We start from the raw sequence: 42,057 nt of genomic DNA, 5'->3' as shown, positions 1-42,057 counted from the left end.
TCCCCGGAAAGCCGCGATGAACCATAAAAAAAGCACCTTTAGGTGCTTTTATGCTGTTGTGTGAATGTGATCACACCCCTTTAGGCGTTGCCTTTCACCTGCATGTTAAGTGTTTTCGCAAAATCCAACATGCGATCAAGTGGCAGCAAGGCACGCTCACGGAGCGACTCATCTACAAAAATTTCATGCTGCTCACTACCATCATTTAACAGCGCAGCTTCAATAGCCTTAAGACCATTCATCGCCATCCAAGGACAATGGGCGCAACTACGGCAGGTCGCACCATTTCCACCTGTAGGGGCCTCGATAAGCGTCTTATTAGGCGCCGCCTGCTGCATTTTGTAGAAGATCCCCTTATCTGTCGCCACGATAAAGGTGTCATTTTCTAGCGTCTGCGCAGCCTTAATCAACTGGCTGGTTGACCCAACGGCATCGGCCATCTCTACAACGCTGGCTGGCGACTCTGGGTGCACTAACACCGCTGCATCAGGATACTGCTCTTTGAGTTGTTTCAGTGCCTTGGCCTTAAACTCATCATGGACAATACATTCGCCCTGCCACATCAGCATCTCTGCACCTGTCTGCTTAGCGATATAGCTACCGAGATGACGATCCGGTCCCCAAATAATCTTTTTACCCTGACTATCAAGATGTTCAACAATCTCAAGCGCAATACTAGAGGTAACCACCCAGTCCGCGCGCGCCTTAACGGCAGCAGAGGTATTGGCATACACTACAACCGTATGATCCGGGTGAGCATCGCAGAAGGCGCTAAAGGTCTCGATAGGACACCCAACATCCAGAGAACAGGTCGCGTCCAAGGTAGGCATAAGCACTGTCTTTTCTGGGCTTAAGATCTTTGAGGTCTCGCCCATAAATTTAACACCCGCCACAATCAGTGTCTTAGCAGGATGGTCGCGTCCAAAACGGGCCATCTCCAGCGAGTCAGACACACAGCCGCCAGTCTCTTCAGCAAGAGCCTGGATCTCAGGGTCTGTGTAGTAATGCGCCACCAATACCGCCTCTTTCTCTTTCAATAGCTGCTTGATGCGCGCCTTATAGGCCTGCTTCTCACTATCGCTTAGGGGAATGGGCTTTGCTGGAAACGGGTATTGAATATTTTCGATGCTTGGTGCTACTTGACTCATGCTCAAACCAAAGAGTGGGACTAATTAGCGGCATTATACTTAATCTGGCGCGAAAGATTAACTCCAGATAAAAAAAAGAGCGCCATCGGCGCCCTTCTTAATGAGATTACGAAACAATTAGTGCATCGCCAGCAACATCTCTTGTGGAGACTCAAGGTATTGCTTCCACAGATTACAGAAGCGGGCAATGGTACCACCATCAATCACCCTGTGATCGCCAGACCAGCTGATCTGCATGATCTTACGCGCCTCAACCTCACCCTTGTCGTTAAAGCGTGGCAGAGTCTGCAGCTTACCCAGTGCGACAATGGCTACCTCAGGCTTGTTGATGATAGGTGTGGCCACTGTGCCGCCGAGCGCGCCAATGTTTGAGATAGAGATACTACCGCCTTTCAGATCCGCAGGGCTTACACGTCCGCTTCGGGCATCTTTAGTCAAACGAGTGATCTCGCTAGCCACCTCAAGGATAGACTTTTGCTGCACATCTTTAACGTTTGGCACTAAAAGACCCACTTTTGAATCTACCGCCATGCCGATATTGTGAGATGCGACGAAAGTCTGCTCGGTGCAATCTTGGTTCACTCGGCTATTAATACCAGGGAACTGGGTAAGCGCCAATGACATCGCCTTCATAAAGAAAGGCATCATGGTAAGCTTAAGATCGTCACTCGAGTAACGCGCCTTCATCGACTCTCGCAGCGCGACTAATTCAGTCAAATCCAACTCTTCACAGTAAGTAAAGTGCGGAATGGTAGACACAGATTCGGTCATCATCTTGGCCATCACCGCCTTCACGCCGCGGATAGGCTCAACGCGATCACCGGCTGAGGCCACTACAGGCGCAGCGCTTGGCTCGCTTTGTATCTGCTCTTTTGCGGCTTTTGCTTTAACCGCCTCACCGCTGCGGAAACGCTCTACATCTTCTTTGTAGACACGACCGTGCTTGCCAGTGCCTGGAACCTGGCTTAAGTCGATATCATAGCTACGGGCTAAACGACGTACCGCCGGGCTTGCCAGCGCCTTACCGTTTGCTGCCGGTGCATGCAGTTCAGATTCGGCCACCTCAGATTGCTCTGGAGCCTGCTCAGTCACTGGCGCAGCAACAGCGCCTTCTTCAGCATCAACTTCGATAGCAAACAGAGGGGTGTGCACCTGGGCAAGTTGTCCCTTACGGTAATGTAGTTTGACAACCTTACCGCTCTTAATTGCCGGGATCTGCACCAGGGCCTTGTCCGTCATTACATCGGCGATAGGCTGATCTTCGACCACCATGTCGCCCTCTTGAACTAGCCACTCGACCAGTTCACACTCAACAATCCCCTCGCCGATATCGGGCAGCAGGAACTCTTCTACACGCTTACCGGCAATGTTTTGCTGTGAATCAGATTGAACGACTTTTTCATCGACCGGTTCTGACGCTACGTCATCAGCGGCCTCTCCATCGATTTCAACCGAATACAGCGGCTCATGAACGATGGCGATATCACCTTTTTTATAGTGAAGTTTTTTGATGACACCAGCATGCACAGCTGGGATCTGAACTAAGGCCTTATCTGTCATCACATCGGCAATCGGCTGATCTTCAGTGACTGTGTCCCCTTCGGCCACTAACCACTCGACTAACTCACACTCAACCACGCCCTCACCGATATCGGGCAAAATAAAATCTTTAATCATGCCTGGGCTCCTAGTATTTCATCGATGCTTTGATCGCTTCAAAGGTCTTGAGCGCATCAGGCATATATTCTTTTTCATGGATCAGCGGATATGGCGTGTCTAAACCACACACACGACTAATGGGTGATTCAAGATAGAGGAAACACTCTTGCTGAATGGTAGCGGCGATCTCGCCCGCAAAGCCACCGGTCAATGGCGCCTCATGGTTGATCACCAAACGTCCAGTCTTTTTCACCGACTCGGCAACCGTATCGACATCCCATGGTGCAAGAGTACGCAGGTCAATCACCTCGCAAGAGATCCCTTTCTTAGCCGCCAACTTAGCCGCTTCTTCGACGATCTCCATCTGTGCGCCCCAGGCCAGTACGGTAATATCTGTACCTTCCTGAACCACTTCCGCCTTGCCTAACTCAATTTCATAGGCTTCATCTGGCACCTCGCCGACGCTGGCGCGGTAGAGACGCTTAGGTTCGAAGAAGACCACAGGGTTTTTATCGCGAATGGAAGCTAATAGCAGCCCTTTGGCTTGATACGCGTTGCGCGGCACAACCACCTTTAGACCCGGTGTCTGAGTAAAGTAGGCCTCTGGTGACTGCGAGTGGTAGTGACCACCGGCGATCCCGCCACCATATGGTGTACGGTATGTAATACCGCCCACATCGAACTCATTACCACTACGGTATCTGAACTTAGCCGACTCGTTCACTATCTGGTCGAACGCTGGGAAGATGTAATCGGCAAACTGGATCTCGGCAATCGCCGTCATACCATTTGATGCTAGACCATTGGCAAAACCGGCAATGCCCTGCTCGGTCAGCGGCGTGTTAAAGCAGCGATCACGACCAAACTTCTCTTGTAATCCTGAGGTGGCTCGAAAAACGCCACCAAAATGGCCCACGTCTTCACCAAAGATAACCGCCTTATCGTCAGTCTCCATCGCGATGGTCAAGGCATCGTTGATGGCTTGTAACATATTAATCTTGGCCACGATTTAATCTCTCCCTGCACTGCGTGGATAGGAATCAGGATATTTCTTGATGTGCTGCTTAAGCTCGCTCAGTTGCTGCTTCAGTCTCGGCGTAGGCTCATCCAACACATCTTCGATGATCTCCTCGATACGTGGCGCTGGTAATTTTTCGGCCACTTTCACCGCTGCTAATACCTCTTCACGGTATTTCTCGTACAGCGTCACATCATCGCTCTCGGCGAGCCAGCCTTTGTTGATCAACCACAACTTGAAACGCTTCACCGGATCGTGTTGCTGCCACTTAGCCTCTTCATCCTTTGAGCGATACCCAGATGGGTCGTCAGATGATGAGTGAGCGCCCAGACGATAGGTCATGGCTTCAATCAGCACTGGCTTGTTATTTTCCAGCGCATAGGCTCTTGCCTGCTGAGTCGCAGCCAATACGGCCAGCATATCGTTACCGTCCACGCGTATAGTATGCATGCCATAGCCCACACCGCGGCTAGCGATACCATTACCGGCAAACTGCTCGTTGGTAGGGGTCGAGATTGCATAGCCATTGTTACGGCAAAAGAAGATGGTGGGCGAGTTAAGCACGGCCGCCATGTTTAAACCGGCATGAAAATCGCCTTCCGAGGCTGCGCCTTCGCCAAAATAGCAGATGGCAACATTGCGCTTGCCCTGCATCTTGAGGCTATAACCCACACCCGTAGCTTGAGGGATCTGTGTGGCCAGCGGCGATGAGATAGTCTGGTAATTAAGCGCTTCACTACCATAGTGAATAGGCATTTGGCGCCCTTTACCCAGATCTTTCTCATTGCTGAACATCTGGTTCATAAACTGTTCGGTGGTAAAACCACGGTAGCGGATGGCCGCATGCTCACGATACTGAGCCAAGATCACATCGTCTTGCTCTAAGGCAGCGACACTGCCAACCACGGCGGCTTCTTCCCCGGTGCAGGTCATATAGAAGCTGATCCGTCCCTGACGTTGCGCGGCTAACATCCGCTCATCTAACACCCGTGTAAACACACAGGTATCATAAATTTTGGCAGCCAAAGCCTGATCGATCACGGGTAACACAGCATTTTCGAAGGTGGTACCATCGGCTTGGAGGATCTTCAAGATCGGGATCGATAATGAGTCCTTATCGAGAAAACTGACGCGATGGACAGTCTCTGTATTGCTCGTTGCGTTGCTCATACTATTCTCTTATCAGCTGAGTATTCTTGTTATCTGACTGTGAACACCCTAAGTTGTCCACTATTCTCTTTTATGACGCGGCCTTAAAGTTACGTTAACGTAAACTACCTAGCAAGTTAAAGCCTCCTTGTGCTGTCAACTAGCTAGCTTGCCTCATGTATCGCTAGCTTTACAAGCCGTACACTAAACCACGCGATAATCTTTTGCTGGCACTAAACACAGCACAGTACGCTGACCAACGGGTACATTGGCATTAGGGAAAACGATAGACTCGGCGTCTGCCTCGACCTTAATCTCAGTACCTCCCTCTTTTGCTAATATATAACCCTTTGGAAAAGCAGTAAAATTCTCTACGTCACCCGAAAAGGTAAAACTAAAATCATCAAAATGCTTGTTGATTGAACGATTCACCTGATACAGATTCACCTGGCTTTCATCAAACTCGCCAAGCTCTAACGCCTTGCCCGTCACCAGGCGAGTAAGCATCTCTTTCACCTCGATAAAGCGAGTCATATCGTTCTGACCAAATGGCATTACCTTGCCCAGCTCAATAGTAAAGGCGTGGGCCTGATAACCGTGGGCAGAAAAATAGCTAAAGGTGGTCGTCGGCTCATGATGAAACAACACAGTTTTAATGCCGCAGGCGGCCAGAAACATGATCTGTTCGCCGCTATAGGGCTTCCCGTGGGGATAAGGATAGATGGCAAACTTCTCATGCTTGGAAGCGCGAATCGCGGTATGCAGATCGTAGTGGTAACGACTGCCGCCCTCGGGACCGGCATTAAAGAAGCGGTCCACATACTGCTCTAGTTGTTTCGCGCGTTCACGCTCCTGATTGACTAGGCCTTCGCCTCTAGAATGTGCGCCACTAAACAGGCGGTTGAGATTCTCTTCAACAAAACGAGTGCCGTTTAGAATGGCTGGCGGATTACCGATCAAGAACAACACCCGGTGGCGGGTGATAAGTTTTTCAGACAGGAGCGCTGTGATCAGTTGATCACACAGCTCGATAGGTGCCGTTTCGTTGCCATGAACTGCTGATGAAAGCACGATACTCTTGGTCTCTGCATTAAGTTCAGTTAGCGGCTCAAACAGTATCACCCCTGTATCCCATACCGAGACTTGGGTGTGTTGCCCTAAGCAAAACTCAAAGGGGGCATTAAGGCCATGTGGGTTGTCTAGGGTCAGTTGCAAAAAGTCTTTCGACAACATCAGGGTGTCTTGCACAGAAAACTCCTTTATTGCATCGCCGTGCCAGGTCACTTAAGTGGCCAAGTTAGCGGGGCGACTCCTTGGATTTATTAGCATTATTATCAACTGGCAAGCATAGTATCACTTAAGGGCGCCATCGGCCACGCGCGCCAATGCCAGCAACAAGATTTTCCTGGTTGCATTCGTTAATCAGATAATACAGAATAAGGCCGTCTAGCCATCTAAACGTTTAAACGGATACGCGAGATGGACACAGGTTTAATCAATAAGAGGTCATACATGGCACTAGCAACATTTGGCGCAGGCTGTTTCTGGGGTGTTGAGTATTTTTTCAAGCAAATAGACGGTGTTATTTCCGCCACCTGTGGCTATATGGGTGGTAAGGACAGCGCCACAAGCTATAAAGAAGTCAAAACTGGCACCACTGGCCATGCCGAGGTGGTCCAGGTAGAGTTTGATGAGACTAAGGTGAGCTTTGATGATCTGCTCGCCGTCTTTTGGAGCAACCACAATCCTACCACTTTGAATATGCAGGGCGGTGATATTGGCAGCCAATACCGCAGCGCGATCTTCTTCCACAATAAGATTCAAAAGGAGCAGGCAGAGGCTTCTAAACTTGCTCTGGCTCGCAGTGGCAAGTGGGGATTAAGGCCAATCGTGACCGAGATAGTGCCCGTGCAAACTTTCCACAAGGCCGAAGAGTATCATCAGAACTATCTTGAAAAGAATGATCTACCTAGCTGTCACCTAACCTATTAAGCTAGCTAGCCGACCGTTCTCAGGAGTCAGCACACAAAAACTGAGCGTTTAACTGAGCGTTTAACTGAGCGTTTAATTTAGGCGCTCAGTTTTTTACTTTAAGCGTTTCGCCCTATGACCAGGGCCTTTACTAACGCATGCCTATTCAGTATCAAGCTGTAACACACCGTCCAATTGCTTGGATGAAAGCTTTAGACCGCTTATACCATTTAAACCACTTAGACCGCTTAGGGCATCCGCTAGCATTATTTTGAGTTGTGCCTCTTGGCCAGCAGCCTTAAATTCCGCTAATGACGCTTTACTATCAAATACGCAGATAACCTTTAAGCTCGATGGAAAACGGCCATAATCAACCTGATGGGTTAGCCACTGAAATCCAGCAAAGCACTCCTTAGCCTCGACACACATCTGCGTCAACTGCTCACGAAGTGCCTTATCCCGTTTCTTATCGGTTTTCGTCATGCTGATCCTCTTTATAACGACAAAAGCCAGTGAAACACTGGCTTTACCGGGGCTAAATTCAATACAGGTTATACTTTTTATACAGCCTAAGTTGATAGCAAGTGCTCTATCATCTGCTGCGCCTGTGCTAATACGCTTTCAAGATGATCGTCGCTAACAAAACTCTCACCATAAAGCTTAAACAGGGCTTCTGTCCCCGATGGCCGCGCGGCAAACCAGGCGTTAGCGGTCACAACTTTCAAGCCGCCAATGGCTGCGCCATTACCTGGTGCGTGAGTTAGCACCTGCAGGATCTCATCATTTGCTAAGATTTTGCTACCAAGATGCTCAGCCGTCACTCCTTCGGCGACCAACTGATTAAACTTGGCCTTGCGCTTTGGTTTAACGGGTGAATCGATACGTTTATAAAAGCTTTCGCCATGGCGTTCAACCATCTCAGCGTAGAGCTGCGCAGGTGTGTTACCAGTTACCGCCAGGATCTCCGCTGACAGCAATGCCAAGATAAAACCATCTTTATCGGTACACCAGCTGCCACCATCACGGCGTAAAAAAGCGGCGCCGGCGCTTTCTTCGCCGCCAAAGGCGAAACTGCCCTCGGCAAGACCGTCAACAAACCATTTAAAGCCCACAGGCACTTCACACAAACTGCGAGACTGCTCAATGCATACCTTATCTATCATGGCGCTGGAGACCAGTGTCTTACCTATCTTAAGGTCGGCCGACCATTGCGGGCGATGAGACAGTAGATATTCGATCGCCACCGCCAAATAGTGATTTGGGTTCATCAGCCCGCTACCCGGACAAACGATACCGTGTCTGTCGTAATCTGGGTCGTTACCGACGCAGATATCAAACTCATCCTGATGAGCTAGTAGCCCTGCCATCGCATAGGGTGATGAGCAATCCATGCGAATCTTGCCATCCTTATCCAGCGGCATAAATCCAAAGGTGGGATCGATACGATCATTGACTAAAGTAATATCCAGACCATACTGCTCTGCAATCTTGGCCCAGTAATGGATACCAGACCCGCCTAAGGGGTCGACCCCAATACGAATACCAGCATTTTTAATGGCCTGCATATCAATCACTTGCTCGAGATCCTTGACATAAGCAGCCATGAGATCCCGTGCTTCGATAAGGCTTGTGTTAATCGCAACCGAATAAGCCAGTCGCTTCACCCCTTCGAGCTGTTTTGCCAAATAGTCATTGGCACGCTGCTCAACCCAAGCGGTGATCTGACCTTCTGCCGGGCCACCGTGGGGCGGATTGTACTTGATCCCCCCATCCTGAGGTGGATTATGGGAAGGTGTGATAATCAGACCGTCGGTGAGCTCTGCCCCCTGTTCTCTGTTAGCCGCAATGATGGCATGCGACACTACAGGCGTTGGCGTATATTCATCATCTTTTGCGACAATCACCTGTACACCATTGGCCGTCAGCACCTCAAGTGCTGTGACATAAGCCGCTTGAGACAGCGCGTGGGTATCTATGCCCACTATCATAGGCCCGCAAATACCGGCATCGAGTCGATAGTCGACCACCGCCTGGACGATGGCCAAGATATGCTTTTCGTTGAAACTCTTATTAAAGGCACAACCTCTGTGACCCGAGGTGCCAAATGTGACCTTTTGTGTATCTTTGGTCACATCCGGTGAGAGCCGATAGTAGTGGCTCATCAGTTTAGGAATATTAACCAAGTCCCTTTGTTGTGCCGTCTTACCGGCTCGCTCATGTAGCGCCAAAATGTACTCCTAAGTATCGGATAGATTGAGCTTTAGTGTGTCACCTAAATATGACCAATAATGTTTTCAATCTGTTTTTCTTGCACCCCAAACTGTCCTAACACTTCGCTCAATATGGTGCGTTTCTTGGCGGTATTATTGTTGGTAGTCACCCAAAAGCCGCTGTTACCAATCTCTTTTGGATTTGCCGACTTACTGGCCTTAAGCAATGACTCTTTTGAGGTAGCAAAATAGAGACGATCGCGCCCCTGGATCTGCAGCACCTGGTCAAACTGATTAGGCGTCGCTTTATAGATAGCCTCTAAGGTAAACAGGAAACGACCCACTGCGCCCTTTTGCTGGGCCAGTGCCGCCTTATCTAACAAGCTATCGGCATCGAGCGCTGCGACCTGCTGTGATTGTTGCTGTGATTGGGTTGCCACCTCTTTATCCAGACCCGGCTGGCTGATCTGGCTGGGCGCCTCCATGGCAACTGTCTCTACGTCTAGGCCGAGTAAGCGTCGCAGGATCTCTGAAGCACTCTCTCCTATGCGCTCAGTCTTGCTGGCAATATGGCGATATAGCTCTTCATCAATCTCAATATATTTCATGACTAGAATCTTCCTTAGACTGTAAAGGTAATTAGGTTATTGTTAGCGTATCGCGATCCGGATCCACTCATGCCAGATCCGTTCAAGTGTATGCTATCTTTCCCACAGGAATAAAGACCGATCGCATTAAAAATCCACAACTTGGTTACAAGATCAATAAATTAGCCGTTAAGTGAACAAAATCCCAGCAGAGAATTGCCAGCGCCTGGGTTAGTACTGTCATTTAGCCGAGTTTACAGGCACAATTTGCCCAAGATCACTGATGTTGTTAACGCCATGACCAGCTTAAATTACACCCAATCGGGGCAAGGTAGCCCGGTTATTCTTATCCACGGACTCTTTGGTAACCTAGACAACCTAAAAACCTTAGGCAACTCACTAGATGGTTATCAGGTGATACGTATTGATGTGCCTAACCATGGCCTTAGTCCCCATTGGCCTAACATGGATTACCCCATGGTCGCCGAGGCATTAGTTGGCCTGATGGATGAACTCGAACTCGATCAGGCGCACCTTGTTGGTCACTCAATGGGCGGTAAGATTGCCATGGCAACCGCCCTGCTTTATGCCGATCGCGTAAAGAGTCTGGTTGCCGCTGACATCTCACCGGTAGCCTATCAGCCTAGACATCAAACGGTATTTGAAGGACTGAGTCACATCAATCTCAGCTCGCTAAATAATCGTGCTGAGGCCCAAAAGCAATTACTCGATGCTGGCATTGACGAAGGCACGGCACTGTTTTTACTTAAAAACTTAGCCAAAGACGATCAAGGATTTATCTGGAAAATGAATCTTGCCGGGCTTAAGACTAGTTACCCTCATCTGATAGGCTGGCCATTACCCTTGAGCGAGCAACAATACACTGGCCCTAGCCTATGTATTCGCGGCGCCGACTCAGATTACGTTACGTCAGCCCATCGCCAGGCATTTGTCTCTCAGTTTCCTAAGATACAGTCAAAGACATTGGCTGGCACAGGTCATTGGTTACACGCACAAAAGCCAGCGATTTTCAATCGTATCGTTACCGAGTTTATTGCACAAAATGACTAAATCTTGTCTGTAAAGCGTGTAGCAGATAACGCTTAACTATGGTATATTCGCGCCTCTTTTTTTAGCCTGAGGGAACGCAGCATGTTATCTCAGTACATGGAACAGATAGAAGCCGTTGGCTTAAACCTGTTCTTTGCAGCGATATTCTTCTTTATAGGTATGGCAATTCATGACGTGCTCAAACAGGGAAATGTCCCTAAATTTGGCCGTTATATTGTTTGGTTAGTATTATTTCTCGGCTGTGCCGGGTTTGTAGCTAAGGGCTTGATCCAACTCTCTTGGGAGAGCTCAGGCATAGGTTAAATGAACATTCGATGGCAAAAGAATCTTCAGATAGAACAACGATAGACCTGTTTGCTACGGAAAAACGCAGAGGACGTCCTCGCAGTAATCCACTCCCCAGAGAGCAACAACTAAAGGTCAACAAACGAAATCAGATCCAGCGCGACCGTGCAGCCGGATTAAAACGAATAGAGTTAAAGGTGTCACAAGATTTGTATGACGCCTTGAATGAAAAGGCTTTGGCCAGTAACATCAGCCGCAGCCAATTAATCGAATCGATACTGCTTAAGCAGGTTACACGCTGATCTTAACTGGTATTGAAACAAACATTAGTGAACTAGATAAAGGAAAGACAATGGCAACTGTAGGTCTTTTTTTCGGCAGTGATACGGGTAATACCGAAGCCGTCGCCAAGATGATCCAGAAGAAGCTGGGTAAGAAGATGGTCGACGTCAAGGATATCGCCAAGAGTACCAAAGAACAGATCGCAGAATATGATCTGCTGCTATTCGGTATCCCTACCTGGTATTACGGTGAAGCCCAATGTGATTGGGATGATTTCTTCCCTGAATTAGAGCAGATTGATTTCGACGGTAAACTGGTCGCTATCTTTGGTTGTGGCGATCAGGAAGATTATGCCGAGTATTTCCTCGATGCCATGGGCATGGTCAACGAGATCGTCGAAGCACGCGGTGCCGTTGTTATCGGTCACTGGCCAACAGACGGCTACGACTTCGAAGCCTCTAAAGGTCTTGCCGACGACAAACACTTCGTCGGTCTGGGAATTGACGAAGACCGTCAACCCGAACTGACCGAAGAGCGTGTCGATGCGTGGGTTAAACAGATCTACGAAGAGATGTGCCTTGCAGAGCTGGAAGACTAACTTCCCGGCCTGAACAGCATAAAAAGCGGCTAACAGCCGCTTTTTTTAGCTCTACGCCAGATTCATCCAAACTTGCTCGTGACGTCCACGATATAAACTGAGATCAGCCAAGTTTTCCATGTCAAATCAAGACCACCACAGCCACTGGGATATTTTTTGCGCCGTCGTCGATAACTATGGCGATATTGGAGTCACCTGGCGCTTGGCGAAACAACTCGCCAAAGAATACGGACTTGAGATCCACCTTTGGGTCGATGACCTTGCAAGCTTCGCGCATATCTTACCAAAGCTTGATCCCAACTGCCCTAGCCAATCCTTCGAAGGCGTGTGCATCAAACATTGGGATGAGCCGTTAAGTTTAGCCTATGTCCCTGGCAAAGTGCTTATCGAAGCTTTTGCCTGTGAGCTGCCTGCAGAGGTCATAAACAGTATCACAGCCCTGCACCAAGGTGGCGGCAAGGTTCCTGTCTGGCTCAACCTAGAGTACCTCAGCGCCGAAGATTGGGTCGAAGGTTGTCATGGGCTGCCCTCTTTGCAGCGTAGCGGCCTTAAAAAACATTTTTACTTCCCCGGCTTTACCCACAAAACAGGCGGTCTCATCTGCGAAGCCGATCTTTTGACCAAGCGTGAGCACTGGCAGACCACTAATCAACGTCTTGATTACTTTAACCAGTTAGGGCTTAAGGGCATAAATACTGATGATACCGTCATAAGCCTCTTTAGTTATGAAACGCCAAGCCTTGAGACGCTTTGTCAGCTTTGGCGCACTGGCGAGCAAAAAGTGCACCTGTTAGTCCCAGTGGGTAGAAGCCTAAACAGCCTAAAAACGTTAATCGGTGATACGGCGGCTTGCCAGCCTGGTCAACAATTTACCCTAGATAAGCTAACGGTACACATTCTGCCGATGACAGATCAGCAAGGCTACGATAGATTGCTATGGAGCTGCGATTTTAATATTGTCCGCGGCGAAGACTCCTTCCTACGGGCACAATGGGCGGCTCGCCCCTTTATCTGGCACATCTATCCCCAGGAAGAAGACTATCATCTGATAAAATTAGAAGCCTTTATGGCACTTTATTGTCATAATCTGGCCCCAGAAATTGCAAAGGCCTGGAAAATGCTCAATCTAGGCTTTAACCAAGGTGCCCAGGAGGAGCTCGTTCCCCTGTGGCAACACGTGACTAACGCCCACCCGGTCTTGACGCAACACGCGCAAAACTGGCCGAGTGACGCATTAAATGATGCAGATCTTGCAACACGACTAGTTCAATTCGTCAAAAATAGCTAAGATACTGCGTTGAAATAGAAACACCCTAAAATATAGGAAATAGAGAAATGAAAACTGCTCATGAAATCCGTCCTGGAAACGTGATCATGTTAGATGGCAGCCCATGGGTTGTTCAAAAAACTGAAACAACTCGTTCAGGCCGTAACGCGGCTATCGTTAAGATGAAACTGAAGAACCTACTTCAAGACTCATCTACCGAAACCACCTTTAAGGGTGAAGACAAGATGGAAGATATCATTCTAGACCGTCTTGATTGTACCTATTCATACTTTGCCGATCCTATGTATGTTTTCATGGATGCTGAATACAACCAGTATGACGTTGAAGCTGACAACCTGGGCGATGCAGCGGCTTATATCGTTGATGGTATGGAAGAGCAGTGCCAAGTTACCTTCTATGAAGGTAAGGCTATCTCTGTTGAGCTACCAACAACTGTTGTACGCGAAGTGACTTACACTGAGCCTTCGGCTCGTGGCGACACCTCTGGTAAAGTGATGAAGCCTGCAACGATTGCTGGCGGCGCAACGCTGAGTGTTGCTGACTTCGTTAAGACTGGCGATCTAATTGAGATCGACACTCGTACACACGAATTCAAGAAACGCGCTTAAACAAGCCGTTAACTTAATCATAAAAGCCAGCGTTTATCGCTGGCTTTTTTATACCTTTATCCCACCAAACCAGTATTTACCACCTATAAAGGCCGCCACGGCAGAGCAAAACACTAAATAGCAATTTAACAAGTTAACCACGCAGAATATTCCTCTAAAAATATTTCCAAAATTGCGCGAAAGCCCCTTTTAAACAATACTTTTTTTCGTTATTGTTCGATAACTTACGAGCTTTGAAATAATCAGCTTTTCTTTTTGCATACTGGCAATCACGAGGTTTCGATGCGCCCTATCATTAAATCCAACAAACTCGATACCGTCTGTTATGACATCCGAGGCCCGGTTCATAAAGAGGCAAGGCGCCTTGAAGATGAAGGACATCGCATCCTTAAGCTCAATATCGGTAACCCGGCCCCCTTTGGTTTCGAGGCCCCGGAAGAGATAGTACGTGACGTCATCCTTAACCTACCCAGCGCACAGGGCTACAGCGAGTCTAAAGGGCTGTTCTCCGCCCGAAAGGCGATTGTGCAGCATTACCAGAGCCGAGGACTATTTGGTGTCGACATCGAAGATATCTACATAGGTAACGGCGTATCCGAGCTTATTGTGATGGCGATGCAAGGTCTGCTCAACACTGATGATGAGGTACTGGTCCCCTCACCTGACTATCCTCTGTGGACGGCGGCGGTGCATCTCTCTGGTGGCAAGGCGCAACATTATCGCTGTGACGAAGAGTCAGACTGGTTTCCCGATCTTGACGATATTAAATCCAAGATCAGCAGCCGCACCCGTGGCATAGTGCTCATCAACCCAAACAACCCCACCGGCGCTGTGTATTCGCGAGAGTTACTGCTGGAGATCATCGAGCTGTGTCGCCAGCATGACATCATTTTGTTTGCCGATGAGATCTACGACAAGATCTTGTATGACGACGCTGTGCATATCCCCGCAGCCACACTGTCAGACGATATTTTAACAGTTACCTTCAATGGTTTGTCTAAATCCTATCGCGCAGCAGGTTTTCGCGTAGGCTGGATGATACTCTCGGGTAACCTCAAGGCAGCCAAGAGTTATATCGAAGGCCTAGACATGCTGGCATCTATGCGTCTGTGTTCTAACGTGCCTAATCAGCATGCCATTCAGACCGCCCTTGGGGGCTATCAAAGCATTAATGAACTGGTCGCCCCAGAAGGCAGATTGACCGTTCAGCGCGACACCTGTTATGAACTGCTCAATCAGATCCCTGGGGTTAGCTGTAAAAAGCCCAAGGGCGCGCTCTATGCTTTCCCTAAGCTTGACGCCAAGAAGTTTAATCTGCGTGATGATGAGCGCCTGGTGCTTGATCTACTTAAGGAGAAGAAAATTCTGTTGGTACAGGGCACAGCCTTTAACTGGCCGGAGCCCGACCATCTCAGGGTCGTCTTCCTCCCCCACAAAGAAGATCTGCAAAAAGCGCTGGTGGAGTTTGGTGACTTTCTTTCCAGCTATAGCCAGTAACCAATTACCAGCAAGGCCAATAAATCAAAGCGATCTTAGGATCGCTTTTTTTATTCTTAAGGCACTGTTTCTATTTACTTGCCCTGTGTTAATGTTATCTCATCTTAGTGTCAACACGGATAGCAGTATGAGTCATTTGTTTGCCCACCTGGCCAGGATGAAATTGATCCAACGCTGGCCACTTATGTACAACGTCCGCCCTGAAAACGTTCAGGAGCACTCGCTCCAAGTCGCCATGGTCGCCCATGCCCTGGTTATCATTGCCAACAAAAAATTCGATAAACAACTCAGTCCCGAGCGCGCTGCCACCTTGGCCATTTTCCATGATGCCAGCGAGATCCTGACTGGCGATCTCCCCACGCCCGTTAAGTACTTCAACAAGGAGATAGAAGCCGAATACAAGAAGATCGAAGCTATTGCTGAGTGCCGCTTACTGGAGATGGTGCCAGAGGAGTTTCAAGAGGATTATCGCTCGCTGCTCCTCAGCGATCAGGTCGATGAAGAGTATAAGCAGATCGTCAAATCGGCGGACACCCTCTGCGCCTACCTTAAATGCTTAGAGGAACAATCTGCCGGCAACCATGAGTTTAATACCGCCAAACGTCGCCTAACCGAATCCCTAAACCAAAACCCGGATCCGGCAGTGCGCTATTTTATCGAGACCTATATTCCAAGCTTCGAGCTCAACTTAGACGAGATCAATCGTCTGCTCTAAAGCACTTGGCTCGCCACAGAGGACACCTGCTATGACATCAGCCATCTGGCATGAAAGACGTTTAGGAGAAGATAAGCTCAGGCGCAACGATCATCGTAGTCCCTATCAGCGCGATCGCGCCCGCATTCTGCATTCGGCGGCCTTTAGACGCCTGCAAGCCAAGACCCAGGTATTGGGGGTTGGCATGAACGATTTCTACCGCACCCGCCTAACCCACTCGCTGGAAGTTTCGCAGATAGGCACAGGGATCTGCGCTCAGCTTAAGCAAAAATACCCTGAGCTTCATTCTCTGCTAGATTCCATGAGTCTGATAGAGTCCCTCTGCCTGGCCCACGATATTGGTCACCCCCCTTTTGGACATGGCGGCGAAGTGGCCCTCAACTATATGATGCGCAGCGATGGCGGCTTTGAGGGCAACGGTCAAACCTTCAGGATCCTCACGGCGCTGGAGCCCTATACTCAGCACTTTGGCATGAATCTCACCCGGCGTACCCTGCTTGGGATCCTCAAGTATCCCGCTTGTCATAGTGAGCTATTTCAGTCGCCACCCAGGCCGCAAGTCGACAGTTACCGCCAACTTAAACCTAGCCAATGGCGGCCGGTGAAAGGCATTTTCGATGAAGACAAGCCAATATTGGACTGGGTATTAGCGCCGCTGTCAGTTGAAGACAAGACGCTGTTTGTTTCGGCTCAAAGCACTGACAAGGATCAGCACAAGCGAACCCATTACAAGTCGCTGGACTGCTCGATTATGGAGATTGCCGACGACACCGCCTATGCCATTCATGATCTTGAAGATGCCATCGTCATGGGCATAGTCACCGAGGCCATGTGGCAACAAGATGTCGCCAATCAGCTCGCGCAGAGTGACGATGAATGGATAGCAAAGGAATTCGCCACCATTGGAAGCAAGCTTTTTGCACTGGAAAACCACCTGAGAAAAGATGCAATAGGCACCCTGGTCAATGGGTTCGTTACCGCCATAGTGATAGAAGAAAATTCAGCCTTTAGTGAGCCACTGTTGCGATTTAACGCTAACCTCGAGCCGCCTTTTGCCAAGGCGTTGCATGTGCTCAAGCAGTTTGTTTACATGCGGGTTATTCGCAAGCCAGAGATCCAGATGCTGGAATACAAAGGCCAGCAGATTGTGATGGAGCTGTTTGAGGCCTTTGCGTCCGATCCTGAGCGCCTGCTGCCACTCAATACCCAGGAGCGCTGGCAACAGGTGTCCCAGCAAGGCGGCAACTGCAATAGAGTTATCGCCGACTATATTTCGGGGATGACTGACGAGTTCGCCGCCCGTCTGCACCAGCACCTCTTTAGTGCCAAAGCTGGCTCCTTGATCGACCTACAGTAACAACAAAGGCAGCGAGAAAAACAGGCATAAAAAAACGCGCTCAAGGCGCGTTTTTTATTGAATTTCTATTAGCCACCAATAAGGCTGGGGAACAAGCCCTTAAAGCCTGCTGCCATCACCTCGATACCGATAGACAGCATCAGCAGACCCATCAGACGAGTGATCACGTTGATCCCAGTCTTACCCAGTAGCTTAAAAATTACTGGCGCCATACGGAACAGGGTAAAACTAGTCAAGCCGAAGATCACTACAGTGATCGACATACCAATCAGGTCGCTAACCGTATTGTGTTGCGCCGCCGAGACAATCACCGAGCTAATGGCACCAGGTCCCGCCATCAAAGGCAATGCCAAGGGGACCACGGCAACTGACTCCATACCAGAGGCTTCCCTATCTTCCTCTTGGTTGCGCTTTACTTCGCCCAGTTTACCTTGCAGCATCGACATGGCGATAATGGCGATCAGAGTACCACCTGCAATTCTAAACGCCGATAGCGAGATACTAAACATATTGAGGATATGCTGCCCCGCAATAATGGTCACCAACAGAATCACCACCACGGCAAAGTTTGCCACCTTCCCCGTATGATTACGCTCCGCCTCAGTCTGATGACTGGTGAGACTTACAAATACGGGCAGTAGCCCAATAGGGTTAATGATCGCTACCAAACCTAGAAAAAATTTAACATAGAGTGTTAAATCCAATGTCATGTCCTCAAGTGACGCTTATAGCCGGCTAAAAAGCAGTATGGTTGAAAAACGCATACTGTACAGTATTGCTCACGTTGGGAAAAACGACATTTTCTATCACAATTCACAACTTTGAATTAATTATTCTATTTTTACCCGACTAGAATTAACCCTACCAAGTCGGTCACATCATGTTCACCATGTTATTTTATTACATTAACAGGGGGCTTTGTGGCAGGGATCACGGTTAACGCCCCTATAAAAGTGTAATTTTCCTTCATAAAGAGAATTTAGCCAAAACCGATTTTCGCTAAATTTTTTTCGAGGAACTTATTATGACAGTAAGCAACCAGCAGGAGCTCGATCAACTGGTAGAGCGGGTCGCCAAGGCCCAGGCAGAGTTTGCCAACTTTAGTCAGGAACAGGTCGACAAAATATTCCGCGCCGCCGCCTTGGCAGCGGCCGATGCCCGAATCTCCCTAGCCAAGATGGCGGCTAACGAGACCGGAATGGGTGTGCTGGAAGACAAGGTGATCAAAAACCACTTCGCCTCCGAATATATCTACAACAAGTATAAGGATGACAAGACCTGTGGCATCCTAGAGGAAGACCCCACCTTCGGCACCATCACCATCGCCGAGCCTGTGGGCCTCATCTGCGGCATAGTGCCCACCACCAACCCAACCTCTACCGCGATATTTAAAGCCTTGATCAGCCTTAAGACCCGCAACGGTATTATCTTCTCGCCTCACCCTAGAGCAAAAGTATCGACCACAACCGCTGCTCGCCTAGTGCTGGATGCCGCCGTCGAGGCTGGCGCACCAAAAGATATCATTGGCTGGATAGATGAACCGAGTGTAGCCCTCTCGAATCAGTTGATGACCCATGAGAAGATCAATCTTATCCTAGCCACAGGCGGCCCAGGCATGGTGAAGGCGGCCTACTCTTCTGGTAAGCCTGCCATTGGCGTGGGTGCTGGCAACACACCAATCGTTATCGACGAAACCGCCGATATCAAGCGGGCAGTCAGCTCTATCTTAATGTCCAAGACCTTCGATAACGGTGTGGTATGCGCTTCAGAGCAGGCAGTCGTCGTAGTCGATGCCGTCTATGACGCGGTCAAAGAACGTTTCGCCAGCCACGGCGCCTATATGCTGTCAGCTAAAGAAGCCAAGGCGATGCAGAAGGTGATCCTTAAAAATGGTGCACTCAATGCCGACATCGTAGGCCAAAGCGCGGCGACCATCGCCGCCATGGCCAACATCAAGGTACCTGCCAGCACTAAAGTATTGATTGGTCAGGCAACTGAGATCAACGAAAGCGAAGCCTTTGCCCACGAGAAACTCTCTCCGCTACTGGCCATGTACCGCGCCAGCGATTTTGACGATGCGCTAGACAAAGCTGAAGCCTTAGTCACACTGGGCGGCATCGGCCATACATCTGGCCTCTATACCGATCAGGATACGCAGACAGAAAGGGTGAAAACCTTCGGCTATCGCATGAAAACAGCCCGTATTCTGATCAACACCCCAGCCTCTCAAGGGGGTATCGGCGATCTGTACAACTTTAAGCTTGCGCCTTCCCTTACACTCGGCTGTGGCTCTTGGGGCGGTAATTCCATCTCAGAAAACGTTGGCCCTAGCCATCTGATTAACAAGAAAACTGTCGCTAAGCGAGCCGAAAATATGTTGTGGCATAAACTCCCCTCTTCTATCTATTTCCGCCGCGGCAGCTTGCCCATCGCACTAGAAGAGTTAAGTGATAAGAAACGCGCCCTGATCGTGACAGACAAGTATCTGTTCAACAACGGCTACTGTGATGAAACCATTAAGATCCTAAAATCTCAGGGATTGGAAACCGAAGTCTTCTACGAAGTAGAAGCCGATCCTACGCTGGCCATCGTTAATCAAGGCGCTAGCGTCGCAAAGAGCTTCCAGCCCGATGTGATCATCGCCCTCGGCGGCGGTTCGCCAATGGATGCGGCCAAGATCATCTGGGTAATGTATGAACATCCCGATGTCGACTTTGCCGATCTGGCGCTGCGCTTCATGGATATCCGTAAGCGTATCTACAAGTTTCCAAAACTGGGTAAGAAAGCCAAGATGGTAGCAATCCCCACTACCTCAGGCACAGGCTCAGAGGTAACGCCGTTCGCAGTCGTGACCGACGAGCAAACCGGTATGAAGTATCCGATTGCCGACTATGAGTTAACACCTAACATGGCGATCGTCGACCCTAACCTGGTGATGGATATGCCAAAGTCCCTTACTGCCTTCGGCGGTATCGATGCCATCACTCATGCACTGGAAGCCTATGTCAGCGTGATGGCCAACGAGTACAGCGATGGTCAGGCACTACAGGCGATGGATCTGCTAGTAAAACACCTGCCAGACGCTTACACTCTGGGTGCTAAGGCACCTGTTGCCCGCGAGAAAGTGCATAATGGCGCGACCATTGCGGGTATCGCCTTTGCCAACGCCTTCTTGGGGATCTGCCACTCTATGGCACACAAACTGGGCGCCGAATTCCACCTGGCACACGGATTGGCAAATGCCCTGCTGATCTCTAACGTGATCCGCTTTAACGCGACCGATCTACCGACCAAGCAAGCGGCTTTCAGTCAGTACGATCGCCCTAAAGCCCTTTGTCGTTACGCAAAGATAGCTGAACATCTCAAATTAAAAGGCGCTATTGGCGAAGGTATTAGCGATGAACAAAAAGTGGAAGCGCTGCTCGAAAAAATCGATGAACTCAAGAAGACGATTGGCATTCCGGCTTCAATTAAAGACGCCGGCGTTAACGAAGCCGACTTCCTCGCCAAACTCGACGAACTTGCCGAAGACGCCTTCGACGACCAATGTACAGGGGCCAACCCAAGATACCCATTGATCGCAGAATTAAAAGCGATCCTTATCGCTAGTTTCTACGGTAAGAAGTATCAAGATCCCGCTTAATTTACTAGATGATTAGTCAGTGTTAAAAGGTGCTCTCAGAGCACCTTTTTTATTTATCCAGTCAGTCCACCAATAGCTATATCTGTCTGTTTTTAAATGAATAAAGTCATACTAAAAGCTTTTTATCTTAACCACAAAAATTATTAGTTAGCCAGACTGTCAGCATAGGGATATAAGGCTTCACCCCTTATTAAGATCTCACGCCGTTGACTACACAATTAGATTTATCCCTAGACGACACCCTATTTGCCGACATCTGCGACCAGCTCGCCACCCAGGGCTATGTGGTGATGCATAACCTCTTGCCTCAGCCCGTGTTACAAGCCCTATTGGACGGCATCACTGCGCTTTCTCAGGAGAACTTTAAAGCCGCGGCAATTGGTCGCCTGCAAGAGCAACAGGTCATCGAGTCGATTCGCCGGGATAAGATCTGCTGGCTCAATGAATCAATGGACTTTACTCAGGACTATTTCGCCTGGTCAGAGCAACTACGCCTGGCAGTTAACCGTTATCTCTACCTGGGTCTGTTCGATCAAGAAGCTATGCTCGCCTATTACGCTCCCGGCGCTTTCTATAAACGTCATCTCGATGCGTTTCGCGGCCAGACCAACCGTAGGCTCACCAGCATTCTTTATCTCAACCCCGACTGGCAACCGAGCCACGGTGGTGAACTCCTGATGTATCAAGGAGACGAAACCAAGCCTTTCCAAGTAGTCGAGCCAAGATTTGGCACCATGGTGATCTTCTTAAGCGAACTCTTCCCTCACGAGGTTTCACTGTCACACCACGACAGATACAGCCTCACTTCCTGGTACCGCATCAACGACGGCATGCCAGGACATTAAAGATGAAGGCCAGAGTAAGTACTCTTGCTTGGCCTGATTGACTTATTTATATCTCGGCTATGAATAACGACGCTGATTAAGCCGGCGTCGTTATCACAAACCAATACCTGAAAAGCAAAGCTCGCAGATTTTTGGGATTAGTGAACAGCTAATAAGTCATGCTGCGTTAAGCAGCTCAATGCAACACCACGTCTAAGCATTTAATCCATAAATGGCAAAACATGCTCGTCATTAAAAAGGGTAAACATGCACTCGCCTGGTTAACCTGACGTCTCTGACACTCTGCCCATTCAGCGACGAGTAACGTTTTGTAATAAGCTGCGGTTTTAGTTGTAAAAGGTGTAACACAACTGTAGTTTTTCAATTTATAGACTCAATCTAAAGGACAGATTTAATCGGAAGAGCGCCACTTTTTATGCCTGTTCTTCTCTGCTCAAGATTGGCCCGAATCGGGAACGCTGTAAATTTTAAGGATGATTATTGATGAGTTACCTAAGATTATTGCTACTCAGTGCGTGTATCGCGACCTGTTACTACGCCTTAACCATTGCTGCTATCGGTATCGCCGCGGCTCGTAAGGTGTTTTGGTGGCTTGAGTGGAACAACAACTTCGACTTTTATCATATTGCGCAAAATTTCATTGGCATTGGTTTGGCGGCGTTGATCCCTGCCTACCTGATCTCTACCTATGAACCGGCTAGAAAGTGGTTAGCCATTGGGCTTGTTATCGTCCTTTCCATGATGCTGCACGGTAATATCAATGCGGCCTCCTGGGATCCCATGGGCTTTGTTAGGTTTATTGAGCAAACACTATTTTTCGGTGATATAGGTTCAATAGGGATATTCACTGAAATCCTACTATTGCCCATCTTGTGGTTGATTATTTTCGAGCATTTTTCAAGCTCAGTCACAGCGCCAAGTCCCCGTCATGGCTCGACCTAAAAGAGTAAACACATTTTTTCAGGACGAGACAGTCACACACAAAAAAGCCAGAACTGAGTTCTGGCTTTTTATTTCTATGATCGGGTGACTAAAATATCACCCGCTTCTTGCAATACACTGACGAAACTACTTTTCTGTCCAGCGATCCATCCAACCTAGCACGTTGGCATACCATTGCTCTAGGTTATCTGGGTTAAGGATCCAGTGGTTCTCATCTGGGTAGATAAGCAGTTCAGATGGAATGCCCTTACGCTGCATGAAGCTAAATGCGGCAAGACCTTGACCGTAAGGCACACGGAAGTCCTTCTCACCATGGATAACCAGCATAGGTGTCTGCCAGTTATCGACATAGTTAACTGGGTTAAACTTCTCGAACAGCTCCTTGTTATCCTGGTACGTACCACCAAATTCAAATTCTGGGAACCAGAGTTCTTCGGTCACATAGTACATAGAGCGCATGTCGAACAGACCCGCATGGTTAACCAGACACTTGAAGCCGTCGTTCCAGTTACCTTGGATCCAGTTCATCATGTAGCCACCGTATGAACCGCCCAGAGCACAGGCACGATCGCCGTCAAGCCACTTCTGCTGCGCCGTCACCGCTGCTAGGCCTTTCTGCAGATCTTCTAGTGGCTTACCACCCCAATCCTTAGAGATAGAGTCGGTAAAGGCCTGGCCGTAACCGGTTGAGCCGTGGAAGTCGATCATCACCACGCCATATCCGGCACCAGCCCATAGCTGAGCGTTCCAGCGGCTGCTGAACGAGTTACCGAAAGAGCCTTGTGGACCACCGTGTACCAGGAAGGCAACAGGATACTTCTTGCCTTGCTTGTAGTTAGCCGGTTTAATCCAGTAACCGTAAACTTCTTCGTTGTTCCAACCCTTGAAGCTGAACTGCTCAAACTCACCAAACTTGATCTTGGCTAGGTTATCCTTGTTCACTTCGGTCAGACGATTTAGGTTTTGACCGTCGAGAGACATGGTATAAAGATCGCCTGGCTCAACCAGACTCTTATGGTTGAAGACAATCTTGTCGCCAGTCACACCAAGAATGCTGTTGCTGCCATCGTTGTTGAGCGTCTTCACATCGCCAAACTGGGTGTTAATTTCGAAGATACTGACCTGACCCACATCTTGAGCTGTTACATACAGCGTGCGGTTGTCGGCGCCGAATGTCAGCGAGTTTGGGCTGCGATCCCAAAGCGGTGCGACTTCTTTCTCTTGACCTGTAACTGTGTCACGCAGCATGACGCGGTAACGATCCGCCTCGAAGCCCGGCTTGGTCATGGCAAGATAAGCCAAGTAACGGCCATCGGCCGAGAAAGTCGGCTGCGCATCCCACGCCTTGTTGCTCTCGGTCAGGTTTTTTGCCTCACCACCGAGCACTGACACCTGCCACAGGTCATAGTTGGTTTCCCATGCCTGTGATTTGCTTGGCGCCTTGGCGCTATAAACCACATACTTACCGTCTGGGGTAAAGGTTACTTCTTCCATACCCGAAAATGGCAGTGGCGGAGTTTCGGTATCCAGTCCCTTGGTGACATCTACCGCATCCTTAATGATTGTGCCGTTAAGCTGGGCAACAAACAGATGGCTGCGAGTGTGATCGCTCCAGGTATCCCAGTGGCGTACCATCAACTGCTTGTATTCGCGGCCGGTAGATTTACGCTCGGCTTCATTGTCACGCTTGTCTGCGGTGCACTTTAAGGTGTCACACTCAGGGTAGACGCGCATGTTCATCACAACCTGAGCGCCATCTTGAGATAACTTAAAGCCTTCAACATCCAGCGGCAGATTAGAGATCTTGACCGCTTCACCACCATCGAGTGCCAGCTCATACAGCTGTGAGCTGCCATCGCGCGCCGCCAGGAAGTAGATCTTCTTATCATCTGCGCTAAAGGCCACGCTATGCTCTGTACCCTTTGCCGAGGTCAGACGTTTTACTTTGCCTTCACCGCTTAGTGACTGAAGATAAAGGTCAGATTGTGCCTCACCTTTATCATCAAATTTTTTGACTGCATAGACGATTTTTGTGCCGTCGTTAGACAAAGCACTGGAATGCAGTTTATTCATTTTAACAAGATGTTGTACCTTGAAAGGCTCTTGAGTAGCGGCATGAGCGCCAGAGACCAGTCCGGCAGCCGCCAAGGCAAGTATGATTGCAGTTTTTTTCATTGTTATTGTCATCTTTGTGGTTGAACGGCAAGGCGAACACGCCTAAGCCCAAAAATTATCACCTAAAATATCGCAACAGACACTAAACAAAAATGGGGGTTTAAGCAAGTCGCCTGACTCACCTAAAACCCACCCATTCTTCATGCTTTACTTTATGTTAGGCAAGTCTCACACGCCAGGTCGCTGGGCCCGTTTCATGAGCATTGACCCCTTCGCTGTCTACGGCGACGGTGACAGGCATATCGGTCACGTCAAATTCATAGATGGCTTCCATACCTAAGTCTTCGAAGGCCACCACGCGAGACTTCTTGATAGCCTTAGAAACCAAGTAGGCAGCGCCGCCCACGGCCATTAGGTAAACCGCTTTGTGCTTCTTAATAGACTCGACGGTCGCCGGGCCACGCTCGGCCTTACCTATCATGCCCATCAGGCCTGTCTTATCCAGCATCAGGTCGGTGAACTTATCCATACGGGTCGCCGTCGTTGGGCCTGCAGGGCCAACCACTTCGTCACCCACAGGATCGACCGGACCCACGTAGTAGATAAACTTACCGGTAAAATCGACGCCTTCAGGCAGGCCTTCGCCACTCTCAATCAGAGTCTGAATGCGCTTGTGAGCCGCATCACGACCGGTGAGCATCTTACCGTTTAGCAGCAGCACGTCACCGCTCTTCCACTGCTCGATATCCGCCTGGGTCACAGTGTTTAGGTCGACACGTCGCACGCCCTCGCCCGCTTCGCGGGTGATCTCAGGCCAATCTTCCAGCTTAGGTGTTTCTAGCTCGGCAGGGCCTGAGCCATCGAGGTGGAAATGAACGTGGCGCGTTGCAGCGCAGTTAGGGATCATCACCACAGGCTTTGAAGCCGCGTGGGTTGGCGCCGATTTGATCTTGATATCCAGTACGGTTGTCAGACCGCCAAGGCCCTGTGCACCTATACCCAGCTTGTTGGCACGTTCGAAGATATCCAGACGCAGCTTTTCTTCGGCGGTTTCGGCGCCTTTGGCTTGCAGCTCATGAATATCGACAGGGTCCATCAGAGCTTCTTTGGCCATTACGGCCGCTTTCTCGGCGGTGCCGCCAATACCTATGCCCAACATGCCTGGTGGACACCAGCCAGCGCCCATTGTCGGTAGTGTCTTCTCGACCCACTCGGCGATATCGTCTGATGGGTTTAGCATCACCATCTTAGATTTGTTTTCAGATCCGCCCCCCTTGGCAGCGATGGCAACTTCAACATGGTTGCCTGGCACCATCTCGACGTGTACCACAGATGGCGTGTTGTCTTTGGTGTTCTTGCGGCCACCGGCAGGGTCGGCAACGATAGAGGCGCGCAGCGGGTTATCAGGGTTGGTGTAGGCGCGTCTTACCCCTTCATCCACCATCTGCTGCACTGTCATGTCTGTCTTATCCCACTTGACGCCCATGCCGATCTTAACGAAACAGGTCACAATACCTGTATCTTGACATAGCGGACGCTTGCCTTCGGCAGACATGCGGGAGTTAATCAAGATCTGCGCGATAGCATCTTTTGCCGCCGCACTTTCTTCACGCTCATAGGCTTCTGCCATGGCATCAACGAAATCTTTAGGGTGGTAATAGGAGATATATTGTAGTGCGTCGGCGACACTCTCGATGAGGTCCGCTTGCTTGATGATGGGCTGTTCTATAGTCACAGACATTTCCTTACTCACAGTTTGGTTATTCACCGCCCTTTTGCAGGGTCGCGTATTTTTTTTTAATCCGTTCACAATATGATACTCTTTCGCGACTTTTAGGGGAACATCACATTTTAGATAAGGGTTATCGATGGATTTTTCGTCGACTCAAGGCGTTGCAGTGCAAAAATTAGACTGGCAACTCACCACCACTGAGGTATTTGGCCGCTTCGCTCACCTGCCCTGGGCCATACTTTTAGACTCTGCCAGCGCCGATCATTGTGATGCCCAATACGACATCATCAGCTTCGATCCTCTTGCGACCATCACCAGCCAAGGCGGTGTCACAGCAATAGATCACACGCGCTCATCGGTACAAGGGAGCAGCAAGGCTCACGAAACCCACAGTGGCGATCCCTTTTTGGCACTGCAAGGGGCCATTGCACACTATTTCCCACAGCAATATGACACAGACCAGCCCTTTAGTGGTGGAGCGCTGGGCGCCTTTAGTTATGATCTGGGTCGGCGTATCGAAAAGTTGCCTGAAATTGCTGAGAAAGATATTAACCTGCCCGAGATGAATGTTGGCCTCTACGATTGGGCGCTGATCTTTTGTTACCAGAAGCAAGAATGGTCTCTGGTTCACTACCATGGCGAGCAGGCCTTAGCCGAGCGACTAAATACAGTCAACGCCTTTCTCAATGCTCAAACAAAACCAAGTAAGGCATTTAAGTTAAGCCGTGACTGGCAAGCGCAAATCACTCAAGCAGCGTACAAAGACAAGTTTGATCGCGTGCAGGAGTATCTGCACAGCGGCGATTGCTATCAGATCAATCTGACCCAGCGCTTCGAGGCCGAATATCAAGGCGATGAATGGCAGGCTTACCTCAAACTCAGGGCGAGCAACAAGGCGCCCTTCTCTGCCTTTATGCGTTTAGAAAAGCACGCCATCCTCTCTATCTCGCCCGAGCGCTTTATCAAGCTTAAGGGCGATGCCATAGAAACCAAGCCCATCAAGGGCACCATGGCCAGAGCAAGTGATGCAGTAGCAGATAAGGCCGCCGCCGAGGCCTTGGCAGCATCGGAGAAAGATCGCGCCGAAAACCTGATGATCGTGGATCTGCTGCGAAACGATATCGGTAAAGTGGCGAGCCCAGGTAGCGTGCGAGTGCCGCATCTATTTGCCATCGAAAGTTTTCCGGCGGTGCATCATCTGGTCAGCACGGTAACCGCCAAGCTCGCTGCGCCAAATAGCCCTTGCGATCTGCTCAGGGCAGCATTTCCCGGCGGCTCCATTACGGGCGCACCTAAGATCCGCGCCATGGAGATCATCGAAGAGCTGGAGCCCTCACGTCGCAGCCTTTACTGTGGCTCGATAGGTTATATCAGCCAAGATGGCCAGATGGATACCAGCATTACCATACGAACCTTAGTTGCCGAGGCCCCCCGCCTCTATTGTTGGGCCGGTGGTGGCATAGTGGCCGACTCCCAGGTCGATGCCGAATATCAGGAAAGCTATGATAAGGTAAGTAGAATATTACCTGTGCTGAGTCGCTAGTTAGGTGACGAAGAGGCTTTATGAGATTGGACGAGTTTAAACAGCGCTATAATCTGCATCAGTTGCCCACTGACACTGGGCCGCAGACCCATCGCTCTTTGCGGCAAGCTGCCGTACTCGTCCCTTTGATACAAACTGGCAGTGAACTTGAGTTGCTCCTCACTCGCCGCCCCGACCATCTGAGAGCCCACCCAGGGCAGATAAGCTTTCCCGGTGGTAAGGTGGAGCAAAGCGATCTCAACTATACCGACACAGCCCTGCGCGAGGCTTTTGAAGAGATCGCCCTGCCAAGAGACAATGTGGAGGTGTTAGGTCAGTACCCCATGTTTAACACCTTTACCGGTTTTGCTATCGCTCCCATCATAGGAGTCGTCAGAGAGGAGTTTCAGCCGATATTAGATCCCGGCGAGGTGGATGAGCTCTTTAGGGTCCCTTTAAGCTTTCTGATGGACCCGGCTAACCGTATCAAGAGACAGTTCTCCCGCCGCGGCGTGCACTATCCCGTCTACTTTATTCCTTACGAAGATTATTTTATCTGGGGCGCCACCGCTGCCATGATAGACAGGCTTTGCCGCCAGATAGCCGATTAGATAGAGACAAAAAACTTAAGATAGAGGCCGGCGGCGGTTGAGGTTAACAGCAGCAAGGGGATATTAAACCAATAGCCCATGCGGCTATGGTGAGCCACATAGAAGTTAAATGCCAAATTGACCAAGCTGATGGCGGCGCAGGTCCAGATCACATACTCAAGCCTTAATGTAATCGTCGGATCCCAAGTCAACCTTACGCTTGCGCCCTTACTGAGAAAATAGCCCACGGCGCGATCCGGTCTGGCCTCACCAAAGAGTATCAAGGCATAAACCGCCAGGGACCAACCCAGGATCGACAAGGTGCCTAAAAAAATCTGGAAAATTTTGACTTTTTTCATCTAGCCCTCTGACATCTAGCCCACTGACATCTAGCCCACTGAATTGTCTGGCCATATTTTAAGCATAACAAGCTTTCCACCCTAGCACCAACAGCAGATAAGCGAGCGATAAAGGCCGCTTTTTTATGGCGCTTGGGCCTAGCTTAGCGGAAATGCCCATTTTATTTGCTTTTAAGCCAGTTTATCTGCTGTTTTTCCCTTGAGAAAAGCCACCAGCAAGGTAATATAAACCTCCAAAATTTTTAATAAAACGTTTCGTTGGAGAACTAAGCAACAATGAGCACTGCATCTGTCGCTTCTGTATTTAAAGGTGATTTTGCGATCGGTTCGCAAGTTACCGTACGCGGTTGGGTAAGAACTCGCCGAGATTCCAAGGCCGGCATCTCTTTTCTTGCCGTATATGATGGTTCCTGTTTTGATCCCATCCAGGGCGTTGTGCCAAATAGCTTAGACAATTACGATGACGAAATCTTACGCCTAACCGCTGGCTGCTCTGTCATCATGACAGGTGAAGTGGTTGACTCACCGGGTAAGGGTCAGGCGTTTGAGCTACAAGTGACTAAGGTTGAGGTCACTGGCTGGGTTGAAGATCCTGATACCTATCCGATGGCGGCTAAGAGGCACTCTATTGAGCATTTGCGCGAACTGGCACACCTACGTCCACGTACCAACATTATCGGCGCGGTAGCCCGCGTGCGTAACTGTTTGTCTCAGGCGATTCACCGCTTCTACAACGAAGAAGGTTTTATCTGGGTTTCAACGCCGCTGATCACTGCTTCTGACTGTGAAGGTGCTGGTGAAATGTTCCGTGTATCGACACTGGATCTTGAAAACCTGCCACGCACCGACGACGGCAAAGTCGATTTCAGCGAAGACTTCTTCGGTAAGGAATCTTTCCTCACCGTATCGGGTCAGCTGAACGGTGAAACCTATGCTTGTGCCTTGTCTAAGATCTATACCTTTGGCCCAACGTTCCGCGCCGAAAACTCTAACACCAGCCGCCACTTGGCAGAGTTCTGGATGGTTGAGCCAGAAGTCGCTTTTGCCGATCTAAACGATGTTGCCGGTCTGGCCGAGCGTATGCTGAAGTACTGTTTCCGCGCCGTGCTTAATGAGCGCCGCGACGATCTTGAGTTCTTCGCCCAACGTGTCGACAAGACAGTTATCGAGCGTCTAGAGAACTTCGTGAGCAGCGATTTCGCCCAGGTTGACTACACAGATGCCATCGAGATCCTAAAAGCATGTGGCAAGCAGTTCGAATTCGACGTTGAGTGGGGTATCGACCTGCAGTCTGAGCATGAACGCTATCTGGCTGAAGAGCACTTCAAGGCGCCAGTCGTCGTGAAGAACTACCCGAAAGATATCAAAGCTTTCTACATGCGTCTTAACGAAGACGGCAAAACAGTTGCCGCCATGGACGTATTGGCACCTGGCATTGGTGAAATCATCGGTGGTGCTCAGCGCGAAGAGCGTCTGGACGTACTAGATACTCGCTTAGATGAGATGGGTTTGAGCAAGGAAGATTACTGGTGGTATCGTGACCTGCGCCGTTACGGCACAGTGCCGCACTCAGGTTTTGGTCTGGGCTTTGAGCGTCTAGTCTCTTACGTGACTGGCGTATCGAACATCCGTGACGTGATCCCATTCCCACGTGCACCAAAGTCAGCGAACTTCTAAAGCCAGTTCTGCAATAAAAAACGCCCTACGGGGCGTTTTTTTATGGGCGCAGGTTTCAGGTAGCAATTTATATGGAATAACACCCGCTTAAGCGGACGGAAATAGTTGACTAAATTTGTTAGAAACGAACAATAGCCAACTGTTGACGTTCCGTTTAACGCGCTTGCTATGTGTGCTCTTTAAGGTTTTTAGCAGTGATCTGTTTACCATTTACCTCAAGTTCTAAATCTATCTTCTTATCGTGAACAACACTTAAAAACAAACTTACAATTTTAATTAGTTGAACATAATAAACCTGATTTTTACACTCACTATCAGATGCAAAGAAGAAACCCATGCACCCTAACCCACAAGGAACAAACGGTGAATAAATTTTACTGTGCACAAATTGGTCACATAAAACTTTTAAAGGTAAAGTTTTATCGTCGCTTTGCCCCATATTATATTTTTTAGACCAATGTTCACCTTTATTAGATGACACAGCTTTCCTCGTCGGGTGTGATATTAAACTAGTATTTAACCCGCAAACTACGTTACTTAATAACTTACTTTCTCTAAGTTTACGTATTGCGTAAAAACCCAGAAATACAGCTTTCTCGGTTTTAAATTCAAGTTCATTATCCCAGACAGTTGTTCTATATAAGCTTTCTAAGAACTCAGCAGAGCCCTTCAATTCATTTAGCCAAAAAATTTTAGTATACGATTCAATCACGGCTAAACTCCTGTACACATAACTCCGCGTTAAGGGGTGCCGGCACGCAATACATAAGCTTCTGCAATGCACCGTAAACACTGAACCCAACGCAAACCAAAAATGCCACGCGTGCCAAATCCCTCTTAAACGCTTTGTTATGTGCGTACTTCCTGCTTCCAATAATTGTAAAGGTTTTCAATGTTACTGGAGCAAAGATGCTTAATACCGCCCTTTAAAACGCTCTCAGGCCAATCCCACCACTGCATTTCAAGCAACATGGCTATCTCTGACTCCGAAAAACGGAACTTAATATGTTTTGCTGGATTTGAACCCACAACCTCATATGGCGCTACATCTTTGGTTATGACAGCTCTACTTGCGATGATGGCGCCATGACCTATTTTGACACCAGACATAATCATTGCTTCTGAACCAATCCAAACATCATTGCCAACTACAGTATCACCTGCGCGTTGAAATCCATCAGTAGCATCGGCGAAAATCTCATTGTCTTGGTAAAAGAATGGAAATGTACTAAACCAATCGTTTCTATGCCCCTGATTTCCCGCCATCATAAACACCGCGCCGGAGCCTATTGAACAGAAACTACCGATAATAAGCTTATCAACATCATCTCTGTCCGGACTGAGATAACGAGCACAGTCATCAAAGCTATGGTTGTGATAGTAACCAGAATAGTAGCTATGCTTGCCTACAATAATATTCGGGTTTGTCACTTGTTGCTTTAACGTGATGCCCGAAAAAGGAGATTCAAAATAATTCATAATCTTAATTTATCCTAGAAGCACATAACATTTTATTAGTGCGCCTGCGCATCTACTTGGCAAAACGCGCATGCACATTTAATAAAGCTATTATTGATGACTTACTAAACTAAAGTCATTGATTTATATAAACTCTACCAGAGTCATGCCGTATCAACGAGCACCCGAATGGGCAAAGTGAGCATGAATATTGACTGGTTCCCGCAACTCGAATACCTGAAAAGCAAGCCATGAAAAGCTAGCCACGGATAATATGATGGACGACGCCCTGACTGGCGAGGAAGGCTTCAGCCTTTTCCCCCTGAAGCATAGCCAGGGTCGCCAACATGCCCGCGACCACACACTGAGGCGCAAACACACTGACCGACAAGGGCGCTCCCTTTACGGGATAGCCTGTACTTGGGTCGATAATGTGGCCGTAGCGTTTACCCTCATGAATAAGATAACGTCGGGAATGACCACTGGTAGCCAGTGCGCCTTCATTGAGGGCCACCACCCGCTCGGCCGAATCCAGCGCCTTGGGATCTTCGATCCCTATCTGCCAGACATAGGCCGGCGCTGGTGACGTGATCATATCGCCGCCAAGATTCACCAGCAGATCGCAATCAGGCAGTGCCTTGGTCAGAATAGCCATCGCTCTATCGGCGGCGTACTCCTTAGCAAGTCCACCAAAATCGATCCCCATCTCCTCAGGTAGCCATAAACGCTTATCTTGAATATCGAGATTGTTAAACCCTACCCGTTTGCGAGCGACTTGAATAACTTGCTTGCTTGGCGGGCAGGCATGACGGTCTCCAAATGGCCAAAGCGCAATCACAGGCTCGGCGGTGATATCAAACTGTCCCTGACTCAATTGGTAGCAATGCTCGGCAAACTTTAACAGACCTAAGGTTTCATCATCTAGGGATTGCCACTCACCGGCGCGGCGATTGATCTCACTAAGCAGGCTTTCGCGGTCAAAACGGCTGTATTTAGCCTCTATGCGCCTGACCTCATCAGTCGCCTCGATGATGGCGCCCTCTATCTCTGAGTTCGCTTTGCTATAAACTTGCTCTTCACCTGCACCAACCTTATGCCTGACTAAAATCTCACAGCGACTCGCCATGGCGCTAAATTCCGCTTTAACCCCGAGGGGCGCAAGCTGGCCTTGATGCTGACCATACTTTGGCTTTTCTACGCCGGGCAGCGGCGACAGGCTGATCTCATAGGTTTGCGGATTCAAAATCGCATTCCCAACTGCAGCACTATGGCATCTAGACGGGGGAATTGGTCATAGCTTGCCAACTCACCAGGTAAACTGATACCCGGGTTTTGTGGCCGCTGTTGATAGTAGGCTAATCTGATGCTGGCGAGTTGACCGGCGTCTAACTTTTGCGCGTATTTCACCCCTAAGGTATAAGTCTCAAGCTTTCCGAGGCGATGATCGGCCGAAGCGAACTCGGGTAAGGCTTCTCCCTCGGTCAGATAGAGGCGATAAAATTCGGCGGCCTGTTGAAGATAGGCTCTGAACTGCCATTGCCAATAGCCACCACCCGTTAAATTGTATCGGTAACGCGCATCTAGGGTATGCGCCTGAATCGACCAGTCATCGTCACTATAGCGATAGGAAAAGTTCAGCGTGCCTGAGGTTAATGCGCCCTTGGCCATGGCAAACAGGTTATGTTTGAGTCGCTCATCCGGACGCGCTTCATAATGATACCCCTGCGCCTGACCAACTCCATCGATACGGCTGACAACCTTATAAGCATCACTCAGATACCCAGACACAGCAGAGAGGCTATAACTTAGCTGCGCCTGCCAATGAGTATTCAGAGTCTGTGTCACGCCAAGGTTAAGATCTAAGGTGCGTTTAAGGGCGCTGTCGTAACGGCGGGTGGCATCAAAAGCCTGTCTAAACGCCTCCTCGCTGTCAAAGTCGTTTCTAAACACCATCTCGCTAAGTCCCACAGGCCTGCCGCCGACGGGATCCACTATGTCGAAGTAATAGGCTGAGCCAAAGAACACTTGAGTATTGCTTTGATTAAAGGAATGCTCGCCGCTGCCATTAACGCCAATAGAGGTATAGTCGTATTCCCGCGACAGATAGCCACCGAGATTCATTTGCCATTTCGCAGAAAAAAGATGCTGCCAGTTGGCACTTAACTGTAAGCGGGTATCTTTAAAGGTATCGTCCAGGGGCAATTCGCCCGCTCGCGCCTGATAGACGCCGGTTCCTGAAGGTCGGGTAAAACTCTGGGGCCTTGCCTGGATCACCGCGCCATTGGCTGAGGCGCCTGTTAGGGCATCGAGGGCTATCTTTGCCCTCAGGGTATTGCTGTCATCCAAGGCCTGTCGATAATGTATGATCCCTTCGGCTGCGGTTACTCGATCGCGCTCTTGGTAGTAGACTAAGGCGGCCTCTATCTTGGCTCCAGCGAGTGGATCCGTCTCTACCCTGCTCTCATTAAGTCTGGTTGGGCTTGCATGAGCTTGACTCGCTTCTCGCTCCTTGGCGACTATCTCATTAGTCTCTAAATCATTGGCCCCTGTCTCGTTAATCCCTAACTCAGTGGCCCCAGCATCATTAGTAGGCACCTCTGTGGCGTTTACATCTCCGACGCCAAGAAACAAGCTACTAGCCATCAAGAGTGAGGCCATCACAGTATCGCCCTGCTGGGTAGCGGTTGGCTGATGACGCTGTTGTTTTACCCTATGGTTCACGCTATATCATTCCTTTGCTTGCACTGTCTCACCGAGCTGACTTATCGCCGACTTCGCTTATGCCCTAATTACAGCCGCAACCACCACCTGCCAGGGTGCGGCCGCCACTGGACGCCTCCTTACTGAAGTAGATATGATCTTCTATCGACATATCCATCTCATCGGTATCAGGCTGCATATCCTCTCTGGCAAACTGACCGCGCTCCCATGGCTGTACGCCAAGGCTGGAACATGCTGGCAGTAATAAGAGCGCGAGGATAAACAGTGCGCTTTGACTATTTTTCATTAGCGTTCCTTTGTCTCAGCAATCCCTTAATCTCCTGTTCGACGGCCGGCTGCTTAGATTTAAAAAAGCCCAGATGTTCACTCACCAGTTGTCCCTTGGCATCAAACAGGTAGCTGCTCGGCATCCCCTGCAGATTGAAATGGCCCGCGACCTCACCTTTAGGATCGTAAAGAATATCGAAGCTGGTGGCGAAATCGGCCAGGAAGGGTTTAGCCATCTCACTGTCGCTATCAAGATTGATCGCGACGATCGCTAACCCCTGCTTGGCATAACGCTGGTGCATCTGTTCCATCCAGGGAAAAGAGTCTCGACATGGCGCGCACCAGGATGCCCAAAAATCCACATAGACCACCTTGCCTTCATACTGCTTGAGAGAGCGAAGCTCCCCCTGTAGGGTTCTCGCGCTTAGATCTAACCGCGGCTCGGCGTAACTCGTCCCTATAGGTAAGGCGCCAAGTAGCGTAAGCAGCGCTGCAGCCAGACTGGCACCGAGCAGTCGCTGCTTAGTCTGAGCCATTAAGCTTGTCATCTTATCCTCCTGCACCGGGTATGAGCGATTCTTTGTTACTGCGCCATTTAGCGCTATAACGCGACCAGACGCTTTGAATTCTTACTATGCTGCATCTTATTCACAGGATTAGCAAAAAAATTGATCGCCAAAATAAATAGGCTTAATGCATCGCCTTGAAAGCGGCTCTACGATCCTTCCCAGGTAAGATAGCAGACACTGGCCTTAATCCCGTGTCGATTAAACCAATCTAGCCATATCAGCTGATTATCTCGCAGGCTGTCGCCTGGCCCCTTGACCTCAATAAGCTCGGCGCTCACCATGGCGCCTACTTTAGTTGTGGCACTATCAAGGTCTGTCTTCAAGTGAAAGCGAATCAGATCGGGAAATCCTGCGCGGTAGTAACGTAGATCGAAAAGCATCTGACGAAATAGCTTGGCCAGCATAGGCCCACTAAACGCCTGCAGCGCCAAGTTAAGCAGCAGCGGCAGCGCATCGTCACCCATAGGCAAGGCTAAACTCCCTCCTTCTGGAACACTTGAGACTTTTCCATCTAATACAAAACTATCGACAAGGTGACCCGCAAGATAACCAATGCCTTGCTCAACCTGAGAGGCATCCTGTGCATCTCCCGGTTTTTTAACCACTGTCGAGCTACCCTGATTAATATACTCATAAGGCATGAAGAGCGGCCAGTGAACCCAGTCGTTAGTGAGGCCAAATTTCTGATGGAAATGACGGGTGATTGACTCTGTGTTACCCGCGCTTAATTCCGTAAGACGTGCCTCGATTGCCGCCCTGCGCTGAGGATAAAAACTCGAGTAATACATGTCGCTAGGCCGACTCTGGTATGGATTGGCAAAAGCGCCTTTAACATCTGAGAAGATGATGTCCCAAAACGCCAGACCAAACAGGCTGCAAAACAAGCGGTTTTCAACTTCAAAGCAAAAAACCGTCTCTGTGATCTCCGCGCACTCACTATTAACCGCCTTTTTGTCATTCACAACAGCGAGCTGCTTCGCTGCGCTTTGCTCAACCCTATCGCTTGTGCGCTCAGTGGCGAGATGCAAAGATTCAAACTGGCCTTGCCATCTATCTGGCGCAGGGAGCTTAAGGTTTCGATGCAGCGCCTTTTGCATGCGCCTGGCCACCAGTCGCTCACTCTCTTCAAGAGGCGAGTCAATCATCTCGCCAACCAGCTCAAGTGCCTGCCGATCTTTTGCCAGCTTTTGCAGGCAGCGGACGCGGCGCTCGCGGCTCGGCGGGCGGTCGCAGGCCTCATAGAGGCGTAAGGCGGTTTCAAATTCTTGCAAACGTTCATAATGGCGGGCTATCTGCAGCATGAGTCCCTGGTGCAGACGTACTAATCTCTGATGGGTTAACCCGACAAAAGCGGTCAAACCAACACAGAAATCATCAATTTTTTTGACAGACAACCCCGTCTGTCTAACATCTAAAGACAATTCGTCAAACTGCTGATATAAATCATTTAAATGATAAAAAGCTTCTATTTCTTCTCGAGTATTAAAGCTGCGACTTGCACAATTCACCAAATAAGCATCAAATTGATGGATACCTAAATCGGCCAAAATAAACTGGCTGAGAGACTGACTTAAGCGTTCGAAATAAAGGAGTTCAAAACGCCGATACGGCGCCTTGTCTGTGAAGCTAAACCAGTGCTCACCTGGCGCGAGTCGCTGCAAGAGTGTGGCGATAAACACTTCGGCGGCTGACTGTACCTCGTGCTGCTGATTTTGCTTAGAACCATGGTTTGCGACTGACGTCTCGGCGCATGCCAACGACATTATCAGCGAGACCAGCTCACTCTTTTTAAGCCGCTTAAGCTGCTTTACACTGAGTCTGGCGGCCTCATCCTGTGGGTGCGAGATTATAAATGCCTGGGCTTGGGCATGAGTTTGGCCTGATCCTGGCTCAGATGCTATTACGTTTTCACGCTTCGCCCCTGAGTCTGTCTGTGCTACTGAGTCTGGCTGTGCTACTAAATGTGGCTGTGCTACTGAGTCTGACTCGTGTTCTTGACCCATCTCAGCAAGATGCCGGACAAGTTCAGTTTTGGTCGTTTGGTGTAATAGCCAGCTTAGCTCAGGCTGATCATAGTGAATAAAACCTGTCTCAAGCAGTGCCTGTATGGCGCCTTCGGTATCGTTAATCTCAAGGTAATTGAGTTGTGGGCGACAAAACCATGGGCCTTTGCGCGTTATCAATCTGACCAATAGACATTGAGCGTCACGGTGAAGCAGGTTAAACGTCTGAATAAAGTCACTTTCAACCTTATCGAGTAGATCGCCATAGCGCTGCTCTACCCCAACCAACATCGCCTTGAAATTCTCAAGATAATAGTAGGGCCCTAGCGCATTTACCTGCCCGGTTTGATCACCAGGTTCTGCGCTTTGTTGAGCCTTAATGAGCATGGCTTTTGCCTCGCTTACCACACTGTCACCCTTATTACTCCTATTACCCAATTTGTTTACTTGAGCCCTTTATTTAGCTGTAGGCCTTAGGGATCTGGCGCTATGCTTTTGCTCTGTCGGCGTAACAGCCCAGCACTGACTTTCTGCCCCTGACACCAGGCTTTTTCTCTGCCTTTATCGCGCCCACTAACTATGCTTACCTAAAGAGACAATCGAGTGTGAGCAAAGCTCCTTTGCGGCTCTTTTGCATTTTATACAGTCATTGATTTAAAAGTCGCTTTACAAAGATGAGGCTGTTAGCGCACTCTTAGCACGATAACAAAAAGTGCCCTGATTGGGCGATAAAATAGCGTAGGAAAACCTAACATGTGGATGCAAGTTGAGATTAGTTTACCAGCCAAACCCCGCGGATTTCATCTGATCACCGAAGAGATCTACCGCGCTGCTCCCCAATTGCAACAGGTAAAGATAGGTCTCGCCCATCTCTTGCTGCAACACACCTCGGCCGGACTGACCTTGAACGAGAACGCCGATCCCAGTGTGCGCGAAGATTTCGAACGTTTCTTCAATCGACTAGTGCCTGAAAACGAGCCCTATTACACCCACACCTATGAGGGCTCAGATGACATGCCTGCGCACCTTAAATCATCCACACTGGGCAGTGAACTTACCTTGCCCATCACAAACGGCGAATTTAATCTCGGGACCTGGCAAGGCGTCTACCTGTGTGAGGCTCGAAACCGCGCCAGCTCACGCACGCTTATTCTTACCATTCAAGGCGAGTAAAGCAGCTTAATCTATGATTGGCTGCTCTGTGATAGGTTGCAGCAAGGCCAGCCAATCATCCTTATCCATCTCTGCCGCCGTCAAACTCTCGGTCTGATACATACTTTGGGCCAGTGCATGTTTGCTCTGCTGCAACTGCTGAATTCGCTCTTCCACCGTGTTTTGGCAGATCAACTTGTAGACAAACACAGGCTTTTGCTGACCGATACGATAGGCTCTGTCACTGGCCTGCTCTTCGGCGGCAGGGTTCCACCATGGGTCAACATGGATCACCACATCAGCCTCGGTAAGATTGAGCCCCGCCCCTCCTGCCTTGAGGCTGATCAGAAATACATTAACCTCCCCGCGGCGAAAGCGATCTATGATCTTATCTCTATGTCGGCTACGGCCGGTGAGCATCTCATACCCTATCTGCTGGCGATCCAGCTGCGAGGCAATCAGATCCAACATAGTGGTAAATGATGAAAAGATTAAGATGTTACGCCCATCTTCTATCATGCTGGGTAACTTATTTTCTAACCAGGCCAGCTTAGATGATTCACTTTGGGTTTCGACATCCGCGATTGTATCTGCGCCCTCGACAGCCCCCTTGATTTCATCTTGCTGACCAAGTTTGAGCATCGCCGGATGGCAACAAACTTGACGCAGTTTGAGCAGCGCATTGCTGATCATCAAACGATTCGCCTTGGCGCCGGTTTGCAAAAGCGCCAGTTGCACCTGCTCAGCCACCGTCAGGCGTATGGTCTCATAGAGATCCGACTGGCTCTGACTGAGCTCAATAAGGGTATTGATCACCGTCTTTTTCGGCAACTCGGTAGCCACCTGGCTCTTGGTGCGTCTGAGCATAAAGGGCGCCAAACGCTGAGCTAAGCGCTGTCGACTGGTGTCACAGTTATCTTTCTCTATGGGCTGCTTGAACTGGCGCTGAAACTGCGTCGCCGTGCCGAGAAAGCCCGGCATGAGGAAATGAAACAGCGACCACAGCTCACCCAGATGATTCTCCATCGGCGTGCCGGTCAAACAAAGACGGTGGCGTGTCTGTAGTCGATTAACCAATTTAGTCACCCGACTACGGCTATTCTTAATGGTCTGGGCTTCATCCAGGATCACCTGGTGCCAGTTGTGCTTGGTCAGCCGCTCGGCGTCCTGAGCTAAGATCCCGTAACTGGTGATAAGAATATCCACGTCACTGAGGGCCTGCTCATTTTCATGGCGCAGACGACCACTCCAGACAAAACTACTGAGCTCAGGGGTAAACTGAGCGATCTCACGCTGCCAGTTACTCAGCAAACTGGTGGGCGCCACCACCAAGACAGGCGCCTTAATCACCCCGGCCTGTTTATCAAGCAAGATACTGCACAGGGTTTGTAAGGTCTTACCCAGTCCCATATCATCGGCCAAAATCCCGCCAAAACCCTGCTGCTTGATAAATTGCAGCCAGATCACGCCTTGCTCCTGGTAGGGGCGTAATACGGCATTTAGCCCTGTCGGCGCGACAAAGGTCTGCTGGTCTCTGCCTACGCGCTTGATATATTCACCCAAGGCGAGTGCATGGCGTCTTAATTTGGCTTCCCCCAGCCATTTTAGCGACTGGCTATCCTGGCCATTTGGCGCCATCGCTTCATCCAATAGTGGCAGACGCCCCAGATGGTGCTTGGCTAATCTAAGCTGCTCGCGCTGATCCAGCGGCTGAGGCGTAAACAACTCATCCAATACCCCAAGAATACGCCGTATCCGATCGGCGGGCAGGGTCAAAATGGCGCCGGATTCCAGCTCTAAGGCCACCTCTTTGGTCATACCGTCACGGCTGAGTTTGCCTTGACGAATAAGGTTCACCAGCAGTGGCAGCAGGTTTACCCGCTTGCCTTCGACCTCAACGCCCAGACTCAACTCGAACCAATCTTTATCGCCGCTATTAACCTCTCCATACCAGGCATTGGCCGCCACCTTAACAAAACGCTGCTTGGCGACCAGCTCTATCTGCCATCCGAGCAAAGAGAGATAACGGAGCAAAACCACATGCTCGCTTACCTCGCCAGGGATTAGGCGCAGCCCATCGGATAACATCTGAGTTAGCGCAGGTTCAAACTGGCTGGTGAGCAAGGGAAAGCCATTAAGCAGCAACTGACACTTGGCAAATTGGGCCATAAACCCTTTATGTCCAGCGCCAAGATAGCTTAACGATTCAAAATCATAGGAGGCGCCGCGATGCACCATGCTGAAACGAGCCACATCGATTGGCGCCATCACGACATCGCTCCAGTCATATTCCAGCGACTCTCGAACGATCTCAAGCTTGGGCAGCCAGTCGCCATCGAGATCTACCTGCTGAAGCAGGCTCTGGTTGACCCTGTTATCGGCGCGCTTATCGACAATCCCTGTACCAGAGCAGGTATCTAACCAGCAGCCAGGGCAAAGATTAACCAGGTAGGCTTCATCTAAGTAATCTTCATCATAATGGGTCACCAGTTCCAATGGCTTGGCGCCCACCTTAGCGTAAAAGCAGCGACCCGTTGCAAGCAGCAAGCTATAGAAATCAGCGCCAAGGGCGAGCTTTTCGCTATGACCTTCACGTGGCAGCGGGATCACCATAGCGTCCTGAGCACGGCTCAACTGTTCTGTAGAGAGCGCTTGGCGCAGCAGATGGAACAACTTGAGATCGGACTGACTGACATACTTGGGCACGGGCTGACTCTGTAACAGGTCAAAGCCTAGCGGCCCTTTAAGATGATAGCGGCCATTCTTATTGAGATACCCTTTCTCGACCCTGAGCAGAAAGCCCTCTTCTATGGGCTCGAGCAGATAAAGAATACGGTGGCGCGCCATAGCGGGGAAAGGATCGAACTTCTGGTTTTGATCGCTACGAAACAGACGGATGGCGGTGTCGGAACGTCTTGAACGCTCACGTTTATCTAATTGGCTTCGCGCCGCTTGCTCGATAACCAAGGCGGCTTGATGGACGCAGTTTGCCTTGCCACAACTGCAGCTTGCCTTAAAT

Annotated in this window: 37 protein-coding genes (1 of these 37 only partly in view); 17 read left to right on the top strand and 20 right to left on the bottom strand. The window is 49.6% G+C overall.

All coding sequences use genetic code 11. From position 1 onward, the window contains the following. Positions 1-80: 80 nt before the first annotated feature. From nadA to astE, 5 genes are all read right to left on the bottom strand, one after another. On the bottom strand, positions 81-1,148 hold the full coding sequence (gene nadA / locus NY07_RS06070; protein WP_033538436.1) for a quinolinate synthase NadA: 1,068 nt from the start codon (positions 1,146-1,148) through the stop codon (positions 81-83). A 117-nt stretch (positions 1,149-1,265) separates the two neighbouring features. Beyond that, a complete protein-coding gene (locus NY07_RS06065) occupies positions 1,266-2,825 on the bottom strand; it encodes a dihydrolipoyllysine-residue acetyltransferase (protein WP_033538435.1) in 1,560 nt (519 codons plus the stop codon). Positions 2,826-2,835: 10 nt separating this feature from the next. Further along, positions 2,836-3,813, bottom strand: a complete 978-nt coding sequence (locus NY07_RS06060) for an alpha-ketoacid dehydrogenase subunit beta (protein WP_033538434.1) — start codon at positions 3,811-3,813, stop codon at positions 2,836-2,838. Between the two features lie 3 nt (positions 3,814-3,816). Beyond that, complete coding sequence (locus NY07_RS06055) at positions 3,817-4,995, bottom strand: thiamine pyrophosphate-dependent dehydrogenase E1 component subunit alpha (RefSeq protein WP_033538433.1); 1,179 nt, start codon at positions 4,993-4,995, stop codon at positions 3,817-3,819. A 183-nt stretch (positions 4,996-5,178) separates the two neighbouring features. Beyond that, entirely contained in the window at positions 5,179-6,207 is a 1,029-nt protein-coding gene (gene astE / locus NY07_RS06050; RefSeq protein WP_033538465.1) for a succinylglutamate desuccinylase, read from the bottom strand. Between the two features lie 279 nt (positions 6,208-6,486). Here astE and msrA point away from each other — a divergent pair, with 279 nt between their 5' ends. Then, positions 6,487-6,966, top strand: a complete 480-nt coding sequence (gene msrA / locus NY07_RS06045; RefSeq protein WP_033538432.1) for a peptide-methionine (S)-S-oxide reductase MsrA — start codon at positions 6,487-6,489, stop codon at positions 6,964-6,966. Positions 6,967-7,107: 141 nt separating this feature from the next. Here the strand turns inward: msrA and NY07_RS06040 are convergent, their stop codons facing one another. The 3 genes from NY07_RS06040 to seqA form a co-directional block, all read right to left on the bottom strand. Continuing rightward, the gene (locus tag NY07_RS06040; protein WP_052125516.1) at positions 7,108-7,428 is read right to left on the bottom strand and encodes a hypothetical protein; all 321 of its coding nucleotides are present in this window, start codon (positions 7,426-7,428) and stop codon (positions 7,108-7,110) included. Between the two features lie 86 nt (positions 7,429-7,514). After that, the gene (pgm, locus tag NY07_RS06035; RefSeq protein ID WP_033538431.1) at positions 7,515-9,173 is read right to left on the bottom strand and encodes a phosphoglucomutase (alpha-D-glucose-1,6-bisphosphate-dependent); all 1,659 of its coding nucleotides are present in this window, start codon (positions 9,171-9,173) and stop codon (positions 7,515-7,517) included. 44 nt (positions 9,174-9,217) lie between these two features. Beyond that, positions 9,218-9,763 carry a replication initiation negative regulator SeqA gene (seqA, locus tag NY07_RS06030; RefSeq protein WP_033538430.1) on the bottom strand — a complete coding sequence of 182 codons (546 nt, stop codon included), beginning with the start codon at positions 9,761-9,763 and terminating at the stop codon, positions 9,218-9,220. Positions 9,764-10,039: 276 nt separating this feature from the next. Here seqA and NY07_RS06025 point away from each other — a divergent pair, with 276 nt between their 5' ends. From NY07_RS06025 to NY07_RS05985, 9 genes are all read left to right on the top strand, one after another. Continuing rightward, on the top strand, positions 10,040-10,813 hold the full coding sequence (locus NY07_RS06025) for an alpha/beta fold hydrolase (RefSeq protein WP_033538463.1): 774 nt from the start codon (positions 10,040-10,042) through the stop codon (positions 10,811-10,813). Between the two features lie 81 nt (positions 10,814-10,894). Next, positions 10,895-11,116, top strand: coding sequence for a DUF2788 domain-containing protein (locus NY07_RS06020; RefSeq protein WP_033538429.1), 222 nt, complete (start codon positions 10,895-10,897; stop codon positions 11,114-11,116). Positions 11,117-11,127: 11 nt separating this feature from the next. Continuing rightward, entirely contained in the window at positions 11,128-11,400 is a 273-nt protein-coding gene (gene ybfE, locus NY07_RS06015; protein ID WP_033538428.1) for a LexA regulated protein, read from the top strand. 50 nt (positions 11,401-11,450) lie between these two features. Next, positions 11,451-11,978: a flavodoxin FldA gene (gene fldA / locus NY07_RS06010; RefSeq protein ID WP_033538427.1), complete on the top strand. Its 528-nt coding sequence runs from the start codon at positions 11,451-11,453 to the stop codon at positions 11,976-11,978. A gap of 118 nt (positions 11,979-12,096) precedes the next feature. Then, a complete protein-coding gene (gene earP / locus NY07_RS06005; protein WP_033538426.1) occupies positions 12,097-13,266 on the top strand; it encodes an elongation factor P maturation arginine rhamnosyltransferase EarP in 1,170 nt (389 codons plus the stop codon). Positions 13,267-13,313: 47 nt separating this feature from the next. Next, on the top strand, positions 13,314-13,874 hold the full coding sequence (gene efp, locus NY07_RS06000) for an elongation factor P (RefSeq protein ID WP_033538425.1): 561 nt from the start codon (positions 13,314-13,316) through the stop codon (positions 13,872-13,874). Positions 13,875-14,156: 282 nt separating this feature from the next. Next, a complete protein-coding gene (locus tag NY07_RS05995) occupies positions 14,157-15,371 on the top strand; it encodes a pyridoxal phosphate-dependent aminotransferase (RefSeq protein WP_033538424.1) in 1,215 nt (404 codons plus the stop codon). A 127-nt stretch (positions 15,372-15,498) separates the two neighbouring features. After that, on the top strand, positions 15,499-16,086 hold the full coding sequence (gene yfbR / locus NY07_RS05990) for a 5'-deoxynucleotidase (RefSeq protein WP_033538423.1): 588 nt from the start codon (positions 15,499-15,501) through the stop codon (positions 16,084-16,086). Between the two features lie 31 nt (positions 16,087-16,117). Next, on the top strand, positions 16,118-17,443 hold the full coding sequence (locus NY07_RS05985; RefSeq protein WP_033538422.1) for an anti-phage deoxyguanosine triphosphatase: 1,326 nt from the start codon (positions 16,118-16,120) through the stop codon (positions 17,441-17,443). 68 nt (positions 17,444-17,511) lie between these two features. Here the strand turns inward: NY07_RS05985 and NY07_RS05980 are convergent, their stop codons facing one another. Continuing rightward, positions 17,512-18,147, bottom strand: coding sequence for a YchE family NAAT transporter (locus tag NY07_RS05980; protein ID WP_033538462.1), 636 nt, complete (start codon positions 18,145-18,147; stop codon positions 17,512-17,514). 320 nt (positions 18,148-18,467) lie between these two features. Between NY07_RS05980 and adhE the strand changes: the two genes are divergently transcribed. The 3 genes from adhE (at position 18,468) to NY07_RS05965 (ending at position 22,873) form a co-directional block, all read left to right on the top strand. After that, entirely contained in the window at positions 18,468-21,086 is a 2,619-nt protein-coding gene (adhE, locus tag NY07_RS05975; RefSeq protein WP_033538421.1) for a bifunctional acetaldehyde-CoA/alcohol dehydrogenase, read from the top strand. Between the two features lie 206 nt (positions 21,087-21,292). After that, entirely contained in the window at positions 21,293-21,931 is a 639-nt protein-coding gene (locus NY07_RS05970) for a 2OG-Fe(II) oxygenase (RefSeq protein WP_033538420.1), read from the top strand. A gap of 483 nt (positions 21,932-22,414) precedes the next feature. Next, positions 22,415-22,873, top strand: a complete 459-nt coding sequence (locus tag NY07_RS05965) for a hypothetical protein (protein WP_033538419.1) — start codon at positions 22,415-22,417, stop codon at positions 22,871-22,873. A gap of 126 nt (positions 22,874-22,999) precedes the next feature. On the opposite strand, the gene NY07_RS05960 is transcribed toward NY07_RS05965, so the two are convergent. Both NY07_RS05960 and NY07_RS05955 read right to left on the bottom strand, forming a co-directional pair. Beyond that, the gene (locus NY07_RS05960) at positions 23,000-25,060 is read right to left on the bottom strand and encodes a dipeptidyl-peptidase 5 (RefSeq protein ID WP_140946896.1); all 2,061 of its coding nucleotides are present in this window, start codon (positions 25,058-25,060) and stop codon (positions 23,000-23,002) included. Positions 25,061-25,205: 145 nt separating this feature from the next. Continuing rightward, the gene (locus tag NY07_RS05955; protein ID WP_033538417.1) at positions 25,206-26,729 is read right to left on the bottom strand and encodes a fumarate hydratase; all 1,524 of its coding nucleotides are present in this window, start codon (positions 26,727-26,729) and stop codon (positions 25,206-25,208) included. Between the two features lie 127 nt (positions 26,730-26,856). Here NY07_RS05955 and pabB point away from each other — a divergent pair, with 127 nt between their 5' ends. Together pabB and NY07_RS05945 are read left to right on the top strand one after the other, a co-directional pair. After that, complete coding sequence (pabB, locus tag NY07_RS05950) at positions 26,857-28,263, top strand: aminodeoxychorismate synthase component I (protein ID WP_033538416.1); 1,407 nt, start codon at positions 26,857-26,859, stop codon at positions 28,261-28,263. A 20-nt stretch (positions 28,264-28,283) separates the two neighbouring features. After that, positions 28,284-28,853: a CoA pyrophosphatase gene (locus NY07_RS05945; RefSeq protein WP_033538415.1), complete on the top strand. Its 570-nt coding sequence runs from the start codon at positions 28,284-28,286 to the stop codon at positions 28,851-28,853. Here the strand turns inward: NY07_RS05945 and NY07_RS05940 are convergent. Continuing rightward, positions 28,850-29,191 (bottom strand): hypothetical protein, encoded by a 342-nt coding sequence (locus NY07_RS05940; protein WP_033538414.1) that lies wholly within the window; start codon positions 29,189-29,191, stop codon positions 28,850-28,852. The genes NY07_RS05945 and NY07_RS05940 overlap by 4 nt on opposite strands. A 276-nt stretch (positions 29,192-29,467) precedes the next feature. On the opposite strand from NY07_RS05940, the gene asnS reads away from it, so the two are divergent. Further along, positions 29,468-30,868, top strand: a complete 1,401-nt coding sequence (asnS, locus tag NY07_RS05935) for an asparagine--tRNA ligase (protein WP_033538413.1) — start codon at positions 29,468-29,470, stop codon at positions 30,866-30,868. A 166-nt stretch (positions 30,869-31,034) separates the two neighbouring features. On the opposite strand, the gene NY07_RS19510 is transcribed toward asnS, so the two are convergent. The 7 genes from NY07_RS19510 to NY07_RS05900 all read right to left on the bottom strand — a co-directional run bounded on the left by NY07_RS19510 (position 31,035) and on the right by NY07_RS05900 (position 38,273). Then, on the bottom strand, positions 31,035-31,580 hold the full coding sequence (locus tag NY07_RS19510) for a hypothetical protein (protein WP_033538412.1): 546 nt from the start codon (positions 31,578-31,580) through the stop codon (positions 31,035-31,037). 137 nt (positions 31,581-31,717) lie between these two features. Then, positions 31,718-32,347 carry a type B chloramphenicol O-acetyltransferase gene (gene catB / locus NY07_RS05925; RefSeq protein ID WP_033538411.1) on the bottom strand — a complete coding sequence of 210 codons (630 nt, stop codon included), beginning with the start codon at positions 32,345-32,347 and terminating at the stop codon, positions 31,718-31,720. A gap of 238 nt (positions 32,348-32,585) precedes the next feature. Further along, positions 32,586-33,569 carry an FAD:protein FMN transferase gene (locus tag NY07_RS05920; RefSeq protein ID WP_235363900.1) on the bottom strand — a complete coding sequence of 328 codons (984 nt, stop codon included), beginning with the start codon at positions 33,567-33,569 and terminating at the stop codon, positions 32,586-32,588. After that, on the bottom strand, positions 33,566-35,047 hold the full coding sequence (locus NY07_RS05915; RefSeq protein WP_235363899.1) for a DUF3570 domain-containing protein: 1,482 nt from the start codon (positions 35,045-35,047) through the stop codon (positions 33,566-33,568). Before NY07_RS05915 ends, NY07_RS05920 begins: the two co-directional genes overlap by 4 nt. A gap of 64 nt (positions 35,048-35,111) precedes the next feature. Then, complete coding sequence (locus NY07_RS05910; protein ID WP_052125515.1) at positions 35,112-35,333, bottom strand: DUF4266 domain-containing protein; 222 nt, start codon at positions 35,331-35,333, stop codon at positions 35,112-35,114. Continuing rightward, positions 35,323-35,862 carry a TlpA disulfide reductase family protein gene (locus NY07_RS05905; RefSeq protein ID WP_081953780.1) on the bottom strand — a complete coding sequence of 180 codons (540 nt, stop codon included), beginning with the start codon at positions 35,860-35,862 and terminating at the stop codon, positions 35,323-35,325. Before NY07_RS05905 ends, NY07_RS05910 begins: the two co-directional genes overlap by 11 nt. 167 nt (positions 35,863-36,029) lie before the next feature. Next, positions 36,030-38,273, bottom strand: a complete 2,244-nt coding sequence (locus NY07_RS05900) for a VRR-NUC domain-containing protein (RefSeq protein ID WP_140946897.1) — start codon at positions 38,271-38,273, stop codon at positions 36,030-36,032. 366 nt (positions 38,274-38,639) lie between these two features. Between NY07_RS05900 and NY07_RS05895 the strand changes: the two genes are divergently transcribed. After that, on the top strand, positions 38,640-39,059 hold the full coding sequence (locus NY07_RS05895) for a secondary thiamine-phosphate synthase enzyme YjbQ (protein WP_033538409.1): 420 nt from the start codon (positions 38,640-38,642) through the stop codon (positions 39,057-39,059). A gap of 6 nt (positions 39,060-39,065) precedes the next feature. On the opposite strand, the gene NY07_RS05890 is transcribed toward NY07_RS05895, so the two are convergent. Then, a protein-coding gene (locus NY07_RS05890) for a DEAD/DEAH box helicase (RefSeq protein ID WP_161783152.1) crosses the window boundary here: on the bottom strand, positions 39,066-42,057 show its 3' portion. It continues 167 nt past the right edge of the window; 2,992 of the gene's 3,159 nt are visible here — the last part of the coding sequence; its start codon lies off the right edge, out of view — the gene reads right to left on this strand; the stop codon is at positions 39,066-39,068.

Origin of the sequence: Shewanella sp. ECSMB14101 (genome assembly GCF_000773485.1) — a bacterium.
GTDB lineage: Bacteria > Pseudomonadota > Gammaproteobacteria > Enterobacterales > Shewanellaceae > Shewanella > Shewanella marisflavi.
The sequence above is the reverse complement of the archived record's forward strand: the minus strand, read 5'-3'. Positions and strand labels throughout refer to the sequence as shown.

What these genes read in the sequence shown, in the direction of transcription:
- NY07_RS06020 (WP_033538429.1), top strand. Translation starts at nt 10,895, where the DNA reads ATGTTATCTCAGTACATGGAACAGATAGAAGCCGTTGGCTTAAACCTG.
- astE (WP_033538465.1), bottom strand. Translation starts at nt 6,207, where the DNA reads ATGTTGTCGAAAGACTTTTTGCAACTGACCCTAGACAACCCACATGGC.
- NY07_RS05900 (WP_140946897.1), bottom strand. Translation starts at nt 38,273, where the DNA reads ATGCTCATTAAGGCTCAACAAAGCGCAGAACCTGGTGATCAAACCGGG.
- NY07_RS05940 (WP_033538414.1), bottom strand. Translation starts at nt 29,191, where the DNA reads ATGAAAAAAGTCAAAATTTTCCAGATTTTTTTAGGCACCTTGTCGATC.
- NY07_RS05960 (WP_140946896.1), bottom strand. Translation starts at nt 25,060, where the DNA reads ATGACAATAACAATGAAAAAAACTGCAATCATACTTGCCTTGGCGGCT.
- NY07_RS05895 (WP_033538409.1), top strand. Translation starts at nt 38,640, where the DNA reads ATGTGGATGCAAGTTGAGATTAGTTTACCAGCCAAACCCCGCGGATTT.
- adhE (WP_033538421.1), top strand. Translation starts at nt 18,468, where the DNA reads ATGACAGTAAGCAACCAGCAGGAGCTCGATCAACTGGTAGAGCGGGTC.
- NY07_RS06025 (WP_033538463.1), top strand. Translation starts at nt 10,040, where the DNA reads ATGACCAGCTTAAATTACACCCAATCGGGGCAAGGTAGCCCGGTTATT.
- ybfE (WP_033538428.1), top strand. Translation starts at nt 11,128, where the DNA reads ATGGCAAAAGAATCTTCAGATAGAACAACGATAGACCTGTTTGCTACG.
- NY07_RS05965 (WP_033538419.1), top strand. Translation starts at nt 22,415, where the DNA reads ATGAGTTACCTAAGATTATTGCTACTCAGTGCGTGTATCGCGACCTGT.
- pabB (WP_033538416.1), top strand. Translation starts at nt 26,857, where the DNA reads ATGGATTTTTCGTCGACTCAAGGCGTTGCAGTGCAAAAATTAGACTGG.
- NY07_RS06055 (WP_033538433.1), bottom strand. Translation starts at nt 4,995, where the DNA reads ATGAGCAACGCAACGAGCAATACAGAGACTGTCCATCGCGTCAGTTTT.
- NY07_RS05955 (WP_033538417.1), bottom strand. Translation starts at nt 26,729, where the DNA reads ATGTCTGTGACTATAGAACAGCCCATCATCAAGCAAGCGGACCTCATC.
- yfbR (WP_033538423.1), top strand. Translation starts at nt 15,499, where the DNA reads ATGAGTCATTTGTTTGCCCACCTGGCCAGGATGAAATTGATCCAACGC.
- catB (WP_033538411.1), bottom strand. Translation starts at nt 32,347, where the DNA reads ATGAATTATTTTGAATCTCCTTTTTCGGGCATCACGTTAAAGCAACAA.
- nadA (WP_033538436.1), bottom strand. Translation starts at nt 1,148, where the DNA reads ATGAGTCAAGTAGCACCAAGCATCGAAAATATTCAATACCCGTTTCCA.
- seqA (WP_033538430.1), bottom strand. Translation starts at nt 9,763, where the DNA reads ATGAAATATATTGAGATTGATGAAGAGCTATATCGCCATATTGCCAGC.
- NY07_RS05910 (WP_052125515.1), bottom strand. Translation starts at nt 35,333, where the DNA reads ATGAAAAATAGTCAAAGCGCACTGTTTATCCTCGCGCTCTTATTACTG.
- NY07_RS05995 (WP_033538424.1), top strand. Translation starts at nt 14,157, where the DNA reads ATGCGCCCTATCATTAAATCCAACAAACTCGATACCGTCTGTTATGAC.
- NY07_RS06065 (WP_033538435.1), bottom strand. Translation starts at nt 2,825, where the DNA reads ATGATTAAAGATTTTATTTTGCCCGATATCGGTGAGGGCGTGGTTGAG.
- NY07_RS05985 (WP_033538422.1), top strand. Translation starts at nt 16,118, where the DNA reads ATGACATCAGCCATCTGGCATGAAAGACGTTTAGGAGAAGATAAGCTC.
- asnS (WP_033538413.1), top strand. Translation starts at nt 29,468, where the DNA reads ATGAGCACTGCATCTGTCGCTTCTGTATTTAAAGGTGATTTTGCGATC.
- fldA (WP_033538427.1), top strand. Translation starts at nt 11,451, where the DNA reads ATGGCAACTGTAGGTCTTTTTTTCGGCAGTGATACGGGTAATACCGAA.
- earP (WP_033538426.1), top strand. Translation starts at nt 12,097, where the DNA reads ATGTCAAATCAAGACCACCACAGCCACTGGGATATTTTTTGCGCCGTC.
- msrA (WP_033538432.1), top strand. Translation starts at nt 6,487, where the DNA reads ATGGCACTAGCAACATTTGGCGCAGGCTGTTTCTGGGGTGTTGAGTAT.
- NY07_RS05945 (WP_033538415.1), top strand. Translation starts at nt 28,284, where the DNA reads ATGAGATTGGACGAGTTTAAACAGCGCTATAATCTGCATCAGTTGCCC.
- NY07_RS06040 (WP_052125516.1), bottom strand. Translation starts at nt 7,428, where the DNA reads ATGACGAAAACCGATAAGAAACGGGATAAGGCACTTCGTGAGCAGTTG.
- NY07_RS05905 (WP_081953780.1), bottom strand. Translation starts at nt 35,862, where the DNA reads ATGACAAGCTTAATGGCTCAGACTAAGCAGCGACTGCTCGGTGCCAGT.
- efp (WP_033538425.1), top strand. Translation starts at nt 13,314, where the DNA reads ATGAAAACTGCTCATGAAATCCGTCCTGGAAACGTGATCATGTTAGAT.